Below are 56767 nucleotides of genomic sequence, written 5' to 3'. Positions count from 1 at the left end.
ATAATGGGCCATTACATTGTCGTGCCCGAAAATTCCCTCTTTCGCCATAAGCGACGGGTTGGTAGTTACACCATCTAACACACCCATGTCGTGTGCTTCCTGTATTTCTTTCAGGTTTGCTGTGTCGATAAAAAATTTCATAACGCTAATGCTATAGTTTTGTCTACAAATCTAACGCATTATATGAGATTTAGGAAAGAATAACGGATTTTTTGGAGAAGCGGCCTGGCGCTGTGGTAGGGGCAAAAAAAAGTGGCAAACCAACATCGCGTCGCTACAACCACCTACCCTTGCTCACTTCCGTGCCTGGGGGAGTTTGGCGGGAGCTGACCGTGCCGATTTGCCGTTGCAAAGGTAGGCAAAATCTTTTCTCTTGCAAATACTGCCGAATATTTTTTGAATTTAGATGGAAAGGCCTTTTGTCTGAATAAGGATTTCCAGGAGTTGGAAAGCACCTTTGTCCTGGTTCATGTCGCTAAAGATCAGCCTTATAGCTGTTTAAATATCAAAAGATTGAGCCCTTCAGCAATCAGACTATTTGAGTGTATAATATATTTGTAGGTTTTCATATTCCGATACATATTGGTTCCAACTGTCTTAGTTGCTGCTCTATCCGGTGCCCTTATGCTACTTTGTTGTATGGTGGAAGTCTTAGCGCTCACGGCCGCGGGGCCTCGTCCCTGGCCATCGGCGCTGTGTTCGCTCCTGCCTTCGCTCTCGCTCAGGCTGCCACTAACGTGGCACCGGACCTCTCAAGGCGCCTCAAGCCAGGGACTGGGATTTTTCAGGTAGCCACCTCTAGGGCCGGGCAATAGTAAGCGAAACTGGTAATGCTAAAGCAATACCTCCAAATATTATTATTTACTTAAATAATTTGAGTACATATCATAAATTAGGGGTATCTATATAGCTATTGATAATTATAACAATGCTCCGGCCTGGCATCAGAGCTGGCTATCGAATAAATCCCAGTCCCTGGCTTGAGGCGCCTTGAGAGGTCCGGTGCCGCAGGCAGCCTGAGCGTCAGCGAAGGCAGGAGCGAACACAGCGCCTCAAGCCAGGGACGAGGCCCCGCGGCCGTGAGCGCTAAGACTTCCACCATACAACAAAACAGTAAGAGGGCAACGGAAAGAGCATTAGCTAAGCCAGATGGAACCAATATGCAAATGCATTCTCCTATAGACGACGTCACAACTTATCGGAAATAAGGAGCAGGTGTGGTGAAAGCTGGAGCATAATTTTCCAAATCAAATTCCGACAAGTTTAGTCAAAGTCTATACATATGGTATGCACTCGAATAATTAGCACATCAGCACATTAAACCAGTAGCACATTAAACCAAATTATTCCAATGAAAAAGCCCCTCCGGCGCTACAACTCCCGCTGCTGCTCCGCCTGAAACCTGAGGGTTTTAAAAACCAGATGGGTTTGTTCGGCTACATGTTGGCAATTATCTGAAAAGAGCCTTACCTTTGCGCATGCCAGAAAAAATCCTTATTCTCGACTTTGGCTCCCAATATACCCAGCTTATTGCAAGGCGGGTGCGCGAGCTTAACGTTTATTGCGAAATTTACCCCTACAACAATGTGCCGGCCCTGACCGAAGATGTGAAGGGTGTGATCTTATCGGGCAGCCCCTGCTCGGTACGCGACCAGGAGCACCCCACCATCGACCTTGCCCAGTTTATGGGACAGGTGCCTTTGCTGGGTGTTTGCTACGGCGCCCAACTCATAGCCCACGAACACGAGGGCGAGGTTACACCATCCACCATCCGCGAATATGGCCGTGCCCGCCTCGCTGAGCTGCACTCCTCCAGCCGCCTGATGAAGGAACTTACTCCCGGCTCTGTGGTTTGGATGTCGCATGGCGACACGATCAAGGAAATTCCTGACAACTTTGAGGTAATTGCCAGCACTGAATCTGTGCGCGTGGCCGCCTATAAACTACGTGGCCAGGAAACATACGGCATTCAGTTCCATCCGGAAGTAACCCACTCTGACGAGGGCAAGACACTGCTCCGCAATTTTGTGGTGCACATTTGCGGCTGCGTGCAGGACTGGACACCAGACCAGTTCATCGAATCTACTGTGGCAGCGCTGCAGCAGAAGATCGGTAACGATAAAGTAGTGCTCGGCCTTTCGGGCGGCGTAGACTCCAGTGTGGCCGCTATGCTCATCCATCAGGCTATCGGGAAAAACCTGTACTGCATTTTCGTTGACAATGGCCTGCTCCGCAAAGGCGAGTTCGAAAGCGTGCTCGATTCTTACAAGCACATGGGCCTGAACGTGAAAGGCGTGGACGCAAAAGACAGGTTTTATGCAGCCCTGGCTGGTATCTCGGACCCGGAATTAAAGCGCAAAGCCATTGGCCGGGTGTTTATAGAGGTGTTCGACGATGAGGCGCACCAGGTGGAAGACGTGAAATGGCTTGCCCAGGGCACGATATACCCCGATGTGATCGAATCCATCAGCGTAAAAGGCCCTTCTGCCACCATCAAATCGCACCACAACGTGGGCGGCCTTCCTGATTTTATGAAACTGCAGGTGGTGGAGCCGCTTAACACGCTCTTCAAAGATGAAGTGCGCCTGGTAGGCAGAACCCTGAAAATCGATGAAAACATTATCGGCAGGCACCCTTTCCCGGGCCCGGGCCTGGCGATTCGTATTTTGGGCGACATTACGCCAGAAAAGGTACAGGTTTTGCAGCAGGTAGACCATATCTTTATCAGCAACCTGAAAAAGACAGGCTTATACGATGAGGTGTGGCAGGCAGGCGCCATTCTTACCCCGGTACAATCGGTAGGCGTGATGGGCGACGAACGCACCTACGAAAACGTAGTGGCTCTGCGCGCCGTAACCAGTGTGGATGGCATGACAGCCGATTGGTGCCGATTGCCGTATGAGTTCCTGGCCGACGTGTCGAACGAAATCATCAACAAGGTAAAAGGCGTTAACCGCGTAGTCTACGATATCAGTTCCAAACCACCCGCTACCATCGAGTGGGAATAGTTCTAAATTTTGAATGAGTGATTGAGTGATTGAGTGAATGAATTTGATTTGTAATTTGAATGAACAGGTTAATTCAAAATTATAAAATTCAGGTGTAAATATGATTCAGCATAAAAGCTTTACCGTCTTAGCTATCTATTTAATCACTCAATCACCCATTCTCTCATTCACTCAATCACTCATTCAAAATTAAATAAAGGCATGAGGAAGGGCTTTTTGAAGCAAATTACAGGCATTTTGCTGCTGGCAGTGCTGGCGTTACCTGCTGCTGCACAGCAACTGCAGGACTTCGAGGTAAATTACAACAACGGCAAGGTGCTGCTGCAACAGAAGCGCTTTGAGCAGGCCATGAAGGAGCTGCGCCCCGTTACGGCGGCCGCAAAGGGAAACGATTTAGCGCCGGAAGCCTCCTACCTCTATGCCTTGGCTGCCTTCAGGGCCAACAATCAGCAGGAGGCGCTCCTGATGCTGGGGCAGCTGAAACAACAGCACCCACAGTGGGCGGGCATGCCGGATGCGAACTACCTGCTGGCCAATATTCAGTTTGAGCAAAAGGAGCCTGACCAGGCCCTGGCCACACTCGGACAGGTGAAAGCACCCGCCTTATCAGAAGATGTGGACCGCCTGAAACGGCATTACCTAAACAGAATCGCAGACAGAGAAGCCTATGAGCAGCTGCTGCAAAAGTACGCTTCCGATAAAACGGTGGCCCAGGTGTATGCCGATAAACTACTGGCCGGCTGGTACCGGCCACAGGACAAGCCGACCCTGGAACGCCTGGTAGCTAAGTTTAACCTCGATCGCAAACGCTATCTGAACCCGGAGGCGCTTCGCAAAAAGGCCTACCAGGTGGCCGTGCTCCTGCCCTTTCAGCTAAACCAGGACCTGGCGCAATCGGCCCGGAAAAACCAGTTTGTGACCGACCTGTATGCCGGCATGAAGCTGGCACAGGACTCACTGCAGAAGCAGGGTATCAACATCGAATTATTTGCCTACGATGCCGGCGCGGATACGGTCGGGGTAAAACGCTTGCTGGAGCAGCCGGAGCTGAAGCAGATGGACCTGGTGATCGGCCCGGTTTATAAATCAACCGCGAAAGTGGCTTTGCGTTTTGCTGCTGAAAACAACGTAACCGTTATAAATCCGCTCTCGCAGGATACAGACGTAGCCGGCAACAGCCACCAGGTGCTGCTGTTCGAGTCGTCGGTGGCGACGCAGGCCCAGCAGGCCGCCACCTATGCCTACCATACTTTCTCGCCTAAAACCGCCGTAATAGTATTTGAGGGATCTACTTCCGATACCACCTTTGCACGGCACTACCGCCAGCAGTTCCAGAAACTTGGGGGCAGGATATTGGCCTACAGAAAAATCAACTCCGCCCAATCAGCGGCAACAGCGGGTGTTTTTAAGGAGCTGACCGTAGCAGGTGTCGGGCACCTGGCTGTTTTCTCTGAGAGAATGACGGCCGCAGCCAACGCCATCAGCCTGCTGAACAGCCAGCCTTCCAAACTGCCGCTGATCACTTACGACAAGTGGCTGGATATTAACCAGATTACACTTCGGGAACTAGATGATCAGGAAGTGTACTTTATCTCTCCGAAGTACTTTGACCAGACGTCGCCGGCTGTGCGGAATTTCAGGAAAAGGTACACGGCCCGGTACAACATCCCTCCTTCTACTTATGCCTATTCAGGTTTTGAGATGCTTTACTATTTTGGGAGCATGCTGCAGGAATACGGCCCGGACTTTAACCAGAGCCTGCCGCTGGCAGGTACTAAGCGGGGTGTGCTATACCAGGGCGTAGGCTACAGTAATGCCGCTGCCCGCAACGAGTTCCGAAACGACAACCAGTACGTACCCATCACCAAACTGGAAAACATGCAGCTGATGGTGGTAAACCCGGCAGGCTTTTAAAGCATTCCTTTGAGTAGTATCGGTTAGGCAGTACCGCCAGGGCGTGACCGATGAAGCCTTGCCCCCGCCCCAGCAGCAATTATTTGAATGAAAACGGCCCTCCGAAAGCGAAAAGAGACGCAGGACTCTTCGAAAGCTATAAGTAAAGAGTTATTTTTCGGTTCATTTTCAAATTTCTAAATCTCCAAATTGAATAATTAGCACATCAGCATCCTAAACCATTAGCACACTATTATCATGAAAATAGCACCCATCAGCAACGAACTGTTTCAACGCGCCCAACATTCCATTCCAGGAGGTGTCAATTCCCCGGTCAGAGCTTTCCGGGCCGTGGGTGGTAACCCGCGTTTTATGGTGTCTGCCAGGGGGCCGTATATGTTCGATGAAGACGGCAACCAGTACATCGAGTTCATCAACTCCTGGGGCCCGATGATTCTGGGGCATGCGCCGGAAATGGTGCAGAAAGCCGTGCAGGATGCCATTCCGAACTCGCTCTCCTTTGGTGCCCCTACCCGCAAAGAGGTAGAGATCGCCGAACTGATCATCAGCATGGTGCCGTCGGTGGAGAAGGTGCGTATGGTGAACTCCGGCACGGAAGCCACTATGTCGGCTATTCGGGTGGCCAGAGGCTACACAGGCCGTAGCAAGATCATTAAGTTCGAAGGCTGTTACCATGGCCACGGCGACTCTTTTCTGATAGCCGCAGGCAGCGGCGCCATTACGCTGGGCGTGCCCGACAGCCCTGGCGTGACCAAAGGCGTGGCCTTAGATACGCTCACGGCTCCATACAACAACCTGGAGGCTGTAAAAACGCTCGTAGATGCTAACCCAGGCGAGATAGCGGCCATTATTCTGGAACCGGTAGCAGGCAACATGGGCCTGGTGCTGCCAAAGCCCGGGTTCCTGCAGGGCCTCCGCCAGATCTGCGATCAGGATGGCATTGTGCTCATTTTTGATGAAGTGATGACCGGCTTCCGACTGGCCCCTGGTGGCGCGCAGGAGCTGTACGGCATTACGCCAGACATGACCACCCTGGGCAAGATTATTGGAGGCGGCATGCCGGTGGGTGCCTACGGCGGCAAGAAAGAGATCATGGATTTTGTGGCCCCAGCCGGACCCGTGTACCAGGCAGGCACCCTGTCCGGTAACCCGATTGCCATGTCGGCGGGGATGGCCATGCTGCAGCACCTGCAGCAGAACCCGGGCATTTACCGGCAGTTGGAGCAGACCACTACCGCCATCGTAAGCGGCATGAAGGCGAACATGCAAAAGCTGGGGCTGCAGTACACCATTAACCAGGTAGGCTCCATGTTTAGCATCTTCTTTACCGACCAGCCTGTTACTGATTTCGAGAGTGCCAAGACCTCTGATACCGCTTTATTCGGCCGCTATTTCAACAGCATGTTGCAGCGCGGCATTTACCTGGCCCCATCGCAGTACGAGGCGCTGTTTGTTTCTACAGCCATTACCGATGAGCTGGTAGCGCAGTACTTAAAAGCTAACTTCGAGGCGCTGCAGGAGGCGCAGCAGCAATAGAAAGCCTCTCCGGAGGTGCATTTCCATTAGAATAATTTATCGGCAGCTCCTAGAATGGGGGCTGCCGATTTTGTTTTGCCTGCTGTATTCTGGATGACGTCTGGACTTGTGCCGCCGAAGCCCGAAGGCGCGTAAAGGGCGGATTAGAAGCCTATTCCTGTTTGCCTGGCACAAGGATCGTTAAATGCGTTGACATGCTCTCTACCATGTTACCAGCTATCGCCGCCTAACAGCTGTTGTCACAGGCCTGTTAAGTCGGCGTGGATTCATTATGCCTTTCTCACAAATTCAGACTTAAGTGCCATGGAACCGAAGCCATCAATTTTGCAGTCAATATTATGATCTCCATCTGTCAATCGTATGTTTTTCACTTTCGTGCCAGCCTTTACAGGTTTTGGAGCACCTTTTACGGGTAAATCTTTGATGACAACAACCGAATCTCCATCCATAAGTATATTCCCGTTAGCATCTTTTACTGTTAACCCGGCATCTTCTACTATTTCATTCGGATTCCACTCATTTCCACACTCAGGGCAAGCAAATATTTCTGCACCCATTGCGTAACCATAAGGTGAATTACATTTTGGGCATTGTTTCATTTCTTCAGACATGGTGCTATTTAATTTTATTACTTTTCTTTTTGTTGACGGTTAACGGTTGGGCTAAAAAGCGTTTTAATGCTTTTTAGCTGGTGTTGTAGTGTCGTTATTTTTTTTATTCTTGAATCGTCCAAGTTGTACAATTCAAAAGACCACCTAAGAACCCAACTTCATTAAAGTTGATAGTTTCGATTACTCGGTCAGAATAAACCTTTTTAAATAGGTTAAAAGCTTCACCGTCTAGGTTTCTGTCAATCTCGAAAATTGGTAGTACAATCAAGTTCTTTACTTCTAAGAAGTTAATGTAGCAACCAATTGCATTGTCTTTATACTTTCTTTCTTTAAACTCAAAAAAGGGTACGTCAATGTATTCTATTCCATGTTCTTCAAGAACCTTGTTAATCCCATTCTTCCAGTACGTGTATTCCTGTTCCCTGTCATTCCCAAGGATTGTGCTACGGTCAACAAACCGAACAAGTCCATCTGCATGACCTGTCATATCCGACTTGATTTGCGGAATTACAATTAACTCCACATTAAGTAACTTCTCAATCTCGGAAATCAGTTTTGTCTTACTCTTAAATTCAGGATTTTCATCAAATATCCTATCTGTGATTATTGCTCTGTCAGACCAGTTCACAATGTTCCCACCGTCAAGATTGATTTTTGTAAATTCTGGGTTCAGGTTATTTGCCTGACATACTATTTTTGGGTCAGATTGTAGGTGCAGGTCATCTTTAAGATAAGAGGGTTCATAACGGAACTGAACAAGCTCTCCCTTTTCAATTTGGACTGGCATATAATCACGGCACCAAATGTCCTTAGTTGCCTTGATAAACATGTACGGAATGCCATGCTTATCAAGTATTGTGGTCAATTTGTTACAGCTATTAGTAAATCTGCTGTCAGTATGAAGTAACTCAGATAAATAAACAGTATTCGTATCCTTACTTAGAACCATTTAAAAGAAAGTTAGTCCATTCGGTCTGTTTGTCTTCTTTGTAGAATCTTGCTGGAGTAGTCATTGCTTGGAAATGAATGCCTTTTTTCTTACAATGCTCTTGGATTACTTCAAGTCTTTTTTTCATATTCGGTATGTCCGCGAAAGTTTTTCTGGTGAAGCAAACTCTTTTAAGGTTTTTCAGTCGGTCAATCTCTGAAATAACGTTTCTCCACTTGGTTACTTTATTGTCTATGTAACCGTCATAAAAATTGGCTTCCTGTCCTTCTTCAACTTCAATCTCTGAAATCAAATCTATGAGGTCGATTTTGTTTTTCGCAATGAATCCTAATTTATCTTGTTTGTTAGCGCCTTTCAAATCAGGTTCTTTAAATGCAGTCGGAAGTAATCTCCATAAATAATTTCTGCTTCTGCCATAAAAGAATTCAGCTTGATTATCGCTTGCGTCTGGATTAAAAGTCCCAATTATGAGAGTTTCTGTTTCAGGGTTTATTGGGTGGTCTAAAAATCTGTGTTTAACTGGAATCATCTTTATAATTTATATTGCAGGTAACGGTATTCGTGTAGCAGAGGCGAAGCGTCAGCAAGCCTTACTGCTACACCTTGTTGTGGTATCGTTGTTCTCCTTTTTAGCTACCTTTTTCAGGGGCGTTGAAATATAGAATGAATATCAAAAAGTCTTCAGGATTTACACCTTGTGCTGATTTCTCTCTTAAAAACTCAAAGTTCTCAATTCCTTCATTAATGAGTTCCTGATTTGTGGGTAGAGCATTAAACTGTTCCAGACATTCCTGCTTGGTTCTACTGCAATAGCTTGTCCAACCTTCACCTGCCATTCTTCCATTGGTGTCATACTTTCGCCAGTGTAATTCACAAGTTCCATCGGGTAACTTAAACTGTACTTGACCGCCAACAACTGCAAGTCCAGATTTAAAAGCATGGTTTACAACTTCATTAAAATCTTCTCTTTTCCAGCCATGTTCTTTGCCGCTAATGGTTGACTTGAGCAGGATTTCGTTAGGTAGATATTTCTGTTCTTCTGTCATTTCAATGAACCACAACTTGCAGATAACAGTAATAACTTCCCAAACATACGCTTATCAGCACTATGTGCGGAGGTGGTTTTACAAAGACTTCCTGCCGTTTTGAAAAATTAGTCTTGTTGACGCCATCTGGCTGCTTGCACCTAAATATAGTTCTTTTGCACAATTAAGACACAAAGAAACAGCAATCTTTTAGCACCAGCATTGCAGTTAAATATACCCAACTTACAGCAATCGTGTGTAAGCATTTCTGCATCTCCCACTTCGCATGCCCCTCCTCGATTATTCGAATAAAAAAGCCCCTCCAGCGCTTTTGCTGCCCCTGCTTTTCCTATAGCTTGTATCAATGGAAATGCGTACTTTTACGGCCCGACTTTAGCATAGAGACATGATACTGACAGATCAGCAAATTTTGGCGGAGATGGCCAAAGGCACCATCCTGGTAGAGCCTTTTAACCGGTCCAGCCTGGGCACCAACTCCTACGATGTTCATTTGGGCCGCTACCTGGCCACTTACCGCGATGAAATACTGGATGCCCGCCTCCACAACGAGATAGACGTGTTTGAGATACCGCAGGAAGGCTATGTGCTGCGCCCGGAAACGCTTTACCTGGGCGTGACCCTGGAGTACACCGAAACACATGCCCATGTGCCCTTCCTGGAAGGCAAATCGAGTGTGGGCAGGCTGGGTATTGATATCCACGCCACAGCCGGCAAAGGCGATGTAGGCTTCTGCAACACCTGGACCCTGGAAATCTCGGTTACGCAGCCCGTCCGCATCTACTATGGCATGCCCATCGGCCAGCTGATTTACTTCGAGGTAAGTGGAGGCATTGACAATTATTACAACCAGAAGGTAAATGCCAAGTATAACAAACGTACCATCACTCCTGTTGAGTCGATGATGTGGAAGAACGAGTGGTAACAGCAATTAAATCCTTCGTTTCCTGCATAAATTCTGAATTCTGCCAATAGCTGGCCTGCTTTTTGTCCACCTTCCTGTAGCTGCAAAGAAATTTAAATTATACTCTTTCGTGAGGAATTATTTTGCTGCTGCATGCGTTTTATATGTATGAAGGGCGTAAAAAGCCTACAGCTAACGTACAACCCACAAAAATCTACAAACTTATGAAAAATCTAATTGTATTAACTTTCCTGGTATTCGGTATCGTGTTTGGAGCAGCAGCAACTGGCAAAGAACTGGCAGAACAAAGGGCCAACAACCTGTCTGACAAAATGATTGTGGAGCTGCGGCTTAACAACTATCAGTCGAACAAGGTAAGAGAGATCAATCTCGACAAAGCCGCCAAGATGTTAGCTGTAGAGGAACAATATGCAGGTAACCAGGAAGTGATCGATCAGAAGTATAAAGAAATCTGTGCCGAGCGCGACCGTGAGTTGGAGCGTGTATTAAGCACTGTGCAGTACAACGACTATTTCGGATCACGTAAATCCCTTACTAAATCGGATAAGCAGTACATGGCCAATCTTACTAAAAAATCAGAAGAAAAAGCCCCTGTGGCCACTACCTCCGGCTCAGCCTCAGAAAGCACTGTATCGACTATAAACTAACATCAGACGCCATAAAAGCAGAAGGGCCTCCAGTTTTTGGAGGCCCTTCTGCTTTTATGGCGTCTGATGTTAACCATTCTTCTTGCTGTCCTGCTCCACGTGCTGCATCAGCTCTTCGCACAGCGTACGCATTTTCTGGGCCATTACCTGGTCGTTGGTAGCCGTCATAATGCTTTGAGCCATGGCACCAATGCTGTCTATGTAGAAATACTTCATCTCGTCTACGGGCATGTCTTTTGTCCAGAGGTCAATTTTCATGGTGCCAGCCTCATCACGGTCCCACAGCGAGATGTTGATGGCCTTTGCAAAATGGATTTTCTCACCGGCATCTGTTGCCCTCCAGCTGATAGCCTCCGGCACTTTCTGATCGTCCAGGGCAATGCTGAAGTATATTTCTGATTTCTTCATTTTCCTATTATTAAACTTTATACTATATATCTCTCGTACTATCCTTGACACTACAACTTGTACAAAGTTACACGATGCGCTACGGAATTAAAACCTTCTTCACCCTTTTTATACTTTTCGCCTTTTCGGGCTGCAAAGTATTTTCACCCGCCTCCCAAAAAGAGGACCTCTACACCATCGCCTTCTACAACGCCGATAATTTATACGATACAGAAAAGGACACTGCTGCCAATGATGCGGCCTATCAGCCAGACGGCATCCTGAACTGGACAGAAGAAAGATACAGGGCCAAAATAAAAAACCTCGCAGCCACTATCTCCACCATGGGAGAAAAAGGGGGGCCAAGTATTATCGGTCTTTCTGAAGTGGAAAATAAGCGGGTAATCGAGGATCTGCTAAATACATCGGCGCTGCGAGACAAGAAGTATGAGATCATTCATTACGATTCGCCTGATGCCTCGGGGCTGGATGTGGCGCTGCTGTATAAGCCCAAAAACTTTAAACCGACGTTTCATGCCTCCCTCCCCATTGGCTTTGCGGAGGCTAATTACCAAACTACGGGCATCCTGCAGGTAAAAGGGCTGCTGCGGGGAGAGCCTATTACAATCTATGTGAACCACTGGCCGGATGCTACCGCTAACGCGCGGCTTAGGGAAAGCCGCAAAAGGGCAGCTGCCGTTACCCTGCGCCAGGAGATAAATGAGCAACAGAAAATAGACAAAGACGCTAAAATTATTGTGATGGGCCATTTCGCGGCAGATCCTTCTTCTCCCACACTGGAACAGGCCTTGCTGGCATCCGGCAGGCCAGACCCCGTATATAACCAGGAGCTATTCAATACTTTTTACATGCACCACGTGCAGAAGCGGGGCAGTTCCTTTTACAGGGGCAAGTTCCAGATGCACGACCAGATCATGGTAACCAAAGCCTGGATTGGCGGTACGGGTTTGCAATTTGTGCGAGGCTCGGCCACCATCCACGACCCGGAAAGCCTGAAGCATACCTTCGGGAAATATAAAAATACGCCGCGCAAAACCTATGCCGGCACTACATACCAGGGCGGCACCGGAGGCCATTTTCCTGTTTATATCAAAGTAAGCCATTAATAAAGCGGCCGATAACCGTTTCAGAAAAGCTCAGACACAGAAAAGGCCGGTATGTACCGGCCTTTTCTGTGTCTATGGGAATGCTAAAATTTCTTATACGTAATTGTTGAGCATAACAGGCATCACCAGCATCAGCACATTTTCGTTATCCTCGTTGGCCAGCGGCATCAGCAAGCCAGCCCTGTTCGGGGTGGAGAGCTCAAAAGAAATCTCGTCAGAATCCATGTTGTTGAGCATCTCCAGCAGGAACTTGGCATTGAAACCTATCTCCATATCCTCTCCTTCATACTGGCAGGCCAGGCGCTCATTTGCCTCGTTCGAAAAGTCCAGGTCCTCGGCAGAAACCTGCAGGTCGCTTCCGGTCAGTTTCAGGCGGATCTGGTGCGTGGTCTTGTTCGAGTAGATGGAGATACGGCGCACAGAGCTCAGCAGGTCAGCACGGTCTATTACGAGCTTGTTCGGGTTCTGCACCGGAATCACGTTTTCATAGTCCGGGTAACGCTCGTCTATTAAACGGCAAATCATCCGGATGTTGTCGAAGCTGAAGAACGCGTTGGAGTTGTTGAACTCCACCCGAACGGTAGTCGGCTCCGAAGGCAGCGTTGACTTTAAAAGGGTAAAAGCCTTACGCGGAATGATAAGCGATGCTTCCTGGCTGGTGGAGATATCCTGACGGCGGTAGCGCAGCAGGCGGTGACCATCCGTAGCCACAAACGTTACGTTATCGGAGCGGAGCTGCACGAAAATACCGGTCATGGCCGGACGAAGCTCATCGTTGCTCACCGCAAAAATGGTTTTGTTGATGGCCCGGGCCAGCACGTTAGAAGGCATCTCGATGGCGTTGCCACCTTTTACCACTGGCACACGCGGGAAGTCCGTAGCGTTCTCACCAGACAGCTTATAGCGGCCGTTGGCAGAGCTGATCTCGATGGTATAGGTTTCTTCGTCGATGGTGAACGTCACCGGCTGGTCCGGAAGGTTTTTCAGCGTTTCCAGCAATATCTTGGCAGGGGCGGCAATGCGTCCGCTCTCCCTCGCCTCAACCTGCAGCTCCGTGATCATGGATGTCTCCAGGTCGCTGGCGGTGATGGTAAGGGTGCTGTCGTTAATTTCGAAGAGGAAATTCTCCAGGATCGGAACCACCGGATTGTTGGTTACTACCCCGTTTATGCTGGATAACTGCTTCAGTAGAGCAGATGAAGTTACAATAAATTTCATTACGAGTGCCTATAATGTTCTTTGGACAAAGTTATAAATAATTCGCATTTGTCCTACGGGTAAGGTAAGCCCTTTTTTGCGAATTACTTCTTTTTTGAAGGAAAAGGAAAAGGTGCCATACAGAAACTTGCGCTTCCGCTCCCTGATTTCCTGAAAACCAACCGAACAACCATTTGTTTGTAAACGGGGATGCAGCCTTAAAAATAACCGGGGAAACAATTATTCTAATAAGAATGCCCCTCCAGAGCATATTTTGACAGCTCTACACGCATGTTGCCTTTCTAAAAATCAAATTGGTGGAGCATTGGTATCAAATCTCTGATCGCCTTATCTTCAAATCTCCCAATCAACCATTTAATAATCAGCCATCAGCCCTCCGCTCGTACTTCCGCTTGCGAAGGTAGAAGCGCAGAAAGCCGAAAATAGTCAGGAGTACGATCGGCAGCACCAGGTTGAGTAGTTGCCAGGTGCCGCGTTCCTCCTTTACCCGTATTCTGTCAAGCGGCCGCAGCTTTATCTCCTTGCTGCGCACGTTTATGAGCCCTTCTGAGTCGAGCATGTAGTGGATGGTGTTCAGCGCCAGCTCCTTATTGGCAAACTTCACGTTGTTGTACCTGTCGAAGCCCAGTTCGTAAGGTTGCCCGGTGCGGGGGTTCACGTCGTTGCGCACCAGGTCCCCGTCTGAGAACACTGCGATCCTGGATGCCACGCCAACCTCTTTCACGGCGGTAGCAGCTGCTCCTTGCGGGGCACGCCTGTTCCTGAAAAGCGAGGTAAACTTACCTTCCAGCAAATATCCAACCGGCTGCGGACCGGCCGAGAACTGCTCGGGCCTCACCTCCATGCGTGCTTCCTCCAGCGTGACAGGTACCGGCGGCTGCAGCACCCTGGAGTAGTTGGAGGTAAAAATCAGCGGTGTTTTCCGGATGCCATCTGCCCGCACCGTATCCATCGTGCCTACAAATTTGGTATAGACGGCATCCAGGTTGCGGGTAACGGGGTGCTGGCTGAAGTTGTTGAGCAGCGGGTAAAAGCGCCAGTTGATCATCTCGGTCTGCGGCCGGTCGCCCAGGTAGCCCGTCACGACCGGAATAAAGCCCGAGTTGAGGTCCATGATCATCTCGGGGTTAAGGCGCACCCCGTAGCGGAACAGCAGGTCGTCGAGGTTCAGGTTGTAGGGCATGGCGAACATACCGCCCGAGCCCAGGCTGTCCATGTCTGCCTGCAGGGCATCGACAAAAAATACAGCCTTGCCTCCGTTCATGATAAACTGGTCGATCTTGTACTTATCCAGCTCCGAAAAAGGCTGCGTCGGTTTGGCAACAATGATTAAGTCGAGGCCCTGCAGGTCCGGTATCTGCGACAGTTCCCCGCGAGCCACCCGGTAGTACTCGCCCAAAGATCCCACCAGGTCGGCCACCTGCTCCATCTCCAGCTGCCCCTGCCCCATCAGGTAGCCAATGGTGCGCTGCGATGGAAAAGCCACTTTCCGGATGGCAGTGGCCAGCTCGTACTCCACTCCCTCCACCGACTGGTTCAGGCGCTGCTCGGCCGAGGCAGCCAGGTTGCCCTTCAGCAGGTTTACAGTGGCCTCCTTGCCTTTGTACTTCACCACAGCCCCCGGAAACACCAGCCGCTCCACCTGCTTGCCATCTTCACTGGCCCGCAGGTTGGTGGGCATAATGCCCTTTTGGGCGAGCTGCGTAAAGTACTGGGCACGAGCGGTATCGTTCGGAATGGCCGTTGGGTCAATGAAGACTGTCCGGATGTTGCCGCCGGCATACACTTTAAACTCGTTCAGCGTTTCGCGCACCGACTGCTGCAGCCGCTTGAAACCTGCCGGAAAATCACCTTCCAGATACACCTCCACCACCACGTCATCGTCGAGGTTAGTGAGCATCTGTTTGGTTACCGGGGCGATGGTGTAGCGCTTGTCTTCGGTCAGGTCGATCCGGAAAAAATAGGTGGCTGCCAGCACGTTCAGCAGGATAATGCCCCCTACCCATAGCAGGAACCTGATGATGTCGCGGCTGCGTTTTGCTTTAGTTTGTTGCGGCTGCTCTGTTACCATTTTCTGCTTTTCAGGACAAGTGTAGTGGATAGAATCATCAGCGCAATCACGCTCAGAAAATATAGCACATCCCGCGAATCAATAAGACCTTTGCTGATGCTGCTGTAATGATAGGCGATGCCGAGTTGGCTCACATAATAACTGGAGCTGCCCCACACTGGTAAGGTAGCGATCAGATCAAACCCCGTATAGAAGATGTAGCAAAGGAAAACAGCTATGACAAACGAGATGATCTGGTTATCAGAAACAGAGGAGGCAAGCACCCCGATGGCACAGAAAACACCTGCCAGAAAAACCAGCCCCAGATAAGAGCCTACCACGGCCGCAGAGTCTATGTTGCCAGAGGGGTTGCCCAGTTCGTACACCGAGTAGTAGTAGAGCAGCGTAGGCAGCAGCGCAAACAGGGCCAGCAGCAGCGCCGCCAGGTATTTGCCTAGTATCAGCTGCAGATCCGTGATTGGTTTGGTCAGGAGTAGTTCGATGGTGCCCTCGCGTTTTTCTTCAGCAAAAGTACGCATGGTAATTGCCGGGATCAGGAATAGAAACAGCCAGGGGGCCATGTTAAAAAGCGTCTGCATGTCGGCAAAGCCATAGTCCAGCACGTTGCTCTCCGGAAACACCCACATAAACATCCCTGTCGCTACCAGGAACACCGCTATCACGATGTAGGCGATAAGCGAGTTCAGGAAGCCATTAAATTCTTTTTTTAGTATAGCAAGCATTTTTTATACTGTAGATGCTAGATGTTAGGTTTAACTGAAAGAACAGATTAGCCTGTACATATAAGTAATTTTAATTTGAGAGAATTCTTTTTGTCTCCCTTTGAAGGTGGTTGAGGGATGAATTACAACTGAGAACATATATTAAAGATTTCTTTACTTGCTGTCGGCACTAATTCCGACAATTCCTAAAACATCCCCTTACCCCTTCTTAATCGAGGGGCCCCTACCCCGTACCCGTTAAGCAATGGGAATTCTATTTTTTCACAGTCAAGAATACCTGCCCTTGCTGGGTGTTTTCACCTGCAAGCGAAGCTCACTTTGAGCCTACGCAGCCATCCAGGCCCTGGAGAAACTGCGAACTTCCTGCTGACGAGAATTATCCTGCTCAGTTGCCCTCCATCGCAGGGATGCCTGTTGGTGAAAACACACAACAGGGGCGGGCGGAGCAGCTTTTATGGCTGATACCACCCGTAGTCAGACGGCTAAAGGCCTCTACCCCCATGGGGACTTCTCCTCCTAAAGTAAATTCATGCGTAACTTCAGTTTCTAAATTAGAATTTGGCAAAGCACTCACATCTAGCTCCTTGTCAGTTGTTGAAATATCTTCTCCAGGGAGTTCTCCTCCTGCCGCAGCCCTACCAGTGGCCAGTTTTGTTCGGAGGCGATCCTGAACACGGCGGACCGGATGTCGGCATCTTTGCGGGAGGTAACACGGTAGGTGTGCGGCTGCTGCGCGGGGCTTACCTGCAACACGCCCGGAATAGACTGCAGCAGATTCGTGGAGATGGGTTGCTCAAACTCCACCAGCGTAATTTTCTCGTTTCGGCTACCCGCCTGCAGGGTCGCCACATCACTGTCGGCCACCAGCTTACCCCGGTTAATGATTACCACACGATCGCAGATGGCCGTTACCTCCTGCATGATATGTGTCGAGAAAATAACGGTTTTGTTCTGACCAACTTGCTTGATAAGCGAGCGGATTTCCACGATCTGGTTGGGGTCGAGGCCGGTGGTAGGCTCATCAAGGATGAGCACCTGCGGGTCGTGCACCAGGGCCTGGGCCAGCCCAACCCGCTGGCGGTAGCCTTTGGAAAGGGCGCCTATTTTTTTGCTCTGCTCCAGCCCGAGGCCGCACAGCTCCACCATCTCCTGCACTCTACTGTTCGCGTTGCTGCCTTTAAGCCCATAAATGGAGGCTACAAAGCGCAGGTACTCGTGCACATACATATCGAGGTAGAGCGGGTTGTGCTCCGGCAGGTAGCCTACGTGCCGCCGCACCGCCATGGTGTCCTGGGTCACGTCGTGGCCATTTACCAGCACGGTGCCGGAACTGGGCGGAAGGTAGCAGGTGGCAATTTTCATGGTGGTGGACTTGCCGGCCCCGTTCGGTCCCAGAAAACCCAGTATCTGCCCCTGCCCCACCGAGAACGAAATATCGTCTACGGCGCGCTGCGACCCGAATATTTTGGTTAAACCTTTTACTTCAACAGACAACTTACTTTCCGGTTTTAAATGGATAAAGCGTTACGCGTGATTGCTTTTTCCTTTCAAAAATGCTGCCAGAGAGGTGCACTGATAATTCCTGCATTCTGACCTGCTAAACAATTCGCGGAGGCAAAACTACAAAAATCAGGCGGCTCTGTTGCTATTTCTTTTGCTTCCCTTTTGGCATAAGCGGACGCACTTCTATATCCACGTGGTGATAGTTAGGGTGCGACTCCAGTACGTGCACAATGGTAGAGGCAATGTCTTCGGGGCGCATCATGTTGGGGCTGGCCGGGGAGTTGTCTATGTTGTCGAAGAAGTTGGTGCTGGTGGAGCCAGGGTAAATACAGGTAACTTTGATGCCAAACTCCCGGACCTCCATAAACAGCGAGTGCGAAATGCCGGTTACGGCATGTTTGGTGGCCGCATACCCCACCATGCCCGGCACGGGGTTCTTACCCGCAATGGAGGAGATATTGATAATGTGCCCCTCCTCCTGCTCCTTCATGCCCGGAAGCACCTGCCGCGTGCAATAAAATAGACCATGCACATTGGTGTCGAACATGGTGTGCCAGTCTTCCAGTGTCTGCTCTTCCAGGTTGGCCTGAATACCCAGGCCGGCATTGTTTACGAGTATCGTCACAGGTCCTTTGAGTTTGTGCAGTGTCTGGTCAAATGCTTCCTGCACGGACTCCGGCTTCCGGACGTCGCAGGGAATAAAGTGGAAGTTGCTGTGCTCCAGTTCCGGAGATGTCCTTCCCCAGCCAGCCACCTTCACGCCTTTCTCCAGGAGTGCCTGCACCGTTGCCAGTCCTATGCCGTGGCTTACGCCGGTCACTACAGCAACTTTGCCTTTTATTTTCATAGCAGATAATTTACGAAGTTTAACCGATACTAATATTTCCTGTAAGTGCTATGGCCTGCTGAGGCAATAGCCACACAATGAAATTATTCTAATGAATTTGGCCCTCCGGAGAGAAGTACGCCATGCTGAACTACCGGCCAGGTGCAGCCTATTTAGTCAGCGGCACCACTGAACGGAATTTAATTCACCTTCTATACCAATAGTAAAACGTCGTGTAGCGTGATACATGTTCCGTTTTTTCTCCAGGTGAGGCAATGTGTGGTTCCGGGAAGTTAAGCCGCAGCCTATAAAGCTCTTGGCAAGGCACCCGATTAATTGATATCGCCTAATTGCGGCCTGATCAGGATTTCCTCCACCACGCTGTTTTCGGAGAGGTGGTAGGCACTGTAGATGGCGCTGGCCACATCTTCCGGCTTAATGAAACGCTCCGGCGGCAGGTCTACCCCTTCCCAGCTGGCCGTGAGCGTGGCACCCGGAATAACGGCAGTCACTTTTACCCGATGCTCCTTCATCTCCTCGCGCAGCACCTGGGTCATGCCATAGAGCGCAAATTTAGAGATGCAGTAAGAGCCCCCGTTAATATAAGGGGTGATGCTGGCCGTGGAACAGAGGTTAAAGATGTGCCCTGACCGCCGCCGTACCATATCCGGCACAAAGGCTTTGGTAATGTAATAGGCGCTGTAGAGGTTGGTGCTGATCATGTGGGGAAGCGCCTCTGCGGGCTCTTCGTAAATTTTACCAGGTATATACAGGCCGCTGTTGTTGACCAGCACATCGGGCTGTATACCCAGTTCGTTCACATAAGCAACAAAGCGGTCGACCGATTTTTTCTCGCTTAAATCGGCCTCCTGATAATAAACCTTGGTAAAAGTGTAGGCCTGTTCAATCTCCAGCTTCAACTTTTGCAGGTCTTTCTCGTTTCGGGAACAGGTCAGGATATGAAAGCCGTCTTTGGCGAACTGCTCGATGATGGCCCTTCCGATTCCCTTTGTTCCGCCTGTTACAAGAATGTATCGCTGCATAATAAGAAATGAGTTCTATGTGTTTTACAATTTTAGACGTAATATAGCTATTATTACATGATTTTTAAATTGAACTTACGTAACATCCACTATACCCTGCGTAACAGCCTTATATGTTAACAAATTTCGGCAAGTATCTTCTGTTCATCCAAAGTCTCCTCTCGCGGGGGGAGGCTCCCAAAATATTATTCAACCGAACCATAGACGAGGCCATCCTTATCGGCATCAACTCCATCGTAATTGTGGCCATTGTATCGACCTTTATAGGCGCAGTAACCTGTGTGCAGATTTCGTATAACCTTACCAACGCCCTTATACCGCGCTCTACCATCGGTTTTATGGTGCGCGAGATGACGCTGCTGGAACTGGCCCCCACCATTACCTCTATTGTGCTGGCTGGCAAAGTGGGCTCCAACATTGCAGGCGGCCTTGGCACCATGAAGATAACCGAGCAGGTAGATGCGCTGGAGGTAATGGGCATCAACTCGGCCTCTTACCTGGTGCTGCCCAAGATCATGGCGGCCGTTTTTGTGTTCCCGATGCTGGTTATCATTGCCATGTTTCTCTCGATCGGCGGTGGATTCGTGGCCGGTGCCCTGTCCGGTGAGATCACACCCCAGGAATACATTACCGGTATCAGAGGAGATTTTGTACCTTACAATATTCTTTTTGCCCTCATAAAATCTGTGGTCTTTGCTTATCTGATCTCCTCCATCTCCTCTTTTCAGGGCTACAAAACAGAAGGCGGAGCCCTGGAAGTAGGTGAGGCAAGTACCAAGGCCGTCACCAACAGCGTAATTGCCATACTAATCGCCGACTTTGTGCTGGCGCAACTGTTACTATGATGTGTTCTGAAAAACTATGATTGAGATTCATAATATCCATAAATCATTCGGCGGGAAGAAAGTGCTCGATGGCGTGAGCGGCGTGTTTGAGACCGGCAAGACTAACCTGCTGCTTGGAGCCAGCGGCACCGGCAAAAGCGTTTTGCTTAAATGCATTGTAGGTCTGATAAAGCCTGATATCGGCAGCGTCACCTTCGACGGCACCTACTACACCAACAACAAGCTCGATATCCGGCAGGAAATCCGGCGCAAGATCGGCATGCTTTTCCAGGGCTCTGCCCTCTTCGACTCTATGAACGTGGAGGAAAACGTGGAGTTCCCGCTGCGGATGCTCACCCAAATGAGCAAGAGCGAGCGCATGGACCGTGTGAACTTTTGCCTGAGCCGGGTTGGCCTTGAAAATGCAAACATGAAAATGCCCTCTGAGCTCAGCGGCGGTATGAAAAAACGCGTAGGCATAGCCCGTGCCATTGCCCCCAACTGTACCTACCTGTTTTGCGATGAGCCCAACTCCGGCCTTGATCCTCAGACGGCTATCACCATAGATGAGCTGATTAAAGAGATAACGGAGGAGTATAACATCACCACCATCATTGTAACCCACGACATGAACTCAGTTATTGAGATCGGCGACAAGATCATGTTCCTGTACCAGGGCAAAAAGCTCTGGGAGGGCAACAGCGAAGAAATAATGGACACCGACATTAAAGAGCTGAACGACTTCATTTTTGCCAACCGCCTGATGCGTGACGCGAAGAAAGTAGAAGATGAGCGTGTAGAAGAAGAGCGGATGGAGGAAGAAAGAAATGAGGGAAACAGCTAGCTCCGTTTAGGGGCCAGGCTTTGGTTGATATAGGTGGGCGCTACATGTAGCGCCCTTTTGTTTTAGCCTGCAGCAGGTGCAGCAGCAGTGGTATGTAGCGCTGGAGGGCCATTTTAATTAGAATAATCAAAAAAATCCGGTGCCTGATATCCTGCGTCTGGTGTCTTATTGCTACACTTCGTAAAGCATGCCCGCAATCGTAGCCGTCATCATGCAGGCGAGGGAGGCACCCAGCAAGGCGATAAATCCGAGCTTGGAGAGGTTTCCCTGTTGGTTTGGGGCCATGCTGCCAATACCCCCGATCTGGATCGCAATGGAGCTAAAGTTGGAGAAGCCGCACAAGGCATAAGTCGCCATTACAATGGATTTTGTGGAAAGTGAATTTTCACTCTTCATTTTGGCCAGGTCCAGGTAAGCCACAAATTCGTTGATGGCCGTTTTCTGGCCGAGCAAACTGCCAACCTGCAACGACTCTGACCAGGCCACTCCCATCAGAAAGGCGAAAACCCGGAAAATCTGTCCCAAGATATACTGCAGCGAGAAACCATGAAACTGCCCGTTGGTGCTGGCTACCACCAGCTCATTCAGGCCGGTCCAGGCACCGATCATGTCGGTGAGCAGGTAATTGACCATGGCGATCACGGCTATAAAAGCAAGCAGCATGCCCCCTACATTGGCTGCCAGGCGCAGGCCGTCGGCCGCCCCGCGTGAGAGGGCGTCCACCAGGTTCACCCCCAGTTGTTCCTCATTTACCTCCAGCTGCGTGTTTATTTTTTCGGGCTCCGTTTCCGGCACCAGGATCTTGGCAAGCACAATACCAGCCGGGGCGTTCATGACAGAGGCGGTAAGCAGGTGGGCAGCGAAAATGGCTTTCTCAGCCGGGTCCGTACCACCCAGAAAAGAGACATAGGCCGCCAGCACTCCACCGGCCAGGGTCGCCATGCCACCTGTCATCAGGCACATCAGCTCAGAGCGCGTCATGCGGCTAATGAACGGGCGCACCAGCAGCGGTGCCTCCGTTTGCCCCAGAAAGATGTTGCCGGCAGCAGAAAGGCTCTCAGCACCCGAAAGCCGCATGCCCTTCGACATAACCCAGGCAATGCCATACACGATCTTCTGCAGTACGCCCAGGTAATACAGACCAGCCGACACAGCAGAAAAAAAGATGATGGTAGGAAGCACCGAGAAGGCAAAGATAAAGCCCAGGCCTGCATTCTGATCCGGGTTGGCCAGGTTGCCGAACAGGAACTGCGCCCCGGCCTGCGAGAAATCGAGAAAGGTGACGAAGCGCCGGCTTACCCAGCCAAACACGCTGGCTATAAATGGCACTTTAGTAACAAGTATTCCGAAAAACAACTGGATAAAAAGCCCAAACCCTACCAGCCTCCAACTTATGATTTTTTTGTTCTTTGAGAAAAGGAAAGCTATGGCCAGAATAGCTGCTAAGCCAATAAGCCCTCTAAAAATATCATACATGCCGGAGAGAAATTTCTCAAAAGTAGTGCGGATAAATTTATAAAACAAAAACTCCTGCCCTTGGGAGAGCAGGAGTTTTCTAATAAATCGATGTCAGCACATTAGTTGCGTTTGTTCAGCTCATCCCGAATTTTTGCAGCGCGTTCGTAGTCTTCTTTTTCCAGCGCATCGTTCAGCATCTTGTTGAGTTCCTCTACCGAGGTCTGGCTCAGCGACTCTTTTGAGGTTGAGCCAGAAGTTGGAGAACTTTTCACGGCCATTTCTTCGGCTTCCTCCTCCTCATCCTCCAGGTCGCTCAGAATAATGCCGGCTTCGGAAAGCACGCTCTCTACCGTATAGATCGGAACACCAAACCGAAGTCCGATGGCGATGGCATCGGAGGGGCGGGCATCCAGTTCAAACTCCTTAATACCGTCTGAACACATAATCTTAGAATAGAACACCCCCTCTTTCAGGTCCGAGATCAGCACTTCTGTAATGCTTACGCTCAGATGCTCGGCAAAACTCTTGAACAGGTCGTGCGTGAGCGGGCGGTTTGGGTTGATCTTCTCTATCTGAATGGCGATGGATTGCGCCTCGAACATACCAATAATGATGGGCAGTCTTCTGTTGCCTTCTCGTTCGCCGAGCACTAATGCAAACGACCCTGTCTGTGACTGACTGGAAGAGAGACCGAGTATCTCTAGCTGAATTTTTTTCACAATAAGCTTTTTGTCTTTTCTTACAAGGCTCTAGCTGCCTCTATTAACTTTGGAACAATCTCAAAAGCATCGCCCACAATACCGTAATCGGCTGCTTTGAAGAACGGGGCTTCCGGATCCTTATTTATAACGACAATCACTTTAGAAGAGTTAACCCCCGCCAGGTGCTGAATGGCTCCGGAAATTCCGATGGCAATATACAAATTTGGGCTAATAGTAATACCAGTCTGCCCAACATGTTCGTGGTGCGGGCGCCAATCCTGGTCCGAAACCGGCTTGGAGCAGGCCGTAGCCGCGCCCAGCGCCTTTGCCAGGTCCTCCACCAGGTGCCAGTTCTCAGGCCCCTTCAGGCCACGCCCGCCAGACACCACGATTTCGGCCTCCGGCAGCAATACGCCGCCGTCTGTTTCCTGCATCACGGTTTCTTTTGGAGCAAAGGCAAAATCGGCATCTGATAAGCCAACCGAGAATTTCTCTACTGAAGCGGTGCCGCCGGCATCGCTGCTAATGTCGATGCTGTTCTTTTTTACAGCCACTATTTTAACGTCTCCGGTCAGGTTCACATCAGCAAAGGCTTTTCCGGAGAAAACGCCCCGCCTAACCGTAAAGCTATCGCCGGAAATAACAGGTAATGCTGTTACGTTGGTTGCCAGCGAACCGTTTAGCCTCACCGCCAGGCGCGAGCCCAGGGCTGCGCCAATATTGGTGTTGGAGAAAATAATCACTTTGGCGCTCTCCTGCGAGGCTGCCTGCGCGATCACCTTTAAATAGGCTTCGGCCACGAAGTTATGAAGACGAGCGTCATCATCAAATAAAACTTTAGTGATTCCTTGTGCACCCAGGGCGGCAAGGGCCGATTCCTGCACCTCTCCAATGGCTATGGCCGTGGCTTCTGTGCCAAGGGCATTGGCTACCTGGCTCCCGTAAGAAGCCGCCTCGAGCGAAGATTTCTTGATCTCGCCGTTAAATCCTTCTACTAAAACTAATACAGACATATTACAGTACTTTAGCTTCGTTTCTTAATAATGAGATTAATTCGCCGGCATTTTCAGCGTCGATCATGCGCACGCCACTTTTTTTCTCGGGCTTGCTGAAGCTGGCATATTCTGTTTGGGCCCCTTCGCCGGTTGGCTCCACCACTTTTAGAGGCTTGGTGCGGGCCGTCATGATGCCGCGCATGTTGGGTATGCGGGGCTCGCTCATGGGTTGCTGAGCGCTGGCCACAAAGGGCAACTTTACCTCCAGCACCTCTTTGCCGCCTTCTATCTCACGCTCCAGCCGGGCCGTGGTGTCATCGATCATGTCGAGCTTAAAGGCCGGGAAAATGACCGGAATGCCCAGTAACTCCCCTACCATGCCATGTACCTGCGAGCCGTTGAAGTCGATCGACTCCTTGCCCATCAGAATAAGGTCATAGCTGTTTTCTTTGGCTATGGCGGCTATCTGCTGGGCCACAAACATGGCATCTTTCGGGAAGGCGTTAACCCGGATGGCGTCGTCGGCCCCAATGGCCAGGGCTTTGCGTATATTGGCCTCTGTGTCGGCTTCGCCAACGTTTAATACGGTTACCGTGCCGCCTTTGGCTTCTTTCAGCTCAATGGCTCTTGTTAACGCATACTCATCCCAGGGGTTTATCACGAACTGCACGCCGTTCTTATCAAACGACTTGCCGTCGCCCGTGAAATTGATCTTAGAAGTAGTATCCGGCACGTTGCTTATGCAAACTAATATTTTCATGGTTAGAAATGTTAGCTTTATAAATTATAAATTTGTGTGAAGTTAACTAAATATAGCAAAAACGAACTATGTCTCCGTCCCGACTTGAACAACTCCTGGCCTTCCTGCAAGATGACCCGGACGATGCTTTTACGCTATACGCAATTGCCACCGAATATCGCAACATCGATAAGCAAAAGGCGATGGAATATTACGAAAAGCTTCTGGCCGAGCACCAAAACTACGTTGGCACCTACTACCATGCTGCCAAACTATACGAGGAGTTCGGCCAAAACGACGCAGCAGAGCGCATTTACAAGAAAGGAATGCAGATCAGCCGCCAGGAAGGCAATATGCACGCCTTCTCAGAGCTGCAGCAGGCCTACAACAAAATGATGGGCCTGGATTATGAGGACGATTGAGCTGCAATTTTGAATGAGGGAATAAGTGAATGTTTTTCTTGTCAAGCATCCGCTTATTCACTTATCCTTTATGTCAAACTTTTACATCTCCTCCATCCGTTCATATCAAATAGCATCCTTAGCTCCGGTTTGCATTAATTATTCTAATGAAAACAGCCCTTAGGAGGTCATTTCTGCAGCTGTGGTTGCTAATGCAGTAATTCAAAGCTCATCCGCTGTGGCTGCTGTTTCTTTTTGCCTGCAGCAGCCGGCACCTATCAGTCAAAAATAGTATGCATGCAGCATATTTCCCATTTATAAACTGGATTCTTACCGATAATGTTTTCTCTTTTTCAGAAAATTACTGTTTGTAAGTTTTCAGCAGGGGCAGGCAACGCCGGTCAGCACCACTTTGCTCCTTGCAGGCATATGGACTCTGCCTGCATCATATTTCAACCGGTTAAAATCAGGAGGTGCCATGCCAGGCAAAGCCCTGGCAAGAGCCGCACTCCCTGCTAAGTTTGTTCCAAACCAGATTTTTTAAATAAAAATGCCCCTCCCGAGGCTCTGCTGCTGCGCCATAGCAGTGGCTGGCGAGCCAAAGCCAACCGATAACTGCTCAAACCCCGCCATTTTTAGCACCGCACCTCATCTATGCTTCTCTAATGCAGGCAAAAGCAGTACATTTGGAGGCATTTTAACAGCCCCGATTGTCTAAGCTGTGTAACAACAGGCCTCCACTTAAGTAAAATAGCAGAAGCAGGGACCAAAAACAGGATGAAAAAGCCAACACGATTATTTGATTTTCTGACCTACCAGCTGGAGATCTCGCCGCTGGAGGATATGCTGTGTGCAAAAGAAAACGGACAATGGAAAAACTACAGCACCCGGCAGGTAAGCGACATCGTGGACCAGCTGAGTGCCGCTTTCCTGGACATGGGCCTGTCGGCCGGCGACGGCACAGCGGCGGGTAAAGACAAGGTGGCCATCATCAGCCAGAACTGCCCTGAATGGATGCTGGTAGACATGGCCCTGCTGCAAATCGGCGTAGTGCCGGTGCCTGTTTACCCCACCATACACGACAATGAGCTGCAGTTCGTACTGCACGATGCCTCTGTTAAAATGGCCTTTGCGGGAGATGAAAAACTGTATCATAAAGTAAGCGCCCTGCAGCCGGCTTTGCCGCTGCTGCGGCAGATTATTACGTTTAAGGAGGTGCCTGGCGCTGTGCACTGGCAGGAGCTGCTGCAGCCGGTATCGGCGGAGCAAGTGCAGCAGATACAAGCCTGCCGGCAGGCCGTGCAGGAGGCAGAGCTGGCCACGATCCTGTATACCTCCGGCACCACCGGCATTCCTAAGGGCGTCATGCTTTCGCACCGCAACATGGTGAGCAATGTGTACGGCAGCTCAGACATTATCCAGGAAATCGGCGTGCGGGGCAAGCGGACCATCAGCTTTTTGCCACTCAACCACGCTTTTGAACGCATGGCCACCTACTGCTTCTTTTACAGTGGCGTAGCTGTGTATTATGCCGAAAGCATGGATAAGATTGCCAGCAACCTGCAGGAAGTAAAGCCTACCCTTTTTACAACCGTTCCGCGCCTGCTCGAGAAGGTGTATGAGAGCATTATGGCGAAAGGCGCTCAACTAACCGGGGTAAAACGAAAACTCTTTTACTGGGCGCTGGGTCTGGCCGAGAAATTTGAACTGAACACCGACCAGGGCCTGAGCTACCGGCTACAACTGGCTTTGGCCAACAAGCTGGTCTTCAGCAAGTGGCGCGAAGCACTGGGTGGCGAAGTAAAAGCCATCATAACCGGGGCGGCCGCCTGCCAGGTGCGCCTGCTCCGCGTCTTCACCGCCGCCCAGATCGTGATCCAGGAAGGTTACGGCTTAACGGAGGCTTCTCCCATCATCAGCGGGAACCGCTATCCGGAACAAGACCGGATGTTCGGCACCGTGGGCCCCCTGCTAAAAGATGTGGAAGTCAGCATAGCCCCAGATGGCGAGATACTGTGCAAAGGCCCCAACGTGATGATGGGCTACTACAAGCGACCCGACCTGACGGCAGAGGTGATAAAAGAAGGCTGGTTGCACACCGGCGACATCGGCACACTGGTGCAGGGCAGGTTCCTGAAGATTACGGATCGCAAAAAAGAACTTATTAAGACAAGCGGCGGCAAGTACGTAGCCCCCCAACCCATCGAAAACCGTATGGTGGAAAGCCCCTGGATCGAACAGATCATGGTGGTGGGTGAGCTGCAGAAATTTGTAGGAGCGCTTATTGTGCCCGCCTTTCAGAAGCTGCAGGAATGGTACATCAAGCAAGGCGAAGTATACCCCGGCGACACCGAGGTGGTAAAAGACAAAAAAGCCCATGCGCTGATCGCCGAGACGGTGCAATGGCACAACCAGCACTTTAACCCGGTGGAGCAGGTAAAACGTTTCGAGCTGCTCCCGCTCCAGTGGACCATAGAAGGCGGCGAACTCACCCCTACCCTGAAGTTAAAGCGGAAGGTAATTCTGCAAAAGTATGAGACGGAGATCAATGTAATCTTCCTGAAATAGCAGCCCCTTGTGTTGCGGCCCGGCGGCTTTTTGATTTTTCAGATCAGGAAAGCCGGTCGCAAATTAATGCTGCGCCAGATTATAAATTAGAAATTCAAAATTAAAAAATTATGGCAGGCATGCCTTTTGGCAGCTTTACTTTCGTTAAACCTTTCTGAAAACCAATTTGGAGGAATACTGGCCCGTATTGTACTTCGACCTATTAAGACCTCAATTGCCAGATTTAAGGCCAGGAAAAAGGTGCGGCTGTAGGGTGAAGCGCTCTCCTGGACCTGCTACCTTCTTTTCTTTACCTCCTTCATCAGGTCTTCCAGGTAATCGGTTTGCAGTTCCTGAATCTCCAGCAGCTTCTTGTTATGATGCACCAGCAGGTGGTCTATCTTCTCGCTCAGCAGCTTAATCTCCAGCTCCGCTTTCAGGTTTATCTTGTAATCGTGCTCGCTCCGCTGCCTGTCCTTCTGCTCCTGCCGGTTCTGGCTCATCATAATAATAGGGGCCTGGATAGCTGCCAGGCACGAAAGAATCAGGTTTAATAAAATAAAAGGATAGGCATCGAAAGGCTCTCTTGCTAAAAACCAGACATTTATAAGCACCCAGACCAGAATAAAACTGAAGAAGGTGATGATAAAGGCCCAGCTTCCGCCAAACTCAGCTATTTTGTCGGCCATTTTCTGGCCAGTGGTCAACTGAGCCTCTATTTCATCCTGGATGTTCTCCGATAAAATAGAATTGTTCTTGATGGCATTCAGCACATCCCTGTCCAGTTCCTCCTGTTCTCCTTTTTCCTGCTCAATCAGCGAGGTTAAGTAAAGCCTGCGGTGCTGGTTTAGCTCATAAATTGAAACATAGCTTTCCTGGCCAAAGTCAGGGTACAGCGATTGGATGAGGTTGAATATTCCTGCTCTTATTTCCTGCCCTTGCACAGCTTCGCCCTGCTGGATTTCTTGCTTACTGATGTGACTTAGTATCATGGCGGATATCGCTTAAAAACCTGCTGTATATACTATTACCTGGTGGACCGGTTAAACGGTTTTGTGTCTGGCCCGGAGAGCAAAACTATTGATAGCTTGAAGGAGAGGACAAATGAATAGAAACACTCCACAACTCACGCTAAAAATCGCCTGTGCCTTTCGTCCTGTGCCCAGAAGCTAAAAAAAGCTATAGATAACTGCCCCCGCAACACCCTTCTTACGAGGAGCGCGGCCTGTGCGTACGCCGAAAGATGAATAGGCCCCTATCACCGCCCACATTTTCAGGCCACTTTGTTAACTTTAATACGTACAAGCGCAGAAAGTACGTTTACGCACAAGTGGCAAGATCATTGCAAGATCATTAATTCGATTCCATTTAAATTTTCAGCACAGACAAACCTCATGAACACCATCAAACTCCTACTACTAACATTAGTGGCTACACTCCTGGCGGGCGGGCTGACAGTTACGGCACAGTCGCTGAAGAAGAACCAGTTCAATAACCCGTTGGCGCTGCAAAGGGCCGATCCGTTTGTGACCAGGGCTCCCGATGGCACCTATTATTTTATCGCCACCGCACCTGAGTACGACCGCATCGAGATACGAAGTTCAAAAACAATTAATGGCATAAAAGAAGCAAAACCCGTGGTGGTTTGGCGCAAGCATGCCCAAGGCCCGATGGGCAACCACATCTGGGCCCCAGAACTGCACCGCATAGAGGGCAAATGGTATATCTATTTTGCGGCCGGCTCGGCTGAAGACAGATGGAAAATACGCATGTATGCCTTGTCTAATCCATCAGATGACCCTACCAAAGGCGAATGGAAAGAAGAAGGCCAGATTGTGAGCAATAGGGATGATTTTGCCCTCGATGCCACCACCTTTGAGCATAAGGGCCAGCGGTATCATATCTGGACCGACAGAGCTTCTGACACCATCACGAACACAGGCTTGTACATTGCCAAAATGACCAGCCCGACCACCCTCGACAAAAAACAAGTGGTTATCTCGCAGCCCACTTATGACTGGGAAATTCAGGGGCACCGCGTGAACGAGGGCCCCGCCGTACTGATCCGCAACGGGAAGATTTTCGTGTCCTTTTCGGCGAGTGCCACCGACGCCAACTACTGCATCGGTTTACTGTGGGCTGAGGAAGACGCAGACCTGCTCGACCCTGCCTCGTGGAACAAACTGCCCGAACCTGTCTTTTATACCAACGAAGCGCTGAAACGTTATGGTCCGGGGCACAACAGCTTTACAGTAGCCGAGGATGGCAAAACCGATGTAATGGTTTACCATGCCCGCGACTATAAAGAGATTAAAGGAGAACCCCTGTACGACCCTAACCGCCATACCCGCGCCAGGGTGTTGCGATGGACTGCCGATGGCATGCCGGATTTCGGGCAGGACCTGTCAGACAATGAAATGGCCGTAAAAAGCACTCAGAAGGCAAAGATAAAATAGGATTTTATAGTTGATCAGGAACAAGAGGCACCATCTATTGACCAAGTAAGGTCAAGAAACGGTGCCTCTTTGATTTACCAGAACCGGTCTTTCCATTGATAACACCGGAAGCAAAAAACAACCACGCCCAGAGAACCAGCGTTCGGAAAGCAGCAGGCAGCAAGGCTACTCCGCCACATGCTCAAAGCCGCGCATTTTTACGCTGCCGGGCACGAGTTTGAGTCCTTCTGGAATGCCTTTGTGCACATCGTGGAACATGTGGCTCTTGTACCACACTTTAAAACTCTCCTCATCGGTCCAGAAAGTCATCAGCCAGATTTCGTTGGGATTCTCGTGGGGGCTGAGCACCTGCAGCTTTATAAAACCGGGGGCGCTGTCGACCAGGTGGGGCCTGTTCCGGTAAGCTTCTTTTACTTCAAAAGCCATGTCGTTCGCAATTTCGAAGGAGCTGATGGAGATGTACATAAGGCTGGTGTGCGGGTTCAGAATGAAAAGCTGTCACAATGATTAAATGTAAATTCACCGGTTTCAGCCACCACAAAGAGACAAAATTCCGGGGCCAAATCAAAACTAAAATACCAAAGAAACCGGTCAAAGGCCTGCTGCCGACCTACGTGGTTTTAGCTGAAGCGGCAGCACAAAAGCTATGGGGAGGGGTATCTTCATTGACATAATTTCGCTTCAGAGTAAAAGCGCGGCTATACGCTTCAGCACTCGATGCGGATCAGGTCCGTGCAAAGAGGTTCTGCGTGTTACAGCTATTGCGGCTTGTTGGGGGCAGCGGTGCTGACGGCAGCCGAATGTTGTTGTGATTTTGCAATGAAGAAAGTTATAGACAGCGACACAACTTATCGGAATTTTTTTCACCTTTTATACAAAGAATAAAATGTCTTGATACGTGTGTCGTGATACGTGTGTCGCTTTTCTCAGGGTGATGCAATTTCTGATTCCGATAAGTTTAGACGCAGTCTATAGAGAGAACAGAATTACCGGTAAAAATCTCCTATAGTTTTGAAAAAGAATGGCCCGCAAGTAGCCGTTTTACATTATACATGATTAAAACCAAGTCCTGCCGAGGCATTTTAAAAGCCTTTGGCAGCCGGTATGCAGGGCAATTGCAGCAGGATGTTTACCTTTGAGGCATGGCTAAACACCTGCTCCTTTTTCTGCTGCTTGCCTTTTCGCTCCGGCCCCTTTCTGCGTCAGCTACCCTCCTGCCAGACTCAGCGGCCACAGCTGCTAACAAGAGTCGCTTACTAGCCCTAGGAGCTGGCTTTGGGGCTGGTTATGCCGGCATGCTCTACACACTGCACCACGCCTGGTACAAAGACCTGGAGCGCACAGGCTTCCATTTTTTTAACGACAACCACGAGTGGAAGCAGATGGACAAGGCCGGACATGCCTGGAGTGCCTTTCACCAGAGCCGGGTTGGCATAGACCTGCTACGCTGGGCCGGCCTGCCCGATAAAAAAGCCATTGTATACGGCGGGCTGCTGGGAGTCGTGCTGCAAACCCCAATCGAGGTTTTTGACGGTTACCAGGCTGGCTACGGGGCTTCGGTGGGAGATCTGGTGGCTAATTCGGTGGGCTCTGCGGCTGTTGTTGCCCAGGAGCTGGCCTGGCGCGAAATCAGGATCATGCCCAAATACTCCTTCCGCACCACCCCCTATGCCGCCATGCGCCCCCACGTGCTGGGCAGCAACCTGGCAGAGCAGGCCCTGAAAGACTACAATGGCCAGACTTACTGGCTCTCGGTAGATGTGGGCGCCTTTCTGGCTCCGGCACACAAATACCCGCGCTGGCTGAACCTGGCTGTAGGCTATGGCGCCGAAGAAATGGTGTATAACCACGGCCCTACCAACCGTTCCCTAGGCCTGCATGCCTACCGCCAGTTCTATCTCAGCCCCGACCTGAACCTGCTCCACTTTAAGGGCCGCAGCAAAGTGCTGAACACTGCCCTCTATGTGCTGAGCATCATCAAAATACCCGCTCCCACGCTGGAGTTTAACAGCCGCCAGGGCCTCAAATTCCACCCCGTTTATTTCTGAGATTTGGGGATGTGGAGATGGGGGAATCTGGAGATGGAGGTATAAGGAATTATTCTAATAGAATCAGGCCTCCAGAGGATTTTCTGCTGCTGCTGCTGCTTTCTTGTGTAAATTACCTTCTGCCTCCTTGTAAACCTGGAAATTGATCATCCCATAATCGCACACATCCCCATCTTCAAATTCCCCCATCTCCAAATCTCCAAATTATTCTAATGAAATCCGGCCTTCCGGACGCTCTGCCGCTGCTGCTGATCTGCTACCGCTGCCACTCTTTCCTGAAAACATCGTACCTTTGCGGCTACTAAAACTGAAAAATTATGAACGTAGGAGACCGTGTCCGGTTGATGTCTGGCCGGGAAGAAGGCATCATCACCCGAATCCTGGATAACAATATTGTAGAAGTGGCCATCGACAACGATTTTACCATACCCGTGGCCCGCCGCGAAATAGTGGTGATTGCAGCAGAAGAAAGCACCTTTCTACGAAACGATACTCCCAAACCGGTTCTTAAGAAAGAACCCACGGCCCCGGTGCTGGCAGCGCACGGCATTTACCTGGCCATGGTGCACCAGTCCGACGAGCTGCTGGCAGCCACCATCATCAACAACACCGATTACGATGTGCTCTTTACCAGCGGGGAGGAACGGAACGACAAATACCGTGGGCTGCACAACGACAAAATTGCGTCGAAAGGTACCCGGGTTATTGCCCATTATCACCTGAAGGATTTTGAGCAATGGCCCAGCCTGCTGATTCAGTTTCTGCAGCACCGGACCGGGGGGCATTCGCTGTTTGAGCCGGTAACAAAGCGGGTGCAGTTTAAGGCCGCTTCTTTTTACAAAAGCAAGAAAATGGCGCCTGTGCTCAAAAAGGAAGCCTATGTTTTTCAGCTCGACTCCAAGCCGGTACCCGTAGATGCCGCGCAGTTACAAAGCCAGCTGGCCGACAAACTCGCCCAAAACGAGAGCTTCAAACTGAAGGCCCCGGAGCACGAAGTAGACCTGCACATCGAAAAGCTGACCGACGACCACCGGAACATGAGCAACAGCGCCATGCTGAAACTGCAGCTGGAGCGCTTCCAGGATGCGCTGGACAGGGCCATGGCCGCCAATATGCACGAGATCATATTTATACACGGCACCGGAACAGGCGTACTGCGCAAGGAGATCCAGAAAATCCTGAGCCGGACCAGTGGCATAAAATACTTCGAAGACGCCCGCAAAGAAAAATTCGGCTACGGCGCCACCTTGGTAAGGCTTAGATAAATATTAGATGCTAGATATTAGATTATAGACAAAAAAAGGATATTTTAAAATCAGACCTTATAAAACTTCCTCAGGAGCAAGTATTGCGAGTTACACAAGGCGTAATTATTCCAATAAAAATAGCCTGTCTTCCTAATTTAAAGCTCCTGATGCTGCAGCTTTCCCAAGATCTTTTACCTTAGTCGAATCGTCTAAAATCTAATATCTAACATCTAGAATCTAATAGCTATCTTTGCATAAATTAAAAGATAACGGCAAGCCATCTTATCGCTGCTCCCTTGCAGGAGGAGAGGAAAGTCCGGGCAACGCAGAGCATCCTACTTCCTAACGGGAAGGGGCCTTTCCGGCAACGGAAAGGCTACAGCTAGTGCCACAGAAAATAACCGCCACTTGCAAAAGAGGTAAGGGTGAAAAGGTGCGGTAAGAGCGCACCAGTGGGCGGGCGACCGTTCCAGCTGGGTAAACCTTAGGAGTTGAAAGACCAAATAGGCTGGCAGCGCCTTGCTTCGGCAAGGCTAAGGGCTGCTCGTCCGATGTCAGTGGGTAGGTCGATGGAGCCTGTGCGCGAGTGCAGGCCTAGATAAATGATAAGACGCCGGGAGTAACCTCCAGGCGACAGAACCCGGCTTATCGGCTTGCCGTTTTTCTTTAATTTGGAATGAGTGAGTCTTGAATGAGTGAATGGATGCGTTTCAAATGAGTAGATGGTTTTGCGGGGCTGACCTTTAGATTCTGTCGCTCCTCCTTTTCTTTCGTGCGTTTATAGTGCCTTGTCTTTCTGCGCCTCCAGATCCTTCCATATCTTGTAACTTCTGAATCAGGCAGCAGCACCAACAGCAGCAGCTCCGGAGGGGCGTTTTCATTAGAATAATTGCTGGTTGTTGATTGCTTAATGACTCAAGGGTGGCTGACGCGCTCATGAACGCATAGTCATTCCCTGACTCATAGCTCCAAACTTTTAACTAACGAAGCTCCCTTCGTATCTTTGCCTTTTAACTTCTGAGATGAAAGATTTACGATTATACGACCCGTTCGATAAAATGCAATTCAGCGACGGGCATTGCTTTCTCTGTGGCACCACCATCACCTCGGGCCAGCGCACGCCTGTTTTTGCCAGCTGGCTGCAGCAGCAATATGGCCTGCAGGATAAAGAGCTGCTCCTGCTCGATAAAAGCGTAACCACCTTTGGCAACCTCACCATACCCTGCTGCGACAGCTGCCAGGTGAACCACATTATTCCGCTGGAGCAGGAAGTGGAAGCGGCGGCACAACAAGGCCTGGCTGGTCTGCAGGCACTGGACGAGCAAAAGCTTTTTCAGTGGATCGGTAAAATGTACTACGGCACGCTCGTAACAGAACTTATAAAAGAAGCCGACCCGCTGATTCGCCCGGAATACGCCGTAAGCGAAAACCCGAAGATGCTGGGCAAGTTCCGGTCTTTTTACCAGGTGCTGCAGTCGCTGCGGGTACCGATGGTTTTTTCGGGTTTCATCCCCTGCTCCCTGTTTCTGGTAGAAGTAAACCCGGCCGAAGATGAGTTGCCTTTTGAGTACCAGGATGAGCTCACCACCATGGCCTTCAGTATAAAACTGGGGTCCGTTGCCATCGTCTGCTCGCTGCTCGACAATGGCATTATCCGGAAAGCACTGGGCAGGTTTTACAAGCTCACGCAGGGCCAGCAGCTGCACCCGGTACAACTCGCCGAGTTTAAGGCGCGGGTGTTTTATGCTGCCTATATTTTTAACGTAGTGCCCGAATATTTTGAGCGACCGGTAAAGCCAGGAGACGAGCAGCTGGTGCTCGACACGCTGATTGACGATGTCACGAACGAGGTCTTCAACCCCTGGGAGATGCAGAGTTATGCCCATATGCTGGAGGAGATGCTAAAACCCTGGAGCATTCGCAAAGAACACCTGCTGCCAGCGCCAAACCAGGTTCTGAGCTTTATAGCCAACGAAAGCGGCCAGTTTAAGCCCATGGAGCACTTCCATAAAGAGGCGGTGCTCGGGAAGGCATAACAAAAGCTCCTGCCGCTGTGGCAGGAGCTTTTGTTTTTAGGGCAAGGTTTGTGTTTACTGCTCGATCACGAAACTCACGTTTACAGTTGAGGTAATCACTACTTCGCCACCGGCAATAGAAGGGCCGCCAGCCTCGCTCATGGCCGCATCGCGCATCATCATGTTCTGCTGCGCATATAAGGGCCTGGGGCCTCCCCCGTCGGTGTTTTCACTGATGGAGTACACTTTGCCTACTTTAGCGCCCAGTTCTGCGGTTAGGGCAGCTGCTTTGCTTTTGGCATCGCTCACCGCTTTTTTCCTGGCCGCCACCTTGTGCTTCTCCACATCCGACACCCGGAAAGAGATACCATCTACCCGGTTGATGCCAACTCCATAAAGCCCCGAGATCACTTCGTCGAACTTATCGAGTTTGGTCAGCACAAAGGTCATGGTCTTGTGTGCCATGTAAAAATCCGGAGTTGTTCTGCCATAGTCGGAGCTCGCGCTGCTGTGCACCGGCTGCACCTGCATGTAGGAGGTTTGTATGTGCTTCGATTCCACGCCCTGTTTTTTGAGGTAGGCAATTATGGCAGCGGCCCGCTTGTCGGTCTGCTGCCGCACCTGGTCCAGGTTTTTGTCGCGGAGTTCCACCCCCAGGGTCACCACTACCTCATCGGGCTGTACTTTAACTTCGCCAATACCGTTCACGCTGATCATTGGGGGCAGCACCTGCTGGGCCTGGGCCTTCAGAAAAAGAGGAAACAGGAGGGCCAGCGGCATCAGCAGCAATACATTTGATTTTTTCATAATCTTGTAATTTAGGGAAAAGGTTGATTTGAGAAGGCGGTATGCCCACTGCAGTTAATATAGCTTTTTGCTATACCAGGTTCTTCTTCAAAACACGTACCAGCTTTTTCAGAGGTGGCCGGCATAAAAAAAGCCCTTAGCTAATTAAAGCTAAGGGCCTCCTATTTTTAGCGCAGCCTATTCAGACTCGAAGTCGAATTCGTGATCGCCGGCATAGCGCGCCACCAGGATAGCACCGATCGTGACAGCACCAGCTGCCATGATCAGCTGCGTGGTGGTCAGTTTTTTGGCGGCTTTCAGGACCAGCGTGCCTACATCGTGCAGCAGTTCCGGCAGCTTTTCATGGCGACCCTGAAACACGTGCATCGCTGACTCTACTGTTTTAGACATATCGTGCGGCTGCAGCAACTGCAAAGTGCTTTCCGAAGACTTTTTCTGACTGCCTTTGTTGCTGCCTGCGTTTGAGCTCTGGTTTTGTTCGTTTTCCATAATTTTATCTTTCCTATTTTCTAATTTAGCGAATGCTACTTATACGGTAGTTATGATAGATTGGCTTTTAAAATTCAGGATTTTGGCTGCCCGCCGTATTGCACGATCATCTGGTTCATGCGTTCCATCAGACTGTCGGCGTTGAGCATCATGCTGGCCGGGAACCCCACCGACACATCCTCAATGTCCAGCGATTCGGCCTCCGGGTTATAGTTATACCTGGCCGATACGCCTTTCTCATTTATCCTGCCGTTGTTCCCTTCCAACCGCAGCCCCATGGTCTGCAGCTTCTCTCTCAGTTGGTTATACACCTCCGGCTTTACACCACTGTAGTGTGCACTTTTTGCCATATAAATTCTGGTTGTTTTTCTTTTTATTTCTATAACGGCATAAGGCTATATTGGTTTTCGCCTGCACGAAGGGTTCCGCCGCCTGTCAAAAAAAAGCAGTCTTAATTCTGATCTTTCGTTTGCATCATTAAAAAACAACTTCTATATTTGCACCCGCAATGCAGTCACAAGGTCCGTTCGTCTAGGGGTTAGGACTCCAGATTTTCATTCTGGCAACAGGGGTTCGATTCCCCTACGGACTACTAAGGGGGAAAAGTCAGTTTCACAGCTGCTTTTCCCCCTTTCTTTTTGCCCCATTTTCTGCGAAATCTCGCTGGCAAGGCTGAAAAAAGAATTTACCCTTATGGTTCGATACCCCTCATTTTCCCTGTCATACTGCACCCCTTCCGGGAACACCAACGCTTGCAGCCTCCTCCGCTTTGAAGCATCTGAGTTACGCCATGATAATGAAAGAGTTAGCATCATTTTCAGGCCTTTTCCAAGCAGTGTTTGATGGTTCGATAAAGGTCCCGATAATTTTTCGATACTTGCCTCTATTTCACGCTCCTCTGCCTTCAGCTCTCCGCCGAACTTCTGAAATATTTCCCGCTCTATTTCCCCATAGGCATAGCGACGCTCCAGTGTCTCATACCTCTTCTTCAGTTCTGCCAGCTGCAGCTTCAGCCTTTTCTCCTCCTGCTCATTCTCCTGGCTTAGCTTTTTGAATACCTGGCCCATCATCTCCTGTACCTGTGGCAGGAGTGCTGGGTCAATCTGATACTCCTTCAGCAAGTCCTGGTAGCGCTCATGCATCTTGGAGGCATTGCGGTTGAGGCAGCAGCCTTTGGTGTTGCACTTGTAGTAGTGGATGCCTTTCTTCTTCATCTCATAGCCGGTGAGCGGCTTTTGGCAGGACCCGCACTTGATGTGGTGGCGCAGCGGAAGCTGCTCATCTTCCTTTACCTGGGTATAGCCTTGCGGGTTCTGAGCCTGCAGCCCGTTCACCCGAAGGAACACGTCACGCGACACCAGTGGCTCGTGCCTTCCCTCTATCACCTCATCCTCCTCCAGCAGTCCATGGGTGATAAGGCCGCAGTAAAAAGGGTTTCGGAATATCTTGCTCAAGGTCTGGTCATAGAGCGTGAGTCCCTGCTCCTTGAGCCGCTTGATGATCGCCGTGTTACTCAATCCCTGCTCAGCCTTCAGCTGGAAGGCCAGCCGAATAAGCTTGCCCGTCTTGTTTGGCTTTATCACCTGCTCTCCGTTCACCTTGTACTGGTCGTAGCCCATGGGAGCCTTTCCGCCTACCCAGTAGCCTTTCCTGGCCTTGGCTACCATGCCTGCCGTACAGCGCTCCCGCCGCTGGTGGTTCTCCATGTGTCCCATGGAGAAGTAAAGCTGCTGCATGAGCATACCCATCGGCGTGGTCGTATCCACCGGCTGCGTCACTGCCAGCAGCGAGATGCCCGACTGCCGCAATCCGTCAGCGATAAAGGCGGCACTTGTTCCGGAGCGGGAGAAACGGTCATGGCTATAGACGATGATATAGCCAATCTTATGGCTGCTCTTCTTAACAAAGTCGAGCATCTTCTTAAACTCTTTCCGCTCGTCTGACTTGGCGCTCTCATAGGTGCCGCCGAAGTAGCCGACTACCTCATACCCATTGCGCTCTGCATATTCCTGGCAAGTGGAAAGCTGCGTCTCCAGGCTCTGGTTTGTGTCAGCCTGCTCTTTGGTGGAGACACGGGTATAGATGACGGCAACTTTACCTCTTGCATCAGCTTTTCGCTTTTTGCCTGGCTGCTGCGCGCGGGCAAAAATGCCGAGTCCCTGTGAGGGCTTTGCTGCAGCAGCGCTCTTGCTGCTTTTGTTCTCTTTCTTGGTTGTTGCTTTTGCTTTGTTTTTCATCGTCCTACTCATTTTTGCCGCCAGTTATGCTGTGAACTGGGGAAAGGTCCTGATTTTGGCTGTTTGACTCATCCTGTAGCATCTCATACAGGAGCGTGGAGAGCCGGAGCATTTGTTCTACCATATCACTGGCCTCCTGCTGGGTAAGATGGGTATAGCCGGGCGTGTCCAGTAGCTTTGCCACATGGTACAGCCGCAGCTGCTCATCCTGTATTACTTGCTGGTAGAGCCCCTCTTCCTGCACTGGCGTTTGGGAGTTCTCTGCCGGTACTAACTGTATTTGTAATGCTTGTTGCTTTAGATTCTGCTTTACATTTTGTTTTTGGGTTCTGTGATTTACATTCACGGAGATTATAAAATATCCGCACTTGTCTGAGTTCTTCAGTTAGAATGCTTATTGAATGAGTGTCCTGAGTTCTTCAGTGACTTTTAACTTACCACCAATGCAGAAGAGTGGGAATACAGCGTAGGGAGGATTAGAGCCTTGTTCGTTGGGCTTCCTCAAAGGTGAGCTGTGTTCCGTTCTGCGTTTTCATGGTGATGGTACTGTAATCGCGGGTGCCTAATATCTGGGCGATTTCTTTCTTCTGCCGGTCCGAGAGCTGCTTGTCTACTTTCGTGATCAAGTCAGCCCTGCGCTTGTTTCCCTTTTTAGAGAACTTTATGGTCAGCTCCTTTACATCGTCATTGCGCATGGCCCTTAGCACCTCATGCTCTTCCCTTGTCAGGATAGGAATCTTTGCTACAAACTGCGCTTTTGTCTCGTCGTTGAGGAACTGGAAGAAATAATGGCTAAGCGGGAGGGTGATGTGAGGCTCGCCCAGGTCAGGTTTGCCCTGGGTCTCATACTCACTCCAGACAACGACCCTGCTATCGGTAAAGATGTAGATGTACGTATTGGAGCGGTAAAGAAAATGCGCCAGCACGATCAGGGAGAAGCGATAGGGCATGAAAGTGTTTCTTCGCCTCATGTTCTCCACGACTTTTGCAAACTCCCCATCCGTCAGGGGCCGTTGAACTTCCTTTTCTATGTTTCTTCTCAGCTCCGCCATATCACGCTCGCTGTATTCCACACCCGCCATGAAGTCCTCCTCAAAAAGATAATCTTTCACGGCGGCAATGGTCTCTAAGGGAAGGCCAAAGACCCGAAGGTCTTTTACCAGCTGCAGCCAGAGGTACTGGATAAAATCAAAATACAGCTTCTTGCCATCCTCTTCTGAAGCAGGGACAATGCCCAGGCTTCGCCAGTTGTTGTGCACACGTGAAGTAACGCCTGCATCTTTGAGTGTGAACTGCCTGTGGCGCAGGTTCTCCAGTATCTCATCGGCATAATCCGAGGTGCTTTCATAAACCGGAATGTCTAAGGCGAGGTATCTTTCCTTCATGTTAAATTTTGTTTACCCAAATGTAAAGGAATTAAATTTATTCTGTATACTTGCACCGTAATTAATTTTAACCTAACGTCAAATATGAACCCGGCAACCCTATGAAGAATGTAGGCCCGAGGTTCCCCCTTCAAAATGTATAAGTGACCATCCACAAAGATGCACAGGCCATGGGAATGGCCTTGCATGAGACCCGCTCCACCTCCAGGGGCGGAGGCAGCAAGACGAAAGGCTGCCCTAAATCTATTTTTCACCCTCAACCAGAGCTGCCAGGCGCAGACGATTTAGTAGCCGATTCTAGCACCCTACAGGTGTTGCAGGAGTACTTCCCTCATTTCAGGAAGCTCCGCGCGGTTTTCCAGACCCAGCACTCCAAGCGGGTCAACATCTACCAGTATAAAGGAGTTTACCTGGTCAAGGACTTCACCGGAAAGGAATTCGGTGATGACGCTGCGCGCAATGTGCTCCAGGTGATCCAGTTCTACCACAACTGCGAATTCAAGGAGGCGCTTGCTCTTTTAGCCGCCAAGCTTGGCTATACCTCCACCGGGGCACCGGCACCACAACGAAGCCCTGTCCCGCGTCCACCTGTCCCAGTTGGGACAGAGAAAGGGACAGAGGCGGCGCAAGTAAGCGCTGCGCTTTGGGACAGGGTAACACAGGATTTCAGGTCAAATTTTCACCGCCACGCCCTGTCCCTGGGTGTGCCCGAGGCGCACCTGAAGAAATGGCACGTTGGCTCCTCCTCCTCCGGAGGCAGTACCCTGCTTACTGTCTTTGGCCACCGGGATACGAGCGGCGCCTATGTCAACCTGAAGCACTTTGCCTACACGCCCAGCGGCGGCAGAGACAAGGAAAGGAAGCCTTTCTACCTCAAGAACCCAGCCGGTAAGAAGTACGGGCAGTGCCTCTACGGCATACACCTCCTGCGGGAAGGCGTGCCGGTTGTCATCGTGGAGTCTGAAAAGACGGCTGTGCTGGCCAGCTTCTTTTACCCCCAGTTCGACTTTGTCCCTACTGGCGGAGCTTCTTCCTTAAGCAAGGAGAAAGTAAAGGCGCTGAAAGGCAAATCCGGCTACGTGCTGATGGATGCTGACAGCACCGGCCGCTCGCTGAGCACCTATCGGATGCTGAAGAACCACCAGCTTGCCTTTACCCCGGTGGATCTGTTCCCTTTTCGCACAGACGGCTACGACCTGGCAGATGCGCTGCGGGACGGGCTGCGACCTGACATCACAGATTGGCGCTTCCAACTGAGGCCAGAAGCCAAAGGGCCCCACTACACGCTGTATGTGCATCGCTACATCGGGGAGCAGGATGCCCCGCTGGCGGACTACATCCAGCAGCACGGCAAGGTCTTGCTCAAGGCCAGAACGGGAACAGGCAAGACTACTTTCGCCCTGGAAGCCCTTGCCCGCCGCGTTCGTGGCCGCATCATCATCCTGGAGCCGCTGACTGTCATCGTGGATGCCATTGCCAGGAGCCGGTATGGGGAGATTGCCATCATCAAGCAGGGAGCCACTTACGAGGATGTGCAAACGGCCTTGCACAGCAAGATAACCGTCTGCACCTATGACAGCTTTGCCAAGCTGCCTCCTGTTACGGATGATGATCTGATTATCTGTGATGAGGTGCATGAGCTGCTCTCCGGGTATGGCATGCCTGACAAACGCTCCAAGTACGAGTACCTCTTCAAGCAGCTGTTAGCGGCCAGGAACGTGCTTTGCATCTCGGCTACGCCTCCGGACTTTTTGCAGGAGTACGGCTTCAAATACGTGGAGGTAAAGGCCGGGCTGTCAAACAAGCTGCTGCTCAGCCCCATCACCTACAAAGGCAAGGTTCAGCACGAGCTTGCCAGGCTGCTTCCCACGCTGGACTTTGCCAACTACCAGTACCTTATCCGGCTTAACAACCTAAAGCACATCGACCAGGTTGCAGACAGCTTCAAAGGACTGGCAGCTGAGCAGGTGGCGGTGCTGAGTTCGGGTTCGAAGGGTGTAGCCGGGAGCGTGTACCAGGCTATCACTGAAACGAAGCATATGCCGGAAAACGTCCGCCTCATCTTCACCACATCCCTTATCGACTGTGGCGTGGACATCTATAACCAGCACCTGCGGGTGATCGTGGCCGAGCATGAGAACGAGCATCTAAGCCTTTCAAACACCCTGCAGTTCATGGCCCGTGCCCGCAAGATCCCCTTGCTGCCGGTGACGGTGTACAAGCAGGAGCGAAAGGGAAGAGAATTTGACCGTGAAGCCGCTTATCAGGCCTATTTGGAGTTTGCGCAACAGGAATGCCTTTTCCTGAACACGCTCAACGACCGGTACCAGAAGCTGACCCCCTACCTTCCCACCGGCTCCTACGCTTACAGGGAGACGGCCAAGTACTGCAGATACGAGGAGGCAACGCAGCGCTATGAGGTAAACAGACTGCTCATTCACTATGAAGTGGAGCAGGCAGCCATCCGGAGCACGGCAACAGCCGATTTCTTCAGCCAACTGGCAGCAGAAGGGCATGTTGCGATGCAGGATGCAAGGCAGGTGAAGGTGGAAAAGACACCGGAGTCAGAGGAGCTTGACAGGGCAGCGAAAGCCGCCCGGCAACTTGTAGAGGAAGAGGCCCTGACGCTCCTGGAAAAAGGCTGCGCCACCACCACCTACACCGCGCTGCACCGTGCCACCAGAGACCTGGAGCTTCGCAAGCAGATTGTGCGGCTAGGGTACGATGTGCGGGTAAATGAGGAGGCAAGTCAGCTGCAGGAAGCTCACCAGCACCTGCTTGCTAGCAAACCAGCTCTGGTTGTCTTTAAGAACTACCTCAAGCTGCAGGAAAGGGACACTGTCCCAGAAGAGACAGTGTCCCTGATGCGCGAGCACAAGGGAGCCCGCAAGTTCGGGGACCTGCTCAACAAGATGGATACCTATGACAGGATAAAGCACTACGAGAGACTTTCTCCTGCCGACAAAAGGGACGTGGAGCGGATAATGCGACACAAGCAGGCAATAGCGGAAAAGGTTACCGAATCGACTTCTATTAATAATAAAATAGGTAATCGGGTAACCGCTGACACCATTACCGCTGTGATGAACAGCGACCGCGACCTTGCCATAAAGCTCACCAAGGACAAGGCCATGCAGCTCTTCCACATTCTCTTTGAAGCTGACACGGTGGTCGTCAAGGAAAAGGGCAGGACAGTGAAGTATTTCGGTATTGTGGCCGATAAAACCAAGGCCATACTGGCTGGTAGCATTGCTGCTGGGATAGTTGGGTCCGCATGAATTCAAAACCAATTTTTTAACCAACAATTAATTTTTTAACACCCATGAAACAACAAAATTTATTTGCTCAAGTGCAGCAGCTGCACGAAAGAGGGTATTCCATCAGGAGTATTGCCGAGTTAACAGGTATCAGCAAGTCCAGCGTAGGCAGAATGGTAAAGGAAATACAGGATTTAGGTCCTGGGACAGCACCTGGGACGCGTCCCGCGACAGTTCTGGGAAGCCATGGGACACCGGCTGGGACAGCTTCAGCAGCTGTCCCAGCGGCAGGCCGGGACGCACTTGGGACAGGGAAAGAGAGTGAAAACGGAGCTGCTGCACTGGCAATGCAGCTAAGGGAGCAGGAAAACCATGCTTTAAACGCGTTTTTTAGGGGGCAATACAAATTCAATTTCAATTTTAGTTACCAGGATTTCCTCTACAGTACACGCTCGTTTCTAACAGATAACTTAGTTAACGAAGAATTGGCGCGGTCACTAATCAAAAGCAGGCATCAGCGGGTAGGCGATTTTATCCTACGCGCCAGAAACGTCTGCTCAAATTGCCATGTTCGGTATGGAGAACTTGTCATGGCTTACGTTTTAGGGGAGCTTCATAATTTTCTGGGACAGCAGCCGGAGTTAGTTAAAACGGAATATGGGCTAAAGGTAAAGGCGGGTATCGCTCTGGAGCAGTACATAAAGCAGGTAGAACGGCTGGATGTCTTTACTCCTATGGAGGATGATATGCATTGCTTTCCCAATGTGGGCAAACTGTAGTATTTTAGCGTTGTCTAGTTAAAATGAGGTAATAGCAGGGCCTACATATGTAGGCCCTGCTATTACCTCATGTAGGTTATATAAGGTCCTGCAATGCAATTTAAAATCCCCCAAGGCTCGAAATTCACAACTATCCGGTTTGGGGACAGCAATTGGGACGCGTCCCAAAATATCTTAAGTACGAAAGGGACACGCGTGGGACAGTGGAAAATCTTCTCTTGGGACAGTTTGGAATGGAAATTTTGGATGACAAAGGTTTTGGAATATAGCAGCAGTGTCGGCTTACGGATGGTGGCCGTTATGCCTTCCTTTTCTGCTTCTAAAAGACCTTTAGTTTCTCGTCTGTTGACTAGTGTCTTCTTTTCATTACTTGTACAAGTTATAAATTCTTAACTTGGAGAATCTTTGGTCCAGTATTTTAAGATGCTAAGAAGGACCTAACATTTATAGCTGTATTAGTTCGATTCTTTAGCAGTATTAAATGAGATTTAATTCATAATTAGAATATTATAAGCACTAATTTTGGAAGATAGGCATTTGTTTAAACAGCTATTCTGGACACCAGTGCCGGCTCCCCAACTTAACGAACCGCTGTATGCAAGACCCGCTTGTACAGTGGTGTGAGAGGCGCACCCCGTCAGTTAACGCTGGCGGGTCCGTCTACTAGATTGGCAGAAGGTGTTCTTTATACTTTTTCTTTGGCAAGAGACTTTATGAAATCCGATAGCTTCTCTATTTCGACCGTTTCGGAATGTAGTGGTTCAACTAACCCAATAGCAAAAGCCTGAAGTTCTTCTTTTTTCAAGTTTCCTAATGTCTCTAGAGATGAAGGTGACAAGTGTCTGAGTAAGTTTGGAATTGCTTTTCCAGTTTCACTTTCAAATCTAAATTTTATGTTTTCAAGCCACTTCTCAATCAAATCGGAGTTCCCTGCCGCTTGTTGGTTTCTGATGTGTTCTTCTCGTACTTTCTTTAAGATGCTCGTATTGAGAGGGCTGTTGGCAAATTCATTCAAATCGTAGCTGTCGATTTTTTCAGAAAACTTAACAGCCCCTAGCAACTTATGCAAAGCATGTAATTCATATTTGTCAAGTTCTACCATTTTCAATTTTATCACTTTCTGCCAACGTTTAGTACAGGCTGCGAACGAGGTGTAGCCGAGTATGGAGCCTGTGCCGTGTTGATTGTATTAATTTTACATGGTAACTGGTAAAGTCAAGCCCCAAACAACAACTTCTTTACCTTCATGTTTGCCAGGTACAATCTGTACTGCCTTATTGAATACTTCAGTAATCTCTTGTTGAGCGGCTTCACTTTTTTTAGGACCCAATATTTCTGCATTAAGTTTTCCGTCCTTGCCAAAGTATAAGGATAAAGGGAGCATAGCTCCCGCCCCAAATTGCTTTCGCAGCACCTTTGATTTTTTAAGTTCGCTGAGTATAGACTTTTCAATTGTCTTATTCAAACCTTTGCCGTCTATCACATATTCATTGATTGAGTTCACCACTACATTAGGCACTACATCCACATCTTCGAAGTGCATTGTGTCAGCATATGTAATCTTCTGTTGTAACTGCTCCTTCAGCAGATTAGCAGCGTCTCTGTCACGGAGTCTCACACAAGCCTGCAAAAGCTCAACAGCTTCTTCTTTGTTGCCGAGTTCAAAGTTAATTACAGCTAAGTTGTATATGGCGTCCTTATGTCTCGGGTTTAGTACTATTACCTTCTTAAACTCAGATACAGCGGCTTCAGTCTGCTGCTGCTCAAAAAGCTGTAGTGCATGAGCGTAAGTTTCTTCAACTTTATTTTTCCCTTGGGCAAGAAGCTGGGATGTAGAAGCAAGTATGAATAAAACTGATAGTATAATTTTCTTCATTTTGTGGTTTTTATTACAATCAACGGGTGAAGACAGGCTGTGGGTGAGGCGAAGCCGAGCCTAAAGCCTGTGCAGGGTTATGGGATGTTTTTCTTATATGCACACCTCATCCTGCTTTACATGTTTGCACTTCCACTTGCCACCAACATTGAGATAAAGTCTACTGTAAGAGGTAGTTTCATCTATCTCTTCCTCATAGCGAAACACATCAACGATTCCATCGCTGTCTATATCGTAGGCTTTGCCATTTAACAACATTCCATTCTTAGTCTTCAATGAAACATCGGAAGCTTTGATTTCCTTGAATTCGCTATTGAAGGGGATTATTGCTAAGCCTTCAAGGCTATTAGTTATAGCATTTGGCACCTCAAACTGTTTTTCAAAGGAGAGGGTTGGAAATGTGATGGTGCCAGGACATTCTGATTCTTTAATTAACCACCAGTCTTTTACAGGTGCTTCATAAGCCTTGTTATCAAACCATACTAAACCAGATAAACCTTGCTTCCAAGTTATCTTTATTCCTTTATAGTTGGGGTCTGCTTCAGCACCTCTTAGTACTTCAATACTGTCATCTTTTGATAACAGAAATCTAAGCATTGACAAATTACCATCCCATGCGAAAGGTGTACTGTACCCGCTTACCTGGATTGGAGCTATAAAGTATTTTTCAGCTCTTTCCTTATCAAAGTATGATGCTTCTGTTTCCATTAATTCAGGGTTTTCTCTTACCCAATCAGTAGCTAAGGAATCCTTGAGATAAGCATAAATATCAGTTTGAGCATTTCCAGTAGCAACTAATCCTCCTTGGCTTTCATCCTCGGTAGAAACTGCTTTCGTCTGCTCGCAAGCTACTAAGCCAGCTAAAAGCAAGGTTGCCAGCAAAGTCGATAATTGTCTCATATTTTCATGCTTAAAAATGCCCCCATAACGTTACTCGTGCAGCCGAAGCCCTAAGCGAAGCAAGGGTTAAGGCTGAACTTTGTTGGCGTTTCGTTGTTTTTATAGGTCCGATTTTACTTTTTCACGGGTTCCATACCTCAACATCTACTCCAAAGGGTACATCATTTCCTAAATAGATATCTGATGATTTTTCAAAGCCTGTCGGAAGATTAAATTGCCCTTCATATATGGAACCTTCAAATTCATTAGAGTAAATGGTGTCTCTTCCCAAAGCAAGTTTAACCCTTAACTGTGTTTTAAAATCCCCTGAAAATTTTGGAAGTGCTATTTTGAGGGCAAAATTTGGTAACAGGAAGAGCATGCGACCAATATATTTTCCCTTTTTATAATCTCTATGCTCGTAATCAGACTTAAGAGCAGCAAAATGTTCTATTTGTCTCCAAACTCCTCGCCTATTTTTTGCCTCTGTTACAAGTCTTAATGTTCCAAAATAATTAAAGAAATACAATGCAATGGTATCTTCTGTAGTATTTTGTAAAGTCACAGGTACATATTCACTCACACGCCTTAAAATGTATGCTTTGTTAGTTGAATCCAATTTACCTGCAAAAGTCTCAGCTTTATATAACTTTTTAGTATCTACATGCAGCAAAAGCTTTCCAGACGGGGCCTTTTTCTGTACAACCAACTGCTAACTGACTGCCAGTGAACTTCTAAGAAATAGCCTGTCTAGTTCCTCTTTGTTGAGTTCAAGGGCATAAAGCTTTTTCTCGATTTGTTTTAGTTTCAGGGCTTTCTGCTTCTGGCTGCTGACCTGCGCCAGTTCTTTTCTGTAGGGTTCTTTTTTGGTGACCATGTTCCAGATAATGACAGCCAGCTTTCTTGCCGTGGCGATGATAGCGGCGATGCGCCCCTTCCGGAACGCGATCCTTCTGAAGAAAGGGGTAAGCTCATGATTCTTATGGTTGCCGATAGCGTTGGCCGCATGACGCAGGGCCTTGGCAATGTAGTTTTTCCCCGAGGGTGTGCGGTTGCTGATGATACGGCCGCCACTTACCTTGTTGTTGGGCACCAGTCCCAACCAGCAGGCAAAGCTCTTGGCAGTCGGGAATTTATGCAGGTCATGGCCCATGTTGGTGAGCAGGCACAGCACCGTGTTAAAGCTAATGCCGTTAACGGCAAACAGGTCCGTTTGGAAATAACGGAAAGCAAGGTGCGGCAGATCAAATCCGGGAGTATGCTTGCTCCGCTTTTTCCTGTTGGCTTTCAGCCGCTCCTCCTCCTGGACCGACACCTCCGTTTTAGGCGCGTATTTCATCAGGAACTGCTCGATGACCTGGTCGCATTCCTTTAGCTTGCGCTCATAGAGCCTGTAGAAATCCAGGCAGGCCTCCAGCTCGAAGAGCAACTCTTCCCGCCACCAGCCATGCAGCGCCCCGGCGATCTCCTGGCGTGAGCGCTTCACACGGGTGCTCACCAGCGAAGCCAGGTGCTCGGGGTCACGAGCCCCTGAGAGGATGGCTTCAATAATGGCCATGCCGGACTGGCCGGTAATGTCGTTGAGCACCACGTCCAGCCGGATGTTCATCAACCGGAGTGCTTTTTGCATTTTGCTGCTGTAACGGGCTGACTGCTCCACCAAATGCTGCCGGTGATAATAATAGGTACGCAGCTGCTGAAAAGTATCGCTGAGCAGCAGGCTGCCCGACAGCAGGCCCAGGGAATGGAGCTTCTGTATCCACTGGCAATCCAGCACATCGGTCTTTCGCCCCTTCACGTTCTTGGTCTGGCTGCCCGGCACCAGCAGCACCTCGAAACCCGCCTGCTGCAGGGCGTTGAACAAGGTTTGCCAGTAACTGCCAGTGCTCTCCATGGCAATGGTCGTGACCCCACAGGTATGAAGATGGTCAATGAGTTGCTCATGGTCTTTGGTGCAGATACCAAACTCACGTACATTTTCTTTCACCTGATCCACAGCCACCATATGGCTGCGCGAGCCCACATCGATGCCAGCGGCGTGGGGATGAATGATTCTGAAAGGTATTTCCTGTTTTCCCATAACTGAAATCCATAACTGTGAAAAATAGTGACTTCAGGGAAGGCCATGAATAGTAAAATTTTTCTGTACGGGATTCTTCAGAGAAGATCACCAGTTCATTCATCAAATGCCCTTCCAGTGGAAGAACATAAGGCGTTCCGGCCCAGATTTTAGGAAGGACTTACATAGTGCCATTAAAAGCGCGGGGCTCACTGAAGTCCCTGCCAATTTAGAGATTATGTCGGAAAGGTTGTATTGGCCATTCCACTGCGCCGGCGCTGTATACTGATTTTAGAGTATCTTTTATAGTCAATTTACTTTGGATAGCAGTAAGATATTGATCAAGATCATAAGAATTTTCTTTATTTGTTAATTCAATAATATGATGCCCAGGATACAACATTTCGGTTGAATCAAAGGTCCCTACCATAGTTATTGTTACGGTATCCATATCCATATATGGATACAGATCTTCCTCTTTTGATTGTTCATCTGCCCTCTCCTGACAAGCAAAAGTAGCGAATAGACATAGAAGCAATATTATGTTTATTTTTCCCGCCATTTTGGAAACATTGCTTTATTGGCAATGATTAAATATGAATTTCTAAAAAGAATTCTTCCGAAGTATTTGATTTAATTATCTGCCTATGTGACAAATGCTCTTTCAACTAATATTGTTTCTATGCACGCCAACGTTTTCGGGCTTTGTGTTCGGGCGGGTTTTGGAGCACCCAGTTTCAATTTTCACTAGAGTTTACTAGAAGCACAAAGCTCCAAGTTTGCACGTCACCCGCCTGACGCAAAACCCGTGTTAGTGGAAGTTATTTTATCCCCAGTTCCTCATGCCATTCATATAGTCCACCAGTTTCAAATACATTTCCCGTCAGAAACCGTTGAAGAAATTCAGTCAAAGAGGATGTCATGGTTTTATCGGGATAACTTCCATTAAATATTTCAAATTGTCCGGTTGTTGTGCATCTAAGTCCCCACATGTCCGAGTAAATCATGTATTCAGAAAAATAAAACCAGCTATCTCCGAAGTCTAGCTGATATTGCCTGATGTCCTGAAGTGAAAGCATATTAAAAATGTCCTCATTACAACCAAAACCATTGCAGGTCAAATAAAACTCTCTAAAATCTGTCGGCAACGAAAACCCCATTTGTCTTTCAAAGTCAGCAATGTCAGAAAGTGTCGCTGGAGGGTTAACGTCAATTCCGTTGTCTTTATGTTTTTGCTTTATTAAGTCGACTATTTGGCTCATGTTCATTTCTCGTCTAGCTAATTGCCACTAACGGCCGCGTACATAAACCGAGCAAGGTGTAACCGTAGCTTGGTTTATGTGCAGGGTTATGCTAATTTATTCTTTTACAATTTTGAAGGTTTCTGCTTCAATAACTATAGTATCTCCGCTCTGCATTTCTATTTCAAGCCTACTGCCGTTTTTAGTTACTTCATTGATAGAACAACTTCTTCCCCACGGATTCTGCATAGGGCATGTGATGGAACTTGCTTTTTCGGCAATGATAGAGGCTGTTCTTGTTTTTGGGTAGTAAAGCTCTGCTGTTGTTATTCTTATTACTACAGATTCTGTTTCCCTGTCAATCAGAATATCTTTTACTAATGAGTCATGCAGTTGCTCTCCCTCAATATTTAATTCTGATTCTTCCATTGATTGAAAATTTAGCATAACGGTACTCGTACATGAGGTGAGCAAGGCGTAGCCGCGGCTTTGCTCATGTGCCGTGTTATGCTTTCTTTGTTTTAATCGGTTACAATAAACCAAGGAATACCAAGGTAGCCCTTCATAAAGTAAATACTTACCAAATCGTCTCTCTCAAGCTGCTCATATAAGTCTTGTGAAACCGATACTTCTTCTATTTCCTTTTGTAACCCCCAAGGAGTTAATTCAAGATAGTATGTAGTTGATTTGCCAGAACTTATTCTTTTACTCAAAACCTTTGCATTGAATACTACTGGCTCTGAATTGTCATTCATGCAGTTTACCGTTATTATTGAACCGTAGCTGTAGGCAAAAAGAATCGAAGCAATCACTAAAACTGAAAAGTAGTCTACAGCTTTCTTGAATTTAAACTCTTTGTTACCAATCATCAGCACCGTTATCATTGCGAAAGCTATTACTGATGAAGGTATCCAAACATTGTTGTGGCTAAAGATATTATAGTCCAGTAAAGCTCTTAAACAAAGTCCCATACTTGGAGCAAGTACAGCCCAAAGTATCGAAGGATAGGCACTGTCTTTTCTCTCGTCAATTCGGATAAGCCCCGATGATAATTTCAGTGCAGCAACTGCGACAATCGGAACCGTAATCGATGCCACTATGGCAAGTTCATAGGGAGCTGGCCAAAAAAATGCCCAAGCCCCAAATAAGCCACCTACCCAGTTGAGTACTTTAGCTGTCTTACGAGCTCTGAGCAGTTTCTCTTCTCTCTGTTCAATTGTCCAGCCAAGCTCTTCATTTTCTAAAATTTCCTGTTCTTCCTGCTCTGCATGGAGCAAGTCCAGGTCTGGGTAGTAGGATGATAGCCACTCCACTATCTCATCCGTCTTGCCAAGGTAAGTGCTGATATTAATTTTCTTTTTGCCTGCGACATTGGGTTCAATGGAAATATAGTTGTCATCTATTCGGTATCCCTTTATTTCATCAAACCTTAGTTGTCGGCGTGAAAAGGTACCCGCTGCGTATATTTTGTCGCTGTCAATTACAAACTTCCACTTTTTTGTCTCAATTAGACCATACCCCATCAAACCTATCATACCAATGGACAATGGTGCAAGAAACCAGTATGCATTGGTAAGGGCACCATCTGCATTTTCATGCACGAAAGGCTCAACCAAGAGCCAGGTAAAAAGTCCAATGAGTAAAGGGGCAGTTGCATAGATTAGAATTGCCCAACCCTTTGCTGTTTTAAATTCTCTCATCAAAAAGGCTTCTTTACAATGAAGCATAACGTACTGGGCTATAAGGTGGCGTAGCTATCTTATAGGTGTGGTTAGTGGACAGTAGTTTTTTGAGTAACAATATTCAACATTCCTGTGCTTTATTTTTCTATTGGAAAAGCTTTGTCAGTTCATGAACCAAGCCATAGACTCCAATCAAACAAAATAAAAGACCACCCAAAAACACTTTCAACTTAGTAGCAAACAACATATTGCTCGGGTCATATTTATAGAACTTGTAGTTTACCATAAATAAAATACCAGTAATGATAAATAGAAGAGCAAATAGTGTAAGCAATATGTCCACGCTTGTTAATTGATTTATTAGTTTTCTTTAAGCCTTGTATTCAATGAATGCTCCTATCAATCAAGTCAGCTAATTCCGTTGACTAATTTTTATACTTAGCATTACCACTAACGGATTGGCCTGAAAAGGTGTGCGAGGCGAAGCCAAAGCATAACTTATAGGCTTGGTTGGCATACGTTATTCTATGACTTTTAAATAATCCCTCAACTCACCTTCAAAGGCACCAAAATCAAAGTGCTTAAGCTTCTTAATTTGTTTCAGGACTTGAATAGAGGAGAGGATTTCCTTTTTTAGATTAAGGATAAATTCATCCTGCTTATACTTTGAGTAAAGCGAGAAGTCAAGCTTCACATCATACTCAACACAATCTACAGTTGTGAATGACGTCCCATATTTATTATGTACTCGTTTACCTTGCCGATATTTTGGTTTTCTAATCTTAAAAAAGAAATCAAATTCAGGAGCTACAGCAATGATTCCAATAAACAGTTCCTTTAAATCGTCTCCAAAACTCTTTTCAGCAAAATGGCTCCCAAGCTTCTCAGACAGGTCGTGAATCCAACTATTTCTTCCACCACCAAGGTTAGTTTCTAAGGTGAGAGCAAATACCATTTTTTTAAATTCTTGATTTTTATGAATGCCAACGTTTAGTGCAGCCGATGGGCGAGGCGTAGCCAAGCATAAGGGCTGCACCTTGTTGTATGACGGTTTTCTTCTAGTGAATTTGCAGTGATCCTATCATGTACTCAATCTTTTCCATTTCCTTTTCATTCTCTTCAGTCCCTTCATTGGCTTTATCAGTTGAGAAGGATATAAGAAATAGGGTATTGTTGCTACCAAGAGTCCAGTTATACATCAGCACTTCATTTTCTTCTTCCTGTAGGTATTCTTTATAGAACACACAATCATGGGCTCCTAACTTTAACCTCTTTGGATTCTTGGAGATATTTTCTTCGTATTCCTGAGTGAGGTATTCAGGAGACTTATCTATACCTTTTAAATTGTCCCACTTGAGGGGTGTGATTCTGAAATTCCCTGTCCAGTTATCTTCATCGTAAAATGCATAAGTACCTTTTCCATCAGGAAATTCTTCCCAATTGCTCGGTACCTTAATTATAAACCATTCCTGTTCAGAAGTAAACTCTCTAAATTCCATATTATCGCTGCAGCTAACACAAAAGACAAGTAGTACAAGGATTATTTTCTTCATTGAATTGACATACAACGGATTGTATAAAAGGCGAACGAGGCTCAGCCGAAGTGTGGCTTATATACCTTGTTATGGGTTTTTGTTTTTTCTGACATACTGCCCAACCACCCACTCTTTCCCTTTATGGCTTATTGAGATTTCTTTTACTAAGAACCCATTGCTATCGTAGTCATACACTGTTCTGTTGTTCCACGCACTATGCGTTACCTCAGGAGTCAGGGGATATTCATTGCTTGTCCGCTCTTTCTCGAGAAGTTTCCCTTTGCTGTCATACCTGAAATACTCGTTCTGATACACTTCACCGCGCTTCTTTTTAATGGCTATAAGTCTGTCACTCTTATCATACTCATAAGTGCCGTCCCACTCCAGGTTCCCATTCTGCGTTATTAGCTCCTTACTGATTTTCCCAACTGCGTAGGTGAGTTCCCGCCAGAACTCAAGCCTGTTTCCGTCTGCGTCCGTAAAGTCACGAATAAACTCTTTCACGAGCCTGTTCTGATTGTCGTAGAATTTAGTTTGCCTGAAAGGGCGAGGGTTTGGGTTCAGAGAATCTTTAGGTGTTACAGAGCCTATGAGGTTTCCTGCGGCGTCATAAACCATGCTGTCCCTTATGGCCCCTTGGCAGTTCCTTCCCCACCTCTTTTCCAGAAGCCTTCCAGTACTGTCATAGAGAAACATAAGGCATCCCTCATGTGAGCCACCTATCTCTAACAGGATTCTATCTGTAGAATCGTAGTATTCCCTGCATCTGAAATTTTCGCTGTTCTTAGGGTCTCCGTTGTATTCGGTTATACTATAAGCGTAGTCAAATCCATCAGGTAACCAAAGATCCTCAATAGGCTGCGCTTTATCACAGGCAAACAAAATCAGCGCAAATAAGATGTAGAGCCTGTTTCTCATTGATTTCAATTACCCATAACGTTATTCGTGTAGCAGAATGGCGTAGCGTCAGAAGCCGTACTGCTACACTTTGTTGGTAGCTGGCATTTTTAATCTTCTGCAATAAAATAGGTCACAACCATTTTGTTTTGATTCATGAACACAATAGCAATATCAAAAGTATTTTCTGTTAGTGGTTCCCATCCTAGACAATTTTCTTCTCCTGGAAACCCTGACCAGTTAGTATAGCATATGCAGTCTCCACTTTCAAAACCACTTAACATTAAATTCTTGAAGGTTTGTGCTTTTTCTTCAGGCGCAAGTTCAATTGAATAGGCTAAATCATATTGAAGAGCGTACTGTAATAATTTGTTTGCAGCCGTAAAATCAATTTTCACCCAATTCTCTCCTAATTGATTTAGATTCTCTTGTTGACATACTTTATCTAGAAGTACGATTCTTAACTTCTCAGTCGAGGTATCAAAGTCACTAATAGTAATTTCAAAAGCATCTCCCCAATAATGTTCATTCGATTTATATTCGTCGAAAAGCCTCTTTTTCATTTTTGTATTTGATGCTTACTACCAACGGTTGGGCTAAAAAGCGTTTTTATGCTTTTTAGCTGTTGTTAGCTGTCGATATTTTAAATTTCTATTGTCTTAGAAGTTCCAGTTAATAGACAGTTCTCTAAATAATTACTGTTTGGGTCAAGGCTAAATGCCTTAAAAATTTCATCTTTTACTGCTTTGTTCTTTGGGTTTCTTAAATCCCATTTAGCCAGATAGTGTTCTGAACTCTCAAAATCAAATTTACCTTCATTCTCTATTGCCTTTGCAACATCAACAGTGTCATAATGGGGCCTGAATCCAATAGAGTAATACCCATAAGGATTTTGGTCAAAGGACTTTTCGCCTACAACATATTTGTTGAAAGTTTCTTTAGGCAGTTCCCTATGGATTAATCCCCATTGAAGGAAAACCACTTGTCGTTGGTCTATGCTCCTTCCATAGGAGATCGGGAAGTCCAGTTCTTCATCTCGGATTTCTCTGTGTCCAAACACCTCATACTCTCCGTACAGGAGAAGATTGTCCATCATCACATCAGATGGCAGCTTTGGCTGTTTGTCAAGCGTATCTATAGCTATGTCCTTCTCCTTTGACTTATATGCGAACAGCTGAACAATCAAGGGTGGCCCCATCAGCAAGCCAAGTCCATGGTCTTTTGGTAAATAGCCCTTCTTCCTTAACTTATTCACATCTAAAAGAAGTCGACCGAATCCATATTCCGTTCTATTTAGCTTAAACCTGAAATAGTCGCCAGGCCTGTACTTTATATTCTTTCTTCTGGAGGCTTTGAAAATGGAAATCTCTTTGAGATGATTCTCAGGTGAATGTTTGATGAAGTTATTTATAATTTCAGGAACAGCCTCCTTTTCTGAATGCCTGCTTTTCTCCCAACGGGTTGAGTAGAAGGTTGTCTGGGTAGTGTAGTTACCAATGGTTAAATCACTGTTATCTACTCTAATGTACACGCCAATAGGTTGTCTTTGTTCAAGGACTGATGCCGTCAATTTCTTTTCTTTACCTTTTTCAGTTTTAGGCAAAAGAATCACTCTGTCCTTTGTCTTTTCATTGTATTGAAGTTCAGCATACTGGGCATCAGTTGAAGTGATGTGCCTTTTTATAGTATCCCCTTCATAATACAAGATGGTTTCGGGGCGGTAAGTGTCGCCTTTAAGAAAGACTTTGTCCCAATGTTTCTCAATCGGGTCAAGACCAAGGTACTCCCTCTCTTTATTTGAAATTTCGTAAGACATTTTTATTTGTATTGGCAGCTAAC

The 56767-nt window shown here is 48.4% G+C and carries 54 protein-coding genes, 1 tRNA gene and 2 other RNA genes (1 of these 57 cut by a window edge); 18 read left to right on the top strand and 39 right to left on the bottom strand.

Translation table 11 applies throughout. The features are described from left to right. Together fsa and ffs are read right to left on the bottom strand one after the other, a co-directional pair. Positions 1 to 141 carry the 5' end (the start) of a fructose-6-phosphate aldolase gene (gene fsa, locus FJM74_RS16060; RefSeq protein ID WP_187263658.1) on the bottom strand. It extends 516 nt beyond the left edge of the window, so 141 of the gene's 657 nt are visible here — the first part of the coding sequence; it begins with the start codon at positions 139 to 141; its stop codon lies off the left edge, out of view. A 108-nt stretch (positions 142 to 249) separates the two neighbouring features. Then, an RNA gene (ffs, locus tag FJM74_RS16055) (signal recognition particle sRNA small type) lies at positions 250 to 347 on the bottom strand. A gap of 1131 nt (positions 348 to 1478) precedes the next feature. Between ffs and guaA the strand changes: the two genes are divergently transcribed. The 3 genes from guaA (at position 1479) to hemL (ending at position 6458) form a co-directional block, all read left to right on the top strand. Continuing rightward, entirely contained in the window at positions 1479 to 3008 is a 1530-nt protein-coding gene (gene guaA / locus FJM74_RS16050) for a glutamine-hydrolyzing GMP synthase (protein WP_187263657.1), read from the top strand. 216 nt (positions 3009 to 3224) lie between these two features. Further along, complete coding sequence (locus FJM74_RS16045; RefSeq protein WP_241739202.1) at positions 3225 to 4922, top strand: ABC transporter substrate-binding protein; 1698 nt, start codon at positions 3225 to 3227, stop codon at positions 4920 to 4922. A 237-nt stretch (positions 4923 to 5159) separates the two neighbouring features. Further along, the gene (hemL, locus tag FJM74_RS16040; protein ID WP_187263656.1) at positions 5160 to 6458 is read left to right on the top strand and encodes a glutamate-1-semialdehyde 2,1-aminomutase; all 1299 of its coding nucleotides are present in this window, start codon (positions 5160 to 5162) and stop codon (positions 6456 to 6458) included. Positions 6459 to 6727: 269 nt separating this feature from the next. Here the strand turns inward: hemL and FJM74_RS16035 are convergent, their stop codons facing one another. The 4 genes from FJM74_RS16035 to FJM74_RS16020 all read right to left on the bottom strand — a co-directional run bounded on the left by FJM74_RS16035 (position 6728) and on the right by FJM74_RS16020 (position 9064). Continuing rightward, a complete protein-coding gene (locus FJM74_RS16035) occupies positions 6728 to 7069 on the bottom strand; it encodes a zinc ribbon domain-containing protein YjdM (RefSeq protein ID WP_187263655.1) in 342 nt (113 codons plus the stop codon). A 103-nt stretch (positions 7070 to 7172) separates the two neighbouring features. After that, a complete protein-coding gene (locus FJM74_RS16030; protein ID WP_187263654.1) occupies positions 7173 to 7934 on the bottom strand; it encodes an agmatine deiminase family protein in 762 nt (253 codons plus the stop codon). A 70-nt stretch (positions 7935 to 8004) separates the two neighbouring features. Beyond that, entirely contained in the window at positions 8005 to 8547 is a 543-nt protein-coding gene (locus FJM74_RS16025; RefSeq protein ID WP_187263653.1) for a uracil-DNA glycosylase family protein, read from the bottom strand. Between the two features lie 100 nt (positions 8548 to 8647). Continuing rightward, positions 8648 to 9064 carry a hypothetical protein gene (locus tag FJM74_RS16020; RefSeq protein ID WP_187263652.1) on the bottom strand — a complete coding sequence of 139 codons (417 nt, stop codon included), beginning with the start codon at positions 9062 to 9064 and terminating at the stop codon, positions 8648 to 8650. Positions 9065 to 9449: 385 nt separating this feature from the next. Here FJM74_RS16020 and dcd point away from each other — a divergent pair, with 385 nt between their 5' ends. Together dcd and FJM74_RS16010 are read left to right on the top strand one after the other, a co-directional pair. After that, positions 9450 to 9986 (top strand): dCTP deaminase, encoded by a 537-nt coding sequence (dcd, locus tag FJM74_RS16015; protein WP_187263651.1) that lies wholly within the window; start codon positions 9450 to 9452, stop codon positions 9984 to 9986. Positions 9987 to 10189: 203 nt separating this feature from the next. Beyond that, positions 10190 to 10633: a hypothetical protein gene (locus tag FJM74_RS16010; RefSeq protein ID WP_187263650.1), complete on the top strand. Its 444-nt coding sequence runs from the start codon at positions 10190 to 10192 to the stop codon at positions 10631 to 10633. A gap of 69 nt (positions 10634 to 10702) precedes the next feature. On the opposite strand, the gene gldC is transcribed toward FJM74_RS16010, so the two are convergent. Next, the gene (gene gldC / locus FJM74_RS16005) at positions 10703 to 11041 is read right to left on the bottom strand and encodes a gliding motility protein GldC (protein WP_187263649.1); all 339 of its coding nucleotides are present in this window, start codon (positions 11039 to 11041) and stop codon (positions 10703 to 10705) included. 74 nt (positions 11042 to 11115) lie between these two features. On the opposite strand from gldC, the gene FJM74_RS16000 reads away from it, so the two are divergent. Further along, complete coding sequence (locus FJM74_RS16000; RefSeq protein ID WP_187263648.1) at positions 11116 to 12147, top strand: endonuclease/exonuclease/phosphatase family protein; 1032 nt, start codon at positions 11116 to 11118, stop codon at positions 12145 to 12147. A 93-nt stretch (positions 12148 to 12240) separates the two neighbouring features. Here the strand turns inward: FJM74_RS16000 and dnaN are convergent, their stop codons facing one another. The 6 genes from dnaN to FJM74_RS15970 form a co-directional block, all read right to left on the bottom strand. Then, a complete protein-coding gene (gene dnaN / locus FJM74_RS15995; RefSeq protein WP_187263647.1) occupies positions 12241 to 13365 on the bottom strand; it encodes a DNA polymerase III subunit beta in 1125 nt (374 codons plus the stop codon). 361 nt (positions 13366 to 13726) lie between these two features. Further along, entirely contained in the window at positions 13727 to 15436 is a 1710-nt protein-coding gene (gldG, locus tag FJM74_RS15990; RefSeq protein ID WP_187263646.1) for a gliding motility-associated ABC transporter substrate-binding protein GldG, read from the bottom strand. After that, a complete protein-coding gene (gene gldF, locus FJM74_RS15985; protein ID WP_187263645.1) occupies positions 15430 to 16158 on the bottom strand; it encodes a gliding motility-associated ABC transporter permease subunit GldF in 729 nt (242 codons plus the stop codon). Before gldF ends, gldG begins: the two co-directional genes overlap by 7 nt. Before the next feature lie 576 nt (positions 16159 to 16734). After that, complete coding sequence (gene gldA, locus FJM74_RS15980; protein ID WP_187263644.1) at positions 16735 to 17652, bottom strand: gliding motility-associated ABC transporter ATP-binding subunit GldA; 918 nt, start codon at positions 17650 to 17652, stop codon at positions 16735 to 16737. A 151-nt stretch (positions 17653 to 17803) separates the two neighbouring features. Then, a complete protein-coding gene (locus tag FJM74_RS15975; RefSeq protein ID WP_187263643.1) occupies positions 17804 to 18508 on the bottom strand; it encodes an SDR family oxidoreductase in 705 nt (234 codons plus the stop codon). Between the two features lie 311 nt (positions 18509 to 18819). Next, complete coding sequence (locus FJM74_RS15970; protein WP_187263642.1) at positions 18820 to 19530, bottom strand: SDR family oxidoreductase; 711 nt, start codon at positions 19528 to 19530, stop codon at positions 18820 to 18822. Between the two features lie 113 nt (positions 19531 to 19643). Between FJM74_RS15970 and FJM74_RS15965 the strand changes: the two genes are divergently transcribed. Beyond that, complete coding sequence (locus tag FJM74_RS15965; protein ID WP_187263641.1) at positions 19644 to 20375, top strand: MlaE family ABC transporter permease; 732 nt, start codon at positions 19644 to 19646, stop codon at positions 20373 to 20375. Between the two features lie 16 nt (positions 20376 to 20391). Beyond that, positions 20392 to 21198 carry an ABC transporter ATP-binding protein gene (locus tag FJM74_RS15960; RefSeq protein WP_187263640.1) on the top strand — a complete coding sequence of 269 codons (807 nt, stop codon included), beginning with the start codon at positions 20392 to 20394 and terminating at the stop codon, positions 21196 to 21198. 171 nt (positions 21199 to 21369) lie between these two features. On the opposite strand, the gene FJM74_RS15955 is transcribed toward FJM74_RS15960, so the two are convergent. The 4 genes from FJM74_RS15955 to FJM74_RS15940 all read right to left on the bottom strand — a co-directional run bounded on the left by FJM74_RS15955 (position 21370) and on the right by FJM74_RS15940 (position 25112). Next, positions 21370 to 22674 (bottom strand): NupC/NupG family nucleoside CNT transporter, encoded by a 1305-nt coding sequence (locus FJM74_RS15955; RefSeq protein WP_187263639.1) that lies wholly within the window; start codon positions 22672 to 22674, stop codon positions 21370 to 21372. A 101-nt stretch (positions 22675 to 22775) separates the two neighbouring features. Continuing rightward, entirely contained in the window at positions 22776 to 23375 is a 600-nt protein-coding gene (locus FJM74_RS15950; RefSeq protein WP_187263638.1) for a bifunctional nuclease family protein, read from the bottom strand. Between the two features lie 20 nt (positions 23376 to 23395). After that, positions 23396 to 24370, bottom strand: a complete 975-nt coding sequence (locus FJM74_RS15945; protein ID WP_187263637.1) for an electron transfer flavoprotein subunit alpha/FixB family protein — start codon at positions 24368 to 24370, stop codon at positions 23396 to 23398. Between the two features lies 1 nt (position 24371). Continuing rightward, positions 24372 to 25112 (bottom strand): electron transfer flavoprotein subunit beta/FixA family protein, encoded by a 741-nt coding sequence (locus FJM74_RS15940; protein ID WP_187263636.1) that lies wholly within the window; start codon positions 25110 to 25112, stop codon positions 24372 to 24374. Positions 25113 to 25180: 68 nt separating this feature from the next. On the opposite strand from FJM74_RS15940, the gene FJM74_RS15935 reads away from it, so the two are divergent. Together FJM74_RS15935 and FJM74_RS15930 are read left to right on the top strand one after the other, a co-directional pair. Further along, positions 25181 to 25513 (top strand): tetratricopeptide repeat protein, encoded by a 333-nt coding sequence (locus tag FJM74_RS15935; protein WP_187263635.1) that lies wholly within the window; start codon positions 25181 to 25183, stop codon positions 25511 to 25513. A gap of 756 nt (positions 25514 to 26269) precedes the next feature. Then, positions 26270 to 28060 carry an AMP-dependent synthetase/ligase gene (locus tag FJM74_RS15930; protein WP_187263634.1) on the top strand — a complete coding sequence of 597 codons (1791 nt, stop codon included), beginning with the start codon at positions 26270 to 26272 and terminating at the stop codon, positions 28058 to 28060. Positions 28061 to 28335: 275 nt separating this feature from the next. Here the strand turns inward: FJM74_RS15930 and FJM74_RS15925 are convergent, their stop codons facing one another. Continuing rightward, positions 28336 to 29031 (bottom strand): DUF1003 domain-containing protein, encoded by a 696-nt coding sequence (locus FJM74_RS15925; RefSeq protein WP_187263633.1) that lies wholly within the window; start codon positions 29029 to 29031, stop codon positions 28336 to 28338. 402 nt (positions 29032 to 29433) lie between these two features. Between FJM74_RS15925 and FJM74_RS15920 the strand changes: the two genes are divergently transcribed. Then, on the top strand, positions 29434 to 30495 hold the full coding sequence (locus FJM74_RS15920) for a glycoside hydrolase family 43 protein (protein ID WP_187263632.1): 1062 nt from the start codon (positions 29434 to 29436) through the stop codon (positions 30493 to 30495). Positions 30496 to 30660: 165 nt separating this feature from the next. On the opposite strand, the gene FJM74_RS15915 is transcribed toward FJM74_RS15920, so the two are convergent. Further along, the gene (locus FJM74_RS15915; protein WP_187263631.1) at positions 30661 to 30960 is read right to left on the bottom strand and encodes an antibiotic biosynthesis monooxygenase family protein; all 300 of its coding nucleotides are present in this window, start codon (positions 30958 to 30960) and stop codon (positions 30661 to 30663) included. Between the two features lie 677 nt (positions 30961 to 31637). Here FJM74_RS15915 and FJM74_RS15910 point away from each other — a divergent pair. The 4 genes from FJM74_RS15910 to FJM74_RS15895 all read left to right on the top strand — a co-directional run bounded on the left by FJM74_RS15910 (position 31638) and on the right by FJM74_RS15895 (position 35826). Further along, positions 31638 to 32543, top strand: coding sequence for a DUF2279 domain-containing protein (locus tag FJM74_RS15910; RefSeq protein WP_187263630.1), 906 nt, complete (start codon positions 31638 to 31640; stop codon positions 32541 to 32543). A 317-nt stretch (positions 32544 to 32860) separates the two neighbouring features. After that, a complete protein-coding gene (locus FJM74_RS15905; protein WP_187263629.1) occupies positions 32861 to 33808 on the top strand; it encodes a Smr/MutS family protein in 948 nt (315 codons plus the stop codon). Positions 33809 to 34059: 251 nt separating this feature from the next. Continuing rightward, an RNA gene (rnpB, locus tag FJM74_RS15900) (RNase P RNA component class A) lies at positions 34060 to 34454 on the top strand. Positions 34455 to 34812: 358 nt separating this feature from the next. Then, positions 34813 to 35826: a hypothetical protein gene (locus FJM74_RS15895; RefSeq protein WP_241739201.1), complete on the top strand. Its 1014-nt coding sequence runs from the start codon at positions 34813 to 34815 to the stop codon at positions 35824 to 35826. 54 nt (positions 35827 to 35880) lie between these two features. Here the strand turns inward: FJM74_RS15895 and FJM74_RS15890 are convergent, their stop codons facing one another. From FJM74_RS15890 to FJM74_RS15880, 3 genes are all read right to left on the bottom strand, one after another. Further along, the gene (locus tag FJM74_RS15890; protein ID WP_187263628.1) at positions 35881 to 36612 is read right to left on the bottom strand and encodes an SIMPL domain-containing protein; all 732 of its coding nucleotides are present in this window, start codon (positions 36610 to 36612) and stop codon (positions 35881 to 35883) included. A 177-nt stretch (positions 36613 to 36789) separates the two neighbouring features. Beyond that, complete coding sequence (locus FJM74_RS15885) at positions 36790 to 37101, bottom strand: hypothetical protein (protein ID WP_187263627.1); 312 nt, start codon at positions 37099 to 37101, stop codon at positions 36790 to 36792. 74 nt (positions 37102 to 37175) lie between these two features. Then, the gene (locus FJM74_RS15880; RefSeq protein WP_187263626.1) at positions 37176 to 37451 is read right to left on the bottom strand and encodes a hypothetical protein; all 276 of its coding nucleotides are present in this window, start codon (positions 37449 to 37451) and stop codon (positions 37176 to 37178) included. Between the two features lie 170 nt (positions 37452 to 37621). On the opposite strand from FJM74_RS15880, the gene FJM74_RS15875 reads away from it, so the two are divergent. Further along, positions 37622 to 37693, top strand: a tRNA-Glu gene (locus FJM74_RS15875). On the opposite strand, the gene FJM74_RS22755 is transcribed toward FJM74_RS15875, so the two are convergent. From FJM74_RS22755 to FJM74_RS15860, 3 genes are all read right to left on the bottom strand, one after another. Beyond that, on the bottom strand, positions 37656 to 39338 hold the full coding sequence (locus FJM74_RS22755) for a recombinase family protein (RefSeq protein WP_394353899.1): 1683 nt from the start codon (positions 39336 to 39338) through the stop codon (positions 37656 to 37658). The two genes, FJM74_RS15875 and FJM74_RS22755, sit on opposite strands and share 38 nt — an antisense overlap. Before the next feature lie 4 nt (positions 39339 to 39342). After that, positions 39343 to 39684 carry a hypothetical protein gene (locus FJM74_RS15865; protein WP_187263625.1) on the bottom strand — a complete coding sequence of 114 codons (342 nt, stop codon included), beginning with the start codon at positions 39682 to 39684 and terminating at the stop codon, positions 39343 to 39345. A gap of 130 nt (positions 39685 to 39814) precedes the next feature. Beyond that, positions 39815 to 40723 carry a hypothetical protein gene (locus FJM74_RS15860; protein WP_187263624.1) on the bottom strand — a complete coding sequence of 303 codons (909 nt, stop codon included), beginning with the start codon at positions 40721 to 40723 and terminating at the stop codon, positions 39815 to 39817. 143 nt (positions 40724 to 40866) lie between these two features. On the opposite strand from FJM74_RS15860, the gene FJM74_RS15855 reads away from it, so the two are divergent. Together FJM74_RS15855 and FJM74_RS15850 are read left to right on the top strand one after the other, a co-directional pair. Continuing rightward, positions 40867 to 44001 carry a DUF6371 domain-containing protein gene (locus tag FJM74_RS15855; RefSeq protein WP_187263623.1) on the top strand — a complete coding sequence of 1045 codons (3135 nt, stop codon included), beginning with the start codon at positions 40867 to 40869 and terminating at the stop codon, positions 43999 to 44001. A gap of 44 nt (positions 44002 to 44045) precedes the next feature. Beyond that, positions 44046 to 44759, top strand: a complete 714-nt coding sequence (locus FJM74_RS15850) for a hypothetical protein (protein ID WP_187263622.1) — start codon at positions 44046 to 44048, stop codon at positions 44757 to 44759. Positions 44760 to 45444: 685 nt separating this feature from the next. Here the strand turns inward: FJM74_RS15850 and FJM74_RS15845 are convergent. From FJM74_RS15845 to FJM74_RS15780, 14 genes are all read right to left on the bottom strand, one after another. Continuing rightward, on the bottom strand, positions 45445 to 45861 hold the full coding sequence (locus FJM74_RS15845; protein ID WP_187263621.1) for a hypothetical protein: 417 nt from the start codon (positions 45859 to 45861) through the stop codon (positions 45445 to 45447). 93 nt (positions 45862 to 45954) lie between these two features. Further along, positions 45955 to 46635: a tetratricopeptide repeat protein gene (locus FJM74_RS15840; RefSeq protein ID WP_187263620.1), complete on the bottom strand. Its 681-nt coding sequence runs from the start codon at positions 46633 to 46635 to the stop codon at positions 45955 to 45957. Positions 46636 to 46728: 93 nt separating this feature from the next. Then, on the bottom strand, positions 46729 to 47535 hold the full coding sequence (locus FJM74_RS15835; protein WP_187263619.1) for a hypothetical protein: 807 nt from the start codon (positions 47533 to 47535) through the stop codon (positions 46729 to 46731). 121 nt (positions 47536 to 47656) lie between these two features. Continuing rightward, positions 47657 to 48223: a hypothetical protein gene (locus FJM74_RS15830; protein ID WP_187263618.1), complete on the bottom strand. Its 567-nt coding sequence runs from the start codon at positions 48221 to 48223 to the stop codon at positions 47657 to 47659. Positions 48224 to 48226: 3 nt separating this feature from the next. After that, complete coding sequence (locus tag FJM74_RS15825) at positions 48227 to 49594, bottom strand: IS110 family RNA-guided transposase (RefSeq protein WP_187263617.1); 1368 nt, start codon at positions 49592 to 49594, stop codon at positions 48227 to 48229. Positions 49595 to 49802: 208 nt separating this feature from the next. Next, positions 49803 to 50135: a hypothetical protein gene (locus FJM74_RS15820; protein WP_187263616.1), complete on the bottom strand. Its 333-nt coding sequence runs from the start codon at positions 50133 to 50135 to the stop codon at positions 49803 to 49805. A gap of 259 nt (positions 50136 to 50394) precedes the next feature. Continuing rightward, positions 50395 to 50835 (bottom strand): SMI1/KNR4 family protein, encoded by a 441-nt coding sequence (locus tag FJM74_RS15815; RefSeq protein WP_187263615.1) that lies wholly within the window; start codon positions 50833 to 50835, stop codon positions 50395 to 50397. Positions 50836 to 50931: 96 nt separating this feature from the next. After that, a complete protein-coding gene (locus tag FJM74_RS15810) occupies positions 50932 to 51243 on the bottom strand; it encodes a hypothetical protein (RefSeq protein WP_187263614.1) in 312 nt (103 codons plus the stop codon). A gap of 92 nt (positions 51244 to 51335) precedes the next feature. Further along, the gene (locus tag FJM74_RS15805) at positions 51336 to 52514 is read right to left on the bottom strand and encodes a hypothetical protein (RefSeq protein ID WP_187263613.1); all 1179 of its coding nucleotides are present in this window, start codon (positions 52512 to 52514) and stop codon (positions 51336 to 51338) included. A gap of 502 nt (positions 52515 to 53016) precedes the next feature. Further along, positions 53017 to 53517, bottom strand: coding sequence for a hypothetical protein (locus FJM74_RS15800; RefSeq protein WP_187263607.1), 501 nt, complete (start codon positions 53515 to 53517; stop codon positions 53017 to 53019). A gap of 37 nt (positions 53518 to 53554) precedes the next feature. Further along, positions 53555 to 53995: a DUF3805 domain-containing protein gene (locus FJM74_RS15795; RefSeq protein ID WP_187263605.1), complete on the bottom strand. Its 441-nt coding sequence runs from the start codon at positions 53993 to 53995 to the stop codon at positions 53555 to 53557. A gap of 123 nt (positions 53996 to 54118) precedes the next feature. Further along, positions 54119 to 54949 (bottom strand): hypothetical protein, encoded by an 831-nt coding sequence (locus FJM74_RS15790; protein WP_187263604.1) that lies wholly within the window; start codon positions 54947 to 54949, stop codon positions 54119 to 54121. Positions 54950 to 55038: 89 nt separating this feature from the next. Next, positions 55039 to 55491: a hypothetical protein gene (locus FJM74_RS15785; protein WP_187263603.1), complete on the bottom strand. Its 453-nt coding sequence runs from the start codon at positions 55489 to 55491 to the stop codon at positions 55039 to 55041. 80 nt (positions 55492 to 55571) lie between these two features. Then, the gene (locus FJM74_RS15780; protein WP_187263602.1) at positions 55572 to 56744 is read right to left on the bottom strand and encodes an immunity 26/phosphotriesterase HocA family protein; all 1173 of its coding nucleotides are present in this window, start codon (positions 56742 to 56744) and stop codon (positions 55572 to 55574) included. Positions 56745 to 56767 lie beyond the last annotated feature (23 nt).

It is taken from the genome of Pontibacter beigongshangensis (genome assembly GCF_014332515.1).
In the GTDB taxonomy this organism is placed as follows: Bacteria; Bacteroidota; Bacteroidia; order Cytophagales; family Hymenobacteraceae; genus Pontibacter; species Pontibacter beigongshangensis.
The sequence above is the reverse complement of the archived record's forward strand: the minus strand, read 5'-3'. Positions and strand labels throughout refer to the sequence as shown.

Bases quoted from the DNA above. Each gene is read 5' to 3' on its own strand.
- guaA (WP_187263657.1), top strand. From the start codon at position 1,479: ATGCCAGAAAAAATCCTTATTCTCGACTTTGGCTCCCAATATACCCAG.
- hemL (WP_187263656.1), top strand. From the start codon at position 5,160: ATGAAAATAGCACCCATCAGCAACGAACTGTTTCAACGCGCCCAACAT.
- FJM74_RS16035 (WP_187263655.1), bottom strand. From the start codon at position 7,069: ATGTCTGAAGAAATGAAACAATGCCCAAAATGTAATTCACCTTATGGT.
- FJM74_RS16025 (WP_187263653.1), bottom strand. From the start codon at position 8,547: ATGATTCCAGTTAAACACAGATTTTTAGACCACCCAATAAACCCTGAA.
- FJM74_RS16020 (WP_187263652.1), bottom strand. From the start codon at position 9,064: ATGACAGAAGAACAGAAATATCTACCTAACGAAATCCTGCTCAAGTCA.
- dcd (WP_187263651.1), top strand. From the start codon at position 9,450: ATGATACTGACAGATCAGCAAATTTTGGCGGAGATGGCCAAAGGCACC.
- FJM74_RS16010 (WP_187263650.1), top strand. From the start codon at position 10,190: ATGAAAAATCTAATTGTATTAACTTTCCTGGTATTCGGTATCGTGTTT.
- gldC (WP_187263649.1), bottom strand. From the start codon at position 11,041: ATGAAGAAATCAGAAATATACTTCAGCATTGCCCTGGACGATCAGAAA.
- FJM74_RS16000 (WP_187263648.1), top strand. From the start codon at position 11,116: ATGCGCTACGGAATTAAAACCTTCTTCACCCTTTTTATACTTTTCGCC.
- dnaN (WP_187263647.1), bottom strand. From the start codon at position 13,365: ATGAAATTTATTGTAACTTCATCTGCTCTACTGAAGCAGTTATCCAGC.
- gldG (WP_187263646.1), bottom strand. From the start codon at position 15,436: ATGGTAACAGAGCAGCCGCAACAAACTAAAGCAAAACGCAGCCGCGAC.
- gldF (WP_187263645.1), bottom strand. From the start codon at position 16,158: ATGCTTGCTATACTAAAAAAAGAATTTAATGGCTTCCTGAACTCGCTT.
- FJM74_RS15975 (WP_187263643.1), bottom strand. From the start codon at position 18,508: ATGAAAATAAAAGGCAAAGTTGCTGTAGTGACCGGCGTAAGCCACGGC.
- FJM74_RS15970 (WP_187263642.1), bottom strand. From the start codon at position 19,530: ATGCAGCGATACATTCTTGTAACAGGCGGAACAAAGGGAATCGGAAGG.
- FJM74_RS15965 (WP_187263641.1), top strand. From the start codon at position 19,644: ATGTTAACAAATTTCGGCAAGTATCTTCTGTTCATCCAAAGTCTCCTC.
- FJM74_RS15960 (WP_187263640.1), top strand. From the start codon at position 20,392: ATGATTGAGATTCATAATATCCATAAATCATTCGGCGGGAAGAAAGTG.
- FJM74_RS15955 (WP_187263639.1), bottom strand. From the start codon at position 22,674: ATGTATGATATTTTTAGAGGGCTTATTGGCTTAGCAGCTATTCTGGCC.
- FJM74_RS15945 (WP_187263637.1), bottom strand. From the start codon at position 24,370: ATGTCTGTATTAGTTTTAGTAGAAGGATTTAACGGCGAGATCAAGAAA.
- FJM74_RS15940 (WP_187263636.1), bottom strand. From the start codon at position 25,112: ATGAAAATATTAGTTTGCATAAGCAACGTGCCGGATACTACTTCTAAG.
- FJM74_RS15935 (WP_187263635.1), top strand. From the start codon at position 25,181: ATGTCTCCGTCCCGACTTGAACAACTCCTGGCCTTCCTGCAAGATGAC.
- FJM74_RS15930 (WP_187263634.1), top strand. From the start codon at position 26,270: ATGAAAAAGCCAACACGATTATTTGATTTTCTGACCTACCAGCTGGAG.
- FJM74_RS15925 (WP_187263633.1), bottom strand. From the start codon at position 29,031: ATGATACTAAGTCACATCAGTAAGCAAGAAATCCAGCAGGGCGAAGCT.
- FJM74_RS15920 (WP_187263632.1), top strand. From the start codon at position 29,434: ATGAACACCATCAAACTCCTACTACTAACATTAGTGGCTACACTCCTG.
- FJM74_RS15915 (WP_187263631.1), bottom strand. From the start codon at position 30,960: ATGTACATCTCCATCAGCTCCTTCGAAATTGCGAACGACATGGCTTTT.
- FJM74_RS15910 (WP_187263630.1), top strand. From the start codon at position 31,638: ATGGCTAAACACCTGCTCCTTTTTCTGCTGCTTGCCTTTTCGCTCCGG.
- FJM74_RS15905 (WP_187263629.1), top strand. From the start codon at position 32,861: ATGAACGTAGGAGACCGTGTCCGGTTGATGTCTGGCCGGGAAGAAGGC.
- FJM74_RS15895 (WP_241739201.1), top strand. From the start codon at position 34,813: ATGAAAGATTTACGATTATACGACCCGTTCGATAAAATGCAATTCAGC.
- FJM74_RS15890 (WP_187263628.1), bottom strand. From the start codon at position 36,612: ATGAAAAAATCAAATGTATTGCTGCTGATGCCGCTGGCCCTCCTGTTT.
- FJM74_RS15885 (WP_187263627.1), bottom strand. From the start codon at position 37,101: ATGGAAAACGAACAAAACCAGAGCTCAAACGCAGGCAGCAACAAAGGC.
- FJM74_RS15880 (WP_187263626.1), bottom strand. From the start codon at position 37,451: ATGGCAAAAAGTGCACACTACAGTGGTGTAAAGCCGGAGGTGTATAAC.
- FJM74_RS22755 (WP_394353899.1), bottom strand. From the start codon at position 39,338: ATGAAAAACAAAGCAAAAGCAACAACCAAGAAAGAGAACAAAAGCAGC.
- FJM74_RS15860 (WP_187263624.1), bottom strand. From the start codon at position 40,723: ATGAAGGAAAGATACCTCGCCTTAGACATTCCGGTTTATGAAAGCACC.
- FJM74_RS15850 (WP_187263622.1), top strand. From the start codon at position 44,046: ATGAAACAACAAAATTTATTTGCTCAAGTGCAGCAGCTGCACGAAAGA.
- FJM74_RS15845 (WP_187263621.1), bottom strand. From the start codon at position 45,861: ATGGTAGAACTTGACAAATATGAATTACATGCTTTGCATAAGTTGCTA.
- FJM74_RS15840 (WP_187263620.1), bottom strand. From the start codon at position 46,635: ATGAAGAAAATTATACTATCAGTTTTATTCATACTTGCTTCTACATCC.
- FJM74_RS15835 (WP_187263619.1), bottom strand. From the start codon at position 47,535: ATGAGACAATTATCGACTTTGCTGGCAACCTTGCTTTTAGCTGGCTTA.
- FJM74_RS15825 (WP_187263617.1), bottom strand. From the start codon at position 49,594: ATGGGAAAACAGGAAATACCTTTCAGAATCATTCATCCCCACGCCGCT.
- FJM74_RS15820 (WP_187263616.1), bottom strand. From the start codon at position 50,135: ATGGCGGGAAAAATAAACATAATATTGCTTCTATGTCTATTCGCTACT.
- FJM74_RS15815 (WP_187263615.1), bottom strand. From the start codon at position 50,835: ATGAGCCAAATAGTCGACTTAATAAAGCAAAAACATAAAGACAACGGA.
- FJM74_RS15810 (WP_187263614.1), bottom strand. From the start codon at position 51,243: ATGGAAGAATCAGAATTAAATATTGAGGGAGAGCAACTGCATGACTCA.
- FJM74_RS15805 (WP_187263613.1), bottom strand. From the start codon at position 52,514: ATGAGAGAATTTAAAACAGCAAAGGGTTGGGCAATTCTAATCTATGCA.
- FJM74_RS15795 (WP_187263605.1), bottom strand. From the start codon at position 53,995: ATGGAATTTAGAGAGTTTACTTCTGAACAGGAATGGTTTATAATTAAG.
- FJM74_RS15790 (WP_187263604.1), bottom strand. From the start codon at position 54,949: ATGAGAAACAGGCTCTACATCTTATTTGCGCTGATTTTGTTTGCCTGT.
- FJM74_RS15785 (WP_187263603.1), bottom strand. From the start codon at position 55,491: ATGAAAAAGAGGCTTTTCGACGAATATAAATCGAATGAACATTATTGG.
- FJM74_RS15780 (WP_187263602.1), bottom strand. From the start codon at position 56,744: ATGTCTTACGAAATTTCAAATAAAGAGAGGGAGTACCTTGGTCTTGAC.